The 56,836-nt window shown below is 67.9% G+C and carries 48 protein-coding genes, 1 tRNA gene and 7 pseudogenes (1 of these 56 running past the window's edge); 32 read left to right on the top strand and 24 right to left on the bottom strand.

Features of this window, described 5'->3' with window-relative positions:
- Positions 1-162: 162 nt before the first annotated feature.
- Positions 163-312: pseudogene (locus tag K244_RS23910) on the top strand (integrase core domain-containing protein); the annotation flags it as partial.
- 143 nt (positions 313-455) lie between these two features.
- Here the strand turns inward: K244_RS23910 and K244_RS0110355 are convergent.
- Positions 456-1,175: pseudogene (locus K244_RS0110355) on the bottom strand (Ldh family oxidoreductase); the annotation flags it as partial.
- 224 nt (positions 1,176-1,399) lie between these two features.
- Between K244_RS0110355 and K244_RS0110345 the strand changes: the two are divergent.
- Positions 1,400-1,663: pseudogene (locus tag K244_RS0110345) on the top strand (integrase core domain-containing protein); the annotation flags it as partial.
- A gap of 787 nt (positions 1,664-2,450) precedes the next feature.
- Here the strand turns inward: K244_RS0110345 and fhuF are convergent.
- From fhuF to K244_RS21780, 6 genes are all read right to left on the bottom strand, one after another.
- Complete coding sequence (gene fhuF / locus K244_RS22660) at positions 2,451-3,182, bottom strand: siderophore-iron reductase FhuF (protein WP_197027154.1); 732 nt, start codon at positions 3,180-3,182, stop codon at positions 2,451-2,453.
- Entirely contained in the window at positions 3,179-5,158 is a 1,980-nt protein-coding gene (gene fhuB / locus K244_RS0110335) for a Fe(3+)-hydroxamate ABC transporter permease FhuB (protein WP_024816427.1), read from the bottom strand. Before fhuB ends, fhuF begins: the two co-directional genes overlap by 4 nt.
- Complete coding sequence (locus K244_RS23560; protein WP_020186188.1) at positions 5,151-5,990, bottom strand: ABC transporter substrate-binding protein; 840 nt, start codon at positions 5,988-5,990, stop codon at positions 5,151-5,153. The genes fhuB and K244_RS23560 overlap by 8 nt, the downstream gene beginning before the upstream one ends.
- A gap of 50 nt (positions 5,991-6,040) precedes the next feature.
- The gene (locus K244_RS0110325; protein WP_245259753.1) at positions 6,041-8,554 is read right to left on the bottom strand and encodes a TonB-dependent siderophore receptor; all 2,514 of its coding nucleotides are present in this window, start codon (positions 8,552-8,554) and stop codon (positions 6,041-6,043) included.
- A 100-nt stretch (positions 8,555-8,654) separates the two neighbouring features.
- Positions 8,655-9,608 (bottom strand): FecR domain-containing protein, encoded by a 954-nt coding sequence (locus K244_RS0110320; RefSeq protein ID WP_020678388.1) that lies wholly within the window; start codon positions 9,606-9,608, stop codon positions 8,655-8,657.
- Between the two features lie 91 nt (positions 9,609-9,699).
- Positions 9,700-10,227, bottom strand: coding sequence for an RNA polymerase sigma factor (locus K244_RS21780; RefSeq protein WP_020678387.1), 528 nt, complete (start codon positions 10,225-10,227; stop codon positions 9,700-9,702).
- A gap of 525 nt (positions 10,228-10,752) precedes the next feature.
- On the opposite strand from K244_RS21780, the gene K244_RS23080 reads away from it, so the two are divergent.
- Positions 10,753-11,510, top strand: a protein-coding gene (locus tag K244_RS23080) for an IS5 family transposase (protein WP_155931674.1) whose coding sequence is annotated in 2 segments (ribosomal slippage) — positions 10,753-11,088 and positions 11,091-11,510 — 756 coding nt in all. Because the reading frame shifts where the segments join, the coding sequence is not laid out codon by codon here.
- Positions 11,511-11,533: 23 nt separating this feature from the next.
- Here K244_RS23080 and K244_RS0110295 read toward each other — a convergent pair.
- Positions 11,534-12,214: an MgtC/SapB family protein gene (locus K244_RS0110295; RefSeq protein ID WP_024816426.1), complete on the bottom strand. Its 681-nt coding sequence runs from the start codon at positions 12,212-12,214 to the stop codon at positions 11,534-11,536.
- Between the two features lie 246 nt (positions 12,215-12,460).
- Between K244_RS0110295 and K244_RS0110290 the strand changes: the two genes are divergently transcribed.
- On the top strand, positions 12,461-12,757 hold the full coding sequence (locus K244_RS0110290; protein ID WP_020186180.1) for a PRC-barrel domain-containing protein: 297 nt from the start codon (positions 12,461-12,463) through the stop codon (positions 12,755-12,757).
- 112 nt (positions 12,758-12,869) lie between these two features.
- Here the strand turns inward: K244_RS0110290 and K244_RS0110285 are convergent.
- Positions 12,870-14,038, bottom strand: a protein-coding gene (locus K244_RS0110285; protein ID WP_155931672.1) for an IS3 family transposase whose coding sequence is annotated in 2 segments (ribosomal slippage) — positions 12,870-13,774 and positions 13,774-14,038 — 1,170 coding nt in all. Because the reading frame shifts where the segments join, the coding sequence is not laid out codon by codon here.
- 327 nt (positions 14,039-14,365) lie between these two features.
- Between K244_RS0110285 and K244_RS0110275 the strand changes: the two genes are divergently transcribed.
- On the top strand, positions 14,366-14,602 hold the full coding sequence (locus tag K244_RS0110275; RefSeq protein ID WP_020186177.1) for a helix-turn-helix transcriptional regulator: 237 nt from the start codon (positions 14,366-14,368) through the stop codon (positions 14,600-14,602).
- A gap of 41 nt (positions 14,603-14,643) precedes the next feature.
- Here K244_RS0110275 and K244_RS0110270 read toward each other — a convergent pair whose 3' ends face one another.
- The 6 genes from K244_RS0110270 to K244_RS0110245 are packed head-to-tail and all read right to left on the bottom strand — an operon-like array spanning position 14,644 to position 20,654.
- Complete coding sequence (locus K244_RS0110270; RefSeq protein ID WP_020186176.1) at positions 14,644-14,850, bottom strand: hypothetical protein; 207 nt, start codon at positions 14,848-14,850, stop codon at positions 14,644-14,646.
- Between the two features lie 47 nt (positions 14,851-14,897).
- Positions 14,898-15,671, bottom strand: a complete 774-nt coding sequence (gene fabI / locus K244_RS0110265; RefSeq protein WP_020186175.1) for an enoyl-ACP reductase FabI — start codon at positions 15,669-15,671, stop codon at positions 14,898-14,900.
- Between the two features lie 3 nt (positions 15,672-15,674).
- Complete coding sequence (locus tag K244_RS0110260) at positions 15,675-16,859, bottom strand: acetate/propionate family kinase (RefSeq protein ID WP_020186174.1); 1,185 nt, start codon at positions 16,857-16,859, stop codon at positions 15,675-15,677.
- A complete protein-coding gene (locus tag K244_RS0110255) occupies positions 16,856-18,262 on the bottom strand; it encodes a bifunctional enoyl-CoA hydratase/phosphate acetyltransferase (protein ID WP_020186173.1) in 1,407 nt (468 codons plus the stop codon). The genes K244_RS0110260 and K244_RS0110255 overlap by 4 nt, the downstream gene beginning before the upstream one ends.
- Positions 18,263-18,271: 9 nt before the next feature.
- Positions 18,272-20,053, bottom strand: coding sequence for an alpha/beta fold hydrolase (locus K244_RS0110250; protein WP_020186172.1), 1,782 nt, complete (start codon positions 20,051-20,053; stop codon positions 18,272-18,274).
- Entirely contained in the window at positions 20,037-20,654 is a 618-nt protein-coding gene (locus K244_RS0110245; RefSeq protein ID WP_020186171.1) for a TetR/AcrR family transcriptional regulator, read from the bottom strand. Before K244_RS0110245 ends, K244_RS0110250 begins: the two co-directional genes overlap by 17 nt.
- Positions 20,655-20,830: 176 nt before the next feature.
- Between K244_RS0110245 and K244_RS0110240 the strand changes: the two genes are divergently transcribed.
- From K244_RS0110240 to K244_RS21770, 6 genes and pseudogenes are all read left to right on the top strand, one after another.
- Positions 20,831-21,898, top strand: a complete 1,068-nt coding sequence (locus tag K244_RS0110240; protein WP_020186170.1) for an HlyD family efflux transporter periplasmic adaptor subunit — start codon at positions 20,831-20,833, stop codon at positions 21,896-21,898.
- Positions 21,895-24,648 carry a ribosome-associated ATPase/putative transporter RbbA gene (gene rbbA, locus K244_RS0110235; protein ID WP_020186169.1) on the top strand — a complete coding sequence of 918 codons (2,754 nt, stop codon included), beginning with the start codon at positions 21,895-21,897 and terminating at the stop codon, positions 24,646-24,648. The genes K244_RS0110240 and rbbA overlap by 4 nt, the downstream gene beginning before the upstream one ends.
- A 3-nt stretch (positions 24,649-24,651) precedes the next feature.
- Complete coding sequence (locus tag K244_RS0110230) at positions 24,652-25,764, top strand: ABC transporter permease (protein WP_020186168.1); 1,113 nt, start codon at positions 24,652-24,654, stop codon at positions 25,762-25,764.
- A 26-nt stretch (positions 25,765-25,790) separates the two neighbouring features.
- Positions 25,791-26,819, top strand: a complete 1,029-nt coding sequence (adhP, locus tag K244_RS0110225; RefSeq protein ID WP_020186167.1) for an alcohol dehydrogenase AdhP — start codon at positions 25,791-25,793, stop codon at positions 26,817-26,819.
- Between the two features lie 140 nt (positions 26,820-26,959).
- Positions 26,960-27,220: pseudogene (locus K244_RS0110220) on the top strand (xylulose-5-phosphate phosphoketolase); the annotation flags it as partial.
- A 77-nt stretch (positions 27,221-27,297) separates the two neighbouring features.
- Positions 27,298-28,396, top strand: a pseudogene (locus K244_RS21770) (IS3 family transposase).
- A gap of 119 nt (positions 28,397-28,515) precedes the next feature.
- On the opposite strand, the gene K244_RS0110205 reads toward K244_RS21770, so the two are convergent.
- Positions 28,516-29,262 (bottom strand): sulfite exporter TauE/SafE family protein, encoded by a 747-nt coding sequence (locus K244_RS0110205; RefSeq protein ID WP_020186163.1) that lies wholly within the window; start codon positions 29,260-29,262, stop codon positions 28,516-28,518.
- A 923-nt stretch (positions 29,263-30,185) separates the two neighbouring features.
- On the opposite strand from K244_RS0110205, the gene K244_RS0110200 reads away from it, so the two are divergent.
- The 5 genes from K244_RS0110200 (at position 30,186) to K244_RS0110180 (ending at position 36,044) form a co-directional block, all read left to right on the top strand.
- A complete protein-coding gene (locus tag K244_RS0110200; RefSeq protein WP_020186162.1) occupies positions 30,186-30,689 on the top strand; it encodes a sigma-70 family RNA polymerase sigma factor in 504 nt (167 codons plus the stop codon).
- Between the two features lie 100 nt (positions 30,690-30,789).
- On the top strand, positions 30,790-31,746 hold the full coding sequence (locus K244_RS0110195) for a FecR domain-containing protein (RefSeq protein WP_020186161.1): 957 nt from the start codon (positions 30,790-30,792) through the stop codon (positions 31,744-31,746).
- 120 nt (positions 31,747-31,866) lie between these two features.
- Positions 31,867-34,476 (top strand): TonB-dependent receptor, encoded by a 2,610-nt coding sequence (locus K244_RS0110190; RefSeq protein WP_020186160.1) that lies wholly within the window; start codon positions 31,867-31,869, stop codon positions 34,474-34,476.
- A gap of 61 nt (positions 34,477-34,537) precedes the next feature.
- Positions 34,538-35,140 (top strand): biliverdin-producing heme oxygenase, encoded by a 603-nt coding sequence (locus K244_RS0110185; protein WP_020186159.1) that lies wholly within the window; start codon positions 34,538-34,540, stop codon positions 35,138-35,140.
- 52 nt (positions 35,141-35,192) lie between these two features.
- On the top strand, positions 35,193-36,044 hold the full coding sequence (locus tag K244_RS0110180; protein ID WP_020186158.1) for an energy transducer TonB: 852 nt from the start codon (positions 35,193-35,195) through the stop codon (positions 36,042-36,044).
- An 80-nt stretch (positions 36,045-36,124) separates the two neighbouring features.
- On the opposite strand, the pseudogene K244_RS21765 reads toward K244_RS0110180, so the two are convergent.
- Positions 36,125-36,664: pseudogene (locus K244_RS21765) on the bottom strand (transposase); the annotation flags it as partial.
- Positions 36,665-36,675: 11 nt separating this feature from the next.
- Between K244_RS21765 and K244_RS23075 the strand changes: the two are divergent.
- Positions 36,676-36,888 (top strand): annotated as a pseudogene (locus tag K244_RS23075) (IS3 family transposase); the annotation flags it as partial.
- Between the two features lie 107 nt (positions 36,889-36,995).
- Positions 36,996-38,519, top strand: coding sequence for an ISL3 family transposase (locus K244_RS0110170; RefSeq protein ID WP_155931670.1), 1,524 nt, complete (start codon positions 36,996-36,998; stop codon positions 38,517-38,519).
- 147 nt (positions 38,520-38,666) lie between these two features.
- Here K244_RS0110170 and K244_RS0110165 read toward each other — a convergent pair whose 3' ends face one another.
- Complete coding sequence (locus K244_RS0110165) at positions 38,667-40,049, bottom strand: IS1182 family transposase (RefSeq protein WP_020186155.1); 1,383 nt, start codon at positions 40,047-40,049, stop codon at positions 38,667-38,669.
- A 201-nt stretch (positions 40,050-40,250) separates the two neighbouring features.
- Between K244_RS0110165 and K244_RS0110160 the strand changes: the two genes are divergently transcribed.
- The 4 genes from K244_RS0110160 (at position 40,251) to K244_RS0110145 (ending at position 43,103) form a co-directional block, all read left to right on the top strand.
- A complete protein-coding gene (locus tag K244_RS0110160) occupies positions 40,251-40,463 on the top strand; it encodes a hypothetical protein (protein ID WP_020186154.1) in 213 nt (70 codons plus the stop codon).
- 116 nt (positions 40,464-40,579) lie between these two features.
- The gene (locus K244_RS0110155) at positions 40,580-41,110 is read left to right on the top strand and encodes a DUF3489 domain-containing protein (RefSeq protein WP_020186153.1); all 531 of its coding nucleotides are present in this window, start codon (positions 40,580-40,582) and stop codon (positions 41,108-41,110) included.
- A complete protein-coding gene (locus tag K244_RS23905; RefSeq protein ID WP_020186152.1) occupies positions 41,110-41,562 on the top strand; it encodes a DUF2924 domain-containing protein in 453 nt (150 codons plus the stop codon). The genes K244_RS0110155 and K244_RS23905 overlap by 1 nt, the downstream gene beginning before the upstream one ends.
- The gene (locus K244_RS0110145) at positions 41,559-43,103 is read left to right on the top strand and encodes a recombinase family protein (protein WP_020186151.1); all 1,545 of its coding nucleotides are present in this window, start codon (positions 41,559-41,561) and stop codon (positions 43,101-43,103) included. The genes K244_RS23905 and K244_RS0110145 overlap by 4 nt, the downstream gene beginning before the upstream one ends.
- Positions 43,104-43,380: 277 nt before the next feature.
- Here the strand turns inward: K244_RS0110145 and K244_RS0110140 are convergent.
- Both K244_RS0110140 and K244_RS0110135 read right to left on the bottom strand, forming a co-directional pair.
- Positions 43,381-43,456: transfer RNA gene (locus K244_RS0110140), tRNA-Ala, on the bottom strand.
- A 170-nt stretch (positions 43,457-43,626) separates the two neighbouring features.
- On the bottom strand, positions 43,627-44,073 hold the full coding sequence (locus K244_RS0110135; RefSeq protein ID WP_020186150.1) for a TIGR02300 family protein: 447 nt from the start codon (positions 44,071-44,073) through the stop codon (positions 43,627-43,629).
- 155 nt (positions 44,074-44,228) lie between these two features.
- On the opposite strand from K244_RS0110135, the gene aroA reads away from it, so the two are divergent.
- Entirely contained in the window at positions 44,229-45,584 is a 1,356-nt protein-coding gene (gene aroA, locus K244_RS0110130; RefSeq protein WP_020186149.1) for a 3-phosphoshikimate 1-carboxyvinyltransferase, read from the top strand.
- Positions 45,581-46,225, top strand: a complete 645-nt coding sequence (cmk, locus tag K244_RS0110125; RefSeq protein ID WP_020186148.1) for a (d)CMP kinase — start codon at positions 45,581-45,583, stop codon at positions 46,223-46,225. The genes aroA and cmk overlap by 4 nt, the downstream gene beginning before the upstream one ends.
- Before the next feature lie 212 nt (positions 46,226-46,437).
- On the opposite strand, the gene K244_RS0110120 is transcribed toward cmk, so the two are convergent.
- A complete protein-coding gene (locus K244_RS0110120) occupies positions 46,438-46,896 on the bottom strand; it encodes a pseudoazurin (RefSeq protein ID WP_024816421.1) in 459 nt (152 codons plus the stop codon).
- A gap of 311 nt (positions 46,897-47,207) precedes the next feature.
- Positions 47,208-48,110: a neutral zinc metallopeptidase gene (locus tag K244_RS0110115; protein ID WP_020186146.1), complete on the bottom strand. Its 903-nt coding sequence runs from the start codon at positions 48,108-48,110 to the stop codon at positions 47,208-47,210.
- A gap of 194 nt (positions 48,111-48,304) precedes the next feature.
- On the opposite strand from K244_RS0110115, the gene K244_RS0110110 reads away from it, so the two are divergent.
- Genes K244_RS0110110 through cydB form a run of 3 tightly spaced genes read left to right on the top strand, consistent with a single transcriptional unit; the run spans position 48,305 to position 51,137 of the window.
- Positions 48,305-49,720 (top strand): cytochrome ubiquinol oxidase subunit I, encoded by a 1,416-nt coding sequence (locus tag K244_RS0110110; RefSeq protein WP_020186145.1) that lies wholly within the window; start codon positions 48,305-48,307, stop codon positions 49,718-49,720.
- Positions 49,717-50,070 carry a hypothetical protein gene (locus K244_RS0110105; protein ID WP_020186144.1) on the top strand — a complete coding sequence of 118 codons (354 nt, stop codon included), beginning with the start codon at positions 49,717-49,719 and terminating at the stop codon, positions 50,068-50,070. Before K244_RS0110110 ends, K244_RS0110105 begins: the two co-directional genes overlap by 4 nt.
- Positions 50,071-50,117: 47 nt before the next feature.
- Complete coding sequence (cydB, locus tag K244_RS0110100; RefSeq protein WP_020186143.1) at positions 50,118-51,137, top strand: cytochrome d ubiquinol oxidase subunit II; 1,020 nt, start codon at positions 50,118-50,120, stop codon at positions 51,135-51,137.
- Between the two features lie 45 nt (positions 51,138-51,182).
- On the opposite strand, the gene K244_RS0110095 is transcribed toward cydB, so the two are convergent.
- Positions 51,183-51,998: a uracil-DNA glycosylase gene (locus K244_RS0110095; protein WP_020186142.1), complete on the bottom strand. Its 816-nt coding sequence runs from the start codon at positions 51,996-51,998 to the stop codon at positions 51,183-51,185.
- A gap of 173 nt (positions 51,999-52,171) precedes the next feature.
- On the opposite strand from K244_RS0110095, the gene K244_RS0110090 reads away from it, so the two are divergent.
- The 4 genes from K244_RS0110090 to K244_RS0110075 all read left to right on the top strand — a co-directional run bounded on the left by K244_RS0110090 (position 52,172) and on the right by K244_RS0110075 (position 55,673).
- Positions 52,172-52,816, top strand: a complete 645-nt coding sequence (locus K244_RS0110090; RefSeq protein ID WP_051460015.1) for a CDP-alcohol phosphatidyltransferase family protein — start codon at positions 52,172-52,174, stop codon at positions 52,814-52,816.
- Positions 52,813-53,445, top strand: a complete 633-nt coding sequence (locus K244_RS0110085) for a lysophospholipid acyltransferase family protein (RefSeq protein WP_020186140.1) — start codon at positions 52,813-52,815, stop codon at positions 53,443-53,445. Before K244_RS0110090 ends, K244_RS0110085 begins: the two co-directional genes overlap by 4 nt.
- The gene (locus tag K244_RS0110080) at positions 53,442-54,371 is read left to right on the top strand and encodes a phosphatidate cytidylyltransferase (protein WP_020186139.1); all 930 of its coding nucleotides are present in this window, start codon (positions 53,442-53,444) and stop codon (positions 54,369-54,371) included. Before K244_RS0110085 ends, K244_RS0110080 begins: the two co-directional genes overlap by 4 nt.
- A gap of 195 nt (positions 54,372-54,566) precedes the next feature.
- Positions 54,567-55,673 carry a methyl-accepting chemotaxis protein gene (locus K244_RS0110075; RefSeq protein ID WP_024816420.1) on the top strand — a complete coding sequence of 369 codons (1,107 nt, stop codon included), beginning with the start codon at positions 54,567-54,569 and terminating at the stop codon, positions 55,671-55,673.
- 35 nt (positions 55,674-55,708) lie between these two features.
- Here the strand turns inward: K244_RS0110075 and K244_RS0110070 are convergent, their stop codons facing one another.
- Complete coding sequence (locus K244_RS0110070) at positions 55,709-56,650, bottom strand: sugar kinase (RefSeq protein ID WP_020186137.1); 942 nt, start codon at positions 56,648-56,650, stop codon at positions 55,709-55,711.
- A gap of 131 nt (positions 56,651-56,781) precedes the next feature.
- Between K244_RS0110070 and K244_RS0110065 the strand changes: the two genes are divergently transcribed.
- Positions 56,782-56,836, top strand: the start of a protein-coding gene (locus K244_RS0110065; RefSeq protein WP_020186136.1) for an Lrp/AsnC ligand binding domain-containing protein. The gene runs 182 nt beyond the window's last position; the window shows 55 of its 237 coding nt (coding positions 1-55); the start codon lies at positions 56,782-56,784; the stop codon falls past the right edge of the window.

Raw genomic sequence — 56,836 nt, 5'->3', positions numbered from 1 at the left:
CTATTCCAGCCTTGGCTTGACCAAGGGTCTGGCGCGACCCCCTCGTCGGGAGGCGAGCCTTGCGAACTCAACGCTTTGGCGCGAAATCCCCACCGGGGGCGAGGCTCTTCGCCCCGATCGCATCGGCCCCGGAGCGTGTCTTTCGCGTCACAAGCCAGGGCCCACGGCTTTAGGAACTTGCCGGCCGTTCGCTGTATCGTAGAAGCTTGGCGGATCGACTATAACACTGAACGGCCTCACTCGGCCTTGGGTCACTTGACGCCCAAGGCCTTCGCCCACCAAGCTCAACACGCCCGAAAGGTCGCATCCTGACCGGACCAGAGTTTGGGCAAGACTAGGCTAGCGTACGCTTACCGCGCGGGTTGCAATGAGGTACGTAGCTCTGGCGGGACGCCGTGGGCGATTTCGCGTCGCATAGCGACCAACCGCGACCATTCGAGCTGGAAAGGGCGGGATCATAGGGCGGCTGCGAACTCCACGCCGAATCGTTCGCCCGTCTCCACCAACTCTCGCAGCACGGCGCGGTTGATTGAGATGCCGTTCCTGCGGCGATCCTGTAGCTTGAGGTGCTCTCGCTCCCCCGGAAGATAGATTCGCTCGATGCCCGGAGCCTTCTTGCGGCTCACGACGTCCGCGGCCGCCTTCGCCATGCGCGCCTTGTAGACGTCGACGTCCTCTAACGCCGCTATAGGCAGCACTCCAAACAGATGGCCGACATTCTGCGGCTCGGAAAGCCGATCGTACATGTGCGTGACTTCCGACCCAAAATTGGCACCCGACAGCATGCTGCTCAGCAGACCAACCGTCATGGTCAAAGCGGAGCCCTTCGGGCCGCCGATTGGGAGCACGAAGCCTTTCAGCGCCTCCACGGCGTCAGTGGTCGGCGCGCCATCCTGTCCGCTCGCCCAGTCTGCCGGAATCGGCGTCCCGGCCTTTGCCGCCACAATGATTTTGCCGCGCGCCGCGACGCTGCAGGCCATGTCCAGAACGATCGGGAACTCGCCGCCCGTGGGAAAAGCGAAGGAAAAGGGGTTGTTGCCGAGGATCGCCTTGGCCCCGCCCCAGGGCGTCATGTGGTTGATGCCGCCGATAGTTAACGAGATGCCGATCATGTCCCGGCGGGCCGCCATCTCAGTGTAGTAAGCCGCGGCTCCGTAGTGGTTGCTGTTGCGGACCGCGACGAACGCGGGATCGCCGTCGCTTTTCTCACATAGACTATCTCCCGCTCTTCACATGGGCGGGGTCTCCGCGACCGGACGCCCCTGCGCCGTCAGAACTTCCACCTGCCGCAGCTTCGCGACCATCTCTTCAGCCGTATGCCTCTTCCTCGGCATCGTTCAGTCCTCCACATGGCCAAAAGCCATACCTCAGGGAGGACCACTTCTCAGGGGGCAGACCAAAGCCTTATCATCCGTGGACCAACGGCCAGGCCGAGCGGATGGTCCGGACGATCAAGGAGGCGACCGTCCGCGCCTTCCACTACGCCTCGATCGACGATCTGCGACGCCACGTCCGGGACTGGCTGCTTGCCTACAACTACGCCAAGCAGCTCAAGGCGCTTCGCTTCAAAACACCACTCGAGGCTCTCAAAGCCCTCAACGTCGAAAAGCCGGAGCTGTTCATTCGTCAGCCAAGCCATCACATGCTGGGACTAAACACCTAGCATGACAACCGACGGTTTCCTGCTGGTCGGATTCAACCCCGAGAACGTTGTCGTCCGAGGTCAGCAGATGCGACATGCAAGAACCGAGTGTTCTAGGAGCGCTGAACGAGTCCGTTCCTGGATCGCTTGGTCGTTGGCCGACATACCGCGGCGGGCGAGGGCGTGTCCGGCCGTCACACCGGGCACGCCTGCCCGTTGCCTGGCGCCACCAGCTCAACTCGTTGCAAGGCAGGATCATCGTGCTTTGTAATAGTAGCACGAACGTGATCGGCTGGCGTTCGGCGTCACGCCCATGAGGTAGAAGTGAAGAGGCCTCTAGGGTCTCGGCCGTTCGATCGCTACATAGTCAATTTCTTCTTCGACGAGATTGCGCCAAGTGAAGCCATCGAGACCGAGGATACGGCTTGACTTCTTCAAGACGCACACATCGCTTCAATGCCGACTTCTCCAACCGTCCGCTCGTGGTTCAACAGTTGCCGCCGGCAGGCTGGGGTTGATCCGCCACCACTTGAGAATCCGGTGCAGCCGCTGCTTGGCGCGATCGACGAGCTATCGATTGAAGCTAAACACTTCAGCCGCCTTCTGTAGATATTCTGGAACATACCCGGGTTTCTTTGGTGGGGATCTTGCGAACGATTGTCGGCGTGCCCCCGGCGATCGCGGCCGTTGACGATTAGCGATTCGAGCGGTTGCTCCGGGGCTCCGTTAACCCGCAGTCGGCCCGCAAACATCGCTCCCTTGTCGATGCGAACGGTGCTCGGAGCTACGACGGCGTTCAGCCCCAACTTCATCCATCGCCAATCATATCCGCGCTGGTCACGGCGGCCGATGCCTTGGGGCAGGTCGAGCAGAGTGAGAGGCTCGCGATCCTGTCGCGGACGCAGCAAACCCTTCGCCGTCGGCCGCCATCCGGGAGATGATCCACCGGCCGGAACAGGGGGTTAGGGACGCCGCGCCGGGTCCGCTCGGAGAGCAGGGCCTCGGCTTCCATAAGCGCCGGCGTGTTCCCCAACGCGCCTCGGGCGAGCGTCGTGACATAGTCGAAAATATTGCCCGCATTGCTCCAAAGCACACGGCGCGAAAGGCCGGTCGCAGCCGAAAGGCCGTCGACCAGCGGCTCCAGGTGGCCGTAGACGAGAGCGTCGAAGTGTCCTTCCGCGTCGGAAGCGAACGCTTCTCCGGCATCTCGCAGAACGAGGAGCGTCGTGGCGCCGCTCACGGCGCCGACGGCTATGAGGATGTCGTCGAGAGCGACGGGCAACGCCTGGCCATGAACGAAGGCGACCCCAAGCGTCGGCGGGATCACCGTCGCGAAATGCGCCTTCGACCAGAGAGACGAGACCGCGCGTCGATCGGCCCCGTTCCGCGCGGCCACGGCTCGATCGATAAGCTCAGACAGGACCGTCCGGTCCCGCAGATCTACCCCTGCGACGAGGCCCGGCTCCTGCGTCGTGGAGACACGACCCGCGTAGTCAACAAGAGGGCCGACCAGGAGCGAGGCGAGAGGATCCTCGGTCATCGCCGCGCCTGCTGGAGCCATGTGAAGTAGATCCCGCCAATCGCCGTCGCGATCAGGCCCGCGGGGATCTGCCAGGGAAAGACGACGACGCGCCCAAGCCAATCCGCAACGAGAAGAAGAAGGCCGCCGATCGCGCTTGCGGCCATTGTCTCCGCCAGCGGCCGGCGCGCGCCGGCGAACCGCGCGAGATGGGGGGCCACCAGCCCTACGAAGCTCAGAGGCCCTACCAACAGCGTCGCTGCGGCGGTCGCGGCGGCGGCGACCCCAAGCAGGCCGAGCCGGGCCCTGGCAGCCTGGACCCCGAGGGCCTGCGCCGCCGCCCCGCCCATCGGCAGGATCGCGAGCCAGCGGGCGGTCAAAGGCAACGCCAGCGCCAGCGCGACCGCAGCGACGACCGTGGCGGCCGATTGCGCGGGGGTCACCGCGTAGGTGGAGCCGGCGAGCCAAGCGACCAGCGCCGCGCCGCGCGGATCACCGCTTGCGAGGACGAGCGTCGCGCTGGAGCTGAGCAGCGCTGAAAGGGCCGCCCCAATCATCAAGGTCTGAAGCGGGGCGTGCCCGGAGCGCCAGCCGACCGCGAGCGTCGCGAACAGCGCAGCCGCGGCGCCCAAGGTCGCGAGGCCGAGAGCCGCCGAAGGCGAGAGAGGCGGCAGCAGAAATACGGCGAGTATCAGCATGAGCGCCGCTCCGGCGGACACGCCGAGAAGTTCCGGGCTCGCCATGGCGTTCCCCGTCAGCCTTTGCAGCACGACGCCGGCGGCGCCCAATAGGGCTCCGGCGGCGAGCGAGGCCGCTACCCGCGGCGCTCGCCACGGCCACAGGGCGTCGAACAGGCCGCCTGTCGCCCAGACGAAGCCATCCGGCGTCCGTCCAAGCGCGAGCGCCGCCCAGACGACGACGGGCGTCGCCGCGGCGACCAAGACGAGCCGTACACGCGCTCGATCTGGCATCTTCGTCGCTTTCGCGCTCTCCATCTCCGCAGGACCCGCCGCGGCGCGCATGCGCGCGACGAGCCACAGCAGCAGCGGCGCGCCCAGCAGAGCCGTTGCTTCGCCGGTCGGGACCATCCCCCCAGCTGTCGCCAACAACCCCTGGTCGGCGGCGAGCAAAAGGCCCGACCCGATCAGGGCGCTCCACAGCAGCCGGCCGGCCGCCGTTCGAACGCCAGACGCGCGTGCGATCGTCGGCGCCGCCAGCCCAACGAAACCGATCGCGCCGACCGCGCCGGCGACGGAGGCGGCGAGAGCGACGGCGACCGCGATGGCGGCGACCCGCACCAGCGCGAGCGACGCGCCAAGGCCGCGCGCGACGGCGTCGCCGAGCTCCAGCACGGCGAGAGCACGCGCCAGCAATAGAGCCGCCAGAGCGCCGAGTGCAGCCCGCGGCGCAAGGCGGCGCGCGGCGTCCCAATTGTTCTGGGAGAGCGATCCGGCTTGCCAGACGAACAGGTCCGAGAGCGCTTCGAAGTTCCCGATCGCAAGCATGCGGTTCGCCGCCTCGAGCGCGAGCGAAACGACGATTCCCGCAAGCACGACCGCCAGCGGCGCGAACCGCTGGCGCCGTGCGAGAAGCAACACGAGCGCCGCGGCGGTCGCCCCTCCGGCGAGGGCGAGAGGCTCGTATCCGAACACGAGCAGTCCCGGCGCCCACAGCGTGGCTGCGGCCAGCGCAAACCGCGCGCCAGCGAACACGCCGAGCGTTCCGGGTTCAGCCAGCGGGTTTCGCAGCGCCTGCTGCATCAATGCGCCGGCGAGGCCGAGGCCGGCCCCGCACAGCAGCGCGACGGCGATGCGCGGCAGCAGGCTGTGGTGAAACACAATCTCCGTCATAGCCGTCGGTTCCGGCCCGAAGGCGGCGCCGACCCAGCGGCCTGGAGACGCCACGGAGGCGAGGTTGGCGCAGGCGAGCGCGCCGCCCAGAGCCAGCAAGGCAAGAGCCGGAATTAGGACGCGGCGCCCTGCACGGGCGTCAGCCACGCGGCGGGCCGTCGTGGGGAAGCGTCGCAAGCTGCGCCGCGGCCCGGATGGCCGAGGCGAGCCCGCCGTTCGGATGCACAACGGGCATGGCGTGGGTCCGGCCCATGCGCACCATGGGCAACGCCGCCCAGAGCGGGCTGCGTGCAAGCCGCGCCAGCGCGCGGTCGGTCTCCGCCCCTCGATGGAAGTGCACCAGCCTTGCGTCCGGGACGCGCGCCAGATCCTCGATCGCCGCGACCGCCGTTCCGAAGGCGCTCTGCCGCCCTGTCCAGGCGTTCGGCATGCCGAGCCGCTCCGCGACCGCGCCGACCACGCTTCGGCCGCCAAAGATCGCGACGTGGCGGCCATTCTCCATCAGTCGGCAGAGAAAAGTCGGCCGCGTCGCCGCGCCGGTCCGCAGCGCGTCGATCTCAGCTGCCGCATTCGCCACGAGCGCTTCCGCATCGCCATCACGCCCGACGAGGACGCCGAGCCGACGCGTGGTCTCGTTCAGGCGCTCGATCGGCGGTCGGGCCGAGAGATCGCCGATTGCCTCGATAGGCGCGACGCGCGCGAGGGCGCGGCGCGATCCGCCTATCTCCCATGGCGGCAAAACGATCAGGTCCGGCTTCAGGTAGGTCAAGAATTCGAGGTTCGGCTGCTGGATTGGCCCGAGGTCCTCGACCGAGGCCGGAAGTTCCGGTCGTCCGACCAGGCGGCGGTAGAGCGCATTGTCGGCGGCGGCGATCGGCGGCGCGCCGAGCGCGACCAGCGTCTCGGTGAGCTGCAGTTCCAGCGACACCACGCGCGTTGCCCCGGCGCCGCGGGTGGCTGAAACGGAGAAGGCCGCCATTGCTGCGGCCGTCCCCAGTCCCGTGAGCGCCGCGCGCCGGGTGACGCCGCTCACCATTTGTAGGAGAGCGTGGCGAAGATGGTGCGTGGCTGGCCGTAATTGCAGCCTTGGACAGCGCTTGTGCAGGAGTAGGTTTTTTTGTCCAGGAGGTTCTTGGCGTTGATCTGCGCATGGAAGCCTTTGAGCGATGGCGTCATGCCACCCAGATCCAGACGCGCGACCGCGTCGACCATTAGGTAGTCGGGAACCTCACGGTATCGCTTTCTGATCGGGGCTCCATTTGCGTCCGATATGTAATCTTCGGTCAGGTTCGTTCGGCCGACATAGCGAAGCCCGCCGCCAAGTTTGAGCCATGGCGCGCCGAGCGATGTGAAATCATAGGCCGCCCAGATCGACGCCTGATTGTAGGGGACCAGCGCGACGCGCTCTCCGACAAGCAGCGGATCTTCGTCCTTTCGAACCCGCGCGTCCGTGTAGGCGTAGGCTGCGACGATCTCCCAATCGCCGAGTTTCGTCTTCGCCTCAAGTTCGACGCCTCTTGATCGGACCAAGCCCGTCTGGCGAAAGCCAGAGTCGTCGTCGTTCGTGGGCGCTGCAAACGAGACCGCATTCTTCTGATCGATGGTGTAGGCGGCCGCCGTGATCAGCGTCTTTTCATCCGGCGACTGCCATCGCAGACCCGCCTCGTACTGCTCCCCGGTCGTAGGTTTGGTCGAGGGCTCCAGAAAATTTGCGGCGACCGTCGGCGAGAAAGATTCGCTGTATGACACGTAGGGAGCGAAGCCATGCGGCGCGAGGTAGACGAAGCCTAGCTGTGCGCTGAAGGCGTCGTCCTTCTGGTCTGGCTGGCGACCAAGCCGGTAATAGCTCGTCTCAGTCTTCGCCCAATCCTGCCGGCCGCCGGCAAGAATGACGAAGCGGTCGGCGATCTTGATCTGGTCTTGCGCGTAGACGCCAACCTGACCGATCTGCCGCTTGAACCCATTGTCGCGGCTGTAATCGACCTTGACACCGGAGTTTCCGTAATCGGGATCGTCGAATTCGAGCGAATCTACAACGCCGCGCTGGAACCGGTGGGTGTCGTATGTCAGGCGCGAGTAATCGACCCCGACGACCGCCGTGTGGGATATCGGCCCGGTATCGAACCTGACCTGGAAATTGTTGTCCGAGGTAAAAGTCTTCGAGTGTTCGGTGCGCTCGCTGATGCCGCGCAAGATCTGAGGATCTCCAGGCGCGGTGGTTTTGAACCCTAGGAATGTCAGATAATTCCAGTCCGCTTTCGACTCGAAGTAACGAGTCTTCGAACTGAACTTCACCGTGCCGTTGAAGTCATGCTCGAAGAGGTATCCGATCGCGCCGGAGTTGATTTTGTATTTGTCGAAGTCCGGGTCGCCGATGAACATGTCGCGCGGAACGCGTCCGACACCGGGAGCCCTGAAGACCGTGCCATCGGCGTCCATCGGCGCCTTGAAACGGGTGCGGACCTCCTGATAGTGGGCCAGGACCGTCAGGGATGTACGATCCGTGGGCCTCCAGGTGATCGCCGGCGCAATGTAGCGCTTGTCGTCGGGGACGTAGTCCATCCAGGTGTCGCCGTCGCGAACGAGGCCCGTCAGCCGGTAGGCCCACTCGCCGCTTGAGCCGATGGGCCCGGAGACGTCCGCCGAAACCTGCTTGTTCTCGAAGCTTCCGCCCGTGACGTTGATCTCGCCTTGCGGCGTGAATGTCGGGCGCTTGCTGATCGAATTGACCACACCGCCCGGACCCAGCTGTCCATAAAGGATCGAGGCGGCTCCCTTTAGCACTTCCACGCGTTCGAGGCCGTAGGGCTCCTGGGCGCCGTCGTAGACGTTGGCCTGTAGTTTGAGGCCGTCGCGGAGTTGGCCGAGGTTGCCGGCCGCCGTATCGAACCCGCGGAGCAGGAATTCGTCGAGGACAAGCGAGCGGCCAGAGGCGAAGGACGCGACGCCCGGCGTGTAGGCGAGTGCCTCCTGCAGCGTCGTCGCGCCGCGATCCGCTAATTCGTCGCGCGCGATGACGGAGATCGAGCGCGGCGTCTCGATCAGCGGCGTGTCGGTCTTGGATCCCGTCGCGCTGCGGGTGGCGACGTAACCGTCGACCGGACCCCAGGCATTTTGCAGGCCCGTGCCCTCGACCGCGATTTCGTCCAGCTCGATCACGCCCTCGGCGGCCATCGGCACGATGTCGCCAGGCGCGAAACGCGAGATCGTCACGGTCGACCCGCTTGTGAAGCGCCATGACAGGCGAGCGTCCGAGAGCAGAAGGTCGAGCGCCTCCTCTCGGGTGAATCTTCCCTGGAGTCCACGGCTCTCAAACCGGGCGACGACGTCGCTTGCGAACATCAGGCGCAAGCCGGCCTGATCGGCGAACGCCGTCAGGGCGCCGCCAAGGTCCTGAGGTTGCACGTCGAACGCCACCGTGGAGCCCCGCGCCGTGACGGACGCTCCGCTTTCGGGCGCAGCCGCCGTCGGCGACGCTACAGCCAGAGCCGCGGCGACGCCCAAGGCCGCACGCCGGGCGCGGCTCCCCCATTCAGCTTTCACGATCGCAGTCCCCGTACCCGAGCGGACGCGCCAGCGCGCCCTCATCAGCAAGGACGAGGCGACCGCCGCGATCTTGCAGCGAACCGGCCAAAAAAACGGGTCAGCTGACGATCGCGAGGAAAGGCAGACGCGTGACGCGGGCGGGCAGGGTGTCCTCGACGGCGCGGAGCACGGCGTCGCCGTCGCCGAGATCGAACGTGCCGGTCACGGCGAGAGCCGCAAGACTGCGGTTCGCGATGACGATGCGTCCGCGCCGGTGCCGCTCGACCTCGGCGACCACATCGGCCAGCGGCCGGCCGTTGAAGATGAGCTTGCCGCGCCGCCACGCCGTCTCCGCCTCGACGTCTACCGTCTCGGCCGCGGACGGCGAAGAGCCGGCGCGGAATCGGATTCGCTCGCCGCGCCCCGCCGGCGAAGTCGCTCCGGCCGTCGCGACTTCGACCTGTCCCGACAGAACGGTCACCACCACCTCGGTCGAGCGGATGTCGACGTCGAACGAGGTCCCAAAAGCGCGCGCGGCGCCGCCCGCGGCGTCCACCACGAACGGTCGCGCCGCGTCAGGGCGGACGTCGAAGGCGCCTTGCCCCGCCAGCAGCGTCAGCCGTCGCTCGAACGGCGTGTATGCCACCTGGATGGCGCTGGTCGCGTTGAGCCGAGCTGTCGAGCCGTCCGGCAAGGTGAAGCTCTCGGGACCGCCGGGTCCCGTCGCGTGGTCCGCCTCGAGATGGAGGCGCGCCCAGTCGGAGCCCGCAAGCGCCGTCGCGCCGGCGCCGAGCGCCGCGAGGCTGAGCAACTTGCGACGGGAGACGCCCTTCGCGTCCGCCTGAGCCGCGCCGTGGTCGTCGGGAAGGGCCTCGCCCGCCGCGCCAAGTCCTCGCCAGACGCTCTCCGCTTCGAGCGCGGCGGCTTCATGCTCCGGGCTCTGGCTCCGCCATGCGGCGAAGGCGTCGCGATCCTCGGCGCTCGCGCGCCCGGAACGCAGACGCACGATCCAGTCGATCGCCTCGTCGCTCAGCCGGTCGTCCGGGGGGGACGACGGTTCGTCATCGGTCATGGGAGGCGGGTCCCGGCGGTCCTGCGGCGGCGCAGGCGCGCCGCTCTAGCATCAAGGACGATTCCAGGCGAGCAAAGGCGCCGCGCCAGCCTTACGCCACGGCGCGGAAGCGATCGCGGCAATGGCGAAGCGCCTGCGCCAGATACTTCGCGACCATGCTCTCGGAGACGGCAAGCGCCGCGGCGATTTCAGCGTGGGACAGCCCGTCATAGCGGCACATCAGAAGCGCCGCGCGCGGCTTCGGCGGGAGCTCGCCGAGAGCCCGCACGAGGGCTCTCAACCGATCCCGGTCGATCGTCACGGTCTCGGGCGAAGGCGCGGGATCCACCGCCGAAAGCAATGCGTCCTCATCATGGACGCGTCGCGCGCTGTGGCGGAGATCCTGCCGGGAGAGATCGATCGCGATGTTCGACGCCACGTGCAGAATGAAGGCCTGACCGTCACGGACGGCCGGCGCGCTCTGCTTCAGGCCGGCGAGCCGCAGCCACGTCTCCTGCAGCGCGTCTTCGGCGAGCTCCCGCGAGCCGGTACGGCGCGTGAGGCGAAGCCGAAGGGTCCGCCATTGACGGAGATAGAGCCCGAGTAACTCGTCGTTGGCGTCGCTGGCCGCAAAGGTCATCCGATTGGCTCGCTAGCCGCCCCCAAGAATTCTGCTCGTCATGAGCCATCAGGATTAGGATTGCAATTTCAATTATTTAGAGAGAATCTAAACTGACGCCGTGGGCTTACTCGATACGAGCCACTCGCCCTAGCGAGGAGGCTGCCCGTCCGACAGCAGTCTTCCCTACCGTCCGAAATAGGTTAGGAACGGTGCAGAAGTTCGAAGCTGGCGCGTTCGATGAGGACGCGGAGGCCGGGCAAGTGCTCGAGCTCGAGATTCTTAAAGGGGGCTCTTCGAAGCGGACCACGGCCGAGAAGCGCGCCTACGTCCGTGATCACCGGCCCCGCTGCCTCTCCGTCGCCGAGGGATGCCGGCTGATGGGGATCGCGCGATCGACCTACTAGGACGAGCCCCACCGGGCGTTCGAAGAGCTGGCTCGGCTTATCTGAACAGGTTTGGGGCCTTTGCTGGAGCCCGGACCCATTAACGAGTTTGCGGATTGAGCGAAGCGTGATTCAGAGGCGATCTCAAGGGAGGACGCCGATGGGATCGGATTGCTTCTGGCTTACGGACGATCGGTTCGCCCGGCTCAAGCCGCATCTGCCGACGAAGACGCGCGGCGTTCCGCGGGTCGACGACCGGCGGGTCATCATCAGCGGCATCGTGCACGTGTTGAGGTCGGGTGGCCGCTGGGCCGACGCTCCCGCGGTCTACGGACCGCGCAAGACCCTTTACAATCGCTATGTCCGCTGGGCCGTGAGAGGCGTCTGGCGCAGGCTGTTCCTGGCGCTTGTCGCCGAGGCGGGTCCGGCCGATCACGTCATGATCGACAGTTCTGCGGTGAAGGCCCATCGCTCGGCCGCCGGCGGTAAAGGGGGGAGCGCAACCAGGCGGTGGGCCGATCGCGCGGAGGACGCACCAAGATCCGCGCGCTCACGGATCGCGAAGGACGCCCGATCGCCTTCCTGCTGACCGGCGGCCAAGTCGCGGACTGCTCGGCCGGAGCGACGCTGCTGGCCGAACTTCCCGCCGCCCGGATGCTTCATGGCGACAAGGGCTATGACAGCGACGCCATCCGCCGTCAGGCCGAGGCCGCCGGCGTCAGGCCAAACATCCCGCCGAAGTCCAACCGCCGCTGGAAGCCCTGCTTCTCGCCGGCCCTCTACCGCGACCGCAACGCCATCGAGCGCATGTTCTGTCGCCTCAAGGACTTCCGACGCGACGCAACCCGCTATGACCGTAACGCCACGAGCTTCCTCGCCGCCGTCCACATCGCCGCTATAGTCAGCCACTGGTTATGAGTCCCGGCCCTAGGCTGGGCTGCTCACGCTCGACCATCGTCTTCCGACAGTATGCGCACGCCGTTCCGCGCCGTCAGCTTGTGGGCGATGTCGTCCACGCTCGTCTGCGAGAGCCGCACGAACGAGATGACGATGTCATCATAACCTTCCTGGGCGCTGGGCTTCGCCACAAACTGTCTGACGCGGGAAGCTCGAAGCCCGGCCACTTCGTTCAGCAAATCGATCGTTACTACACCGGACGGACCGGTTAGCCGGAGCTCGCGCGACGTCATTCGATGCCTGTATCGCTCTTCCAGCGGCTTCACCCCCGCGAGGATTGCAACGATGATCACGGTTGCCGCAGTTCCGGCGACATAGAGGCCGCCTCCGATGGCTAGTCCCACCGCCGCCACACCCCACAGGCTCGCCGCCGTTGTCAGCCCGCGAACGACCTCGCCGCGCAGCAGAATGGTCCCAGCGCCGAGGAAGCTCACACCCGAAATCACCTGAGCGGCGACGCGGGACGGATCGAAAGAGACGTGGCTCTGTGACAATACATCGTCAAAACCATAGGCCGAGACGATCATGGCGAGACAGGAGCCAACGCACACCAGCATATGAGTCCGCAAGCCCGCCGCCCACAGCAAGCGTTCCCGTTCGATCCCGACGACACTGCCCGCGACCGCCGCAGCTGCGAGACGCGCGATTAATTCGACGTGGGTCATCTCATCGAACTCCATCCCAGATCGCGAGGGCTAACGTAGCAACCTGGTATTTACCGACTTGTAATAATCCGCGAGCGCCCAGCGAATCGGCATTGGATCGAAGTCGATGGCTTCTGTTTCAGAGTTCCATACCTCACCTTTCAAAATGGGCAGATCGCCCGGTTGCATCACCATCGCTTCGTGCTGGTTGGAACGCAGGCAGCCCGCGGGAGTTATAGGGTACCAACCCTTCCGAGGAGAGACGCCATGGACCACAGCCAGCATGTCCGACTGACGAGCGACGAACTCACCGAATCGACGCTTGATGACGCGGTGATCTACGGTCCCGGCGACGAGAAAATCGGATCCGTCGCTCACGTTCATGGCTCTGGCGCGACCGCCAAGGTCGTCATCGATGTGGGTGGCTTCCTTGGGATTGGCGCGAAGCGTGTCGCGGTGTCGGCGACCGATCTCGATTTCATGCGTGATGAAGGCGGCGATGTTCATGCCGTCACGACATGGACGAAAGACCAGCTGAAGGGCATGCCCGAGCACCACGATTGAGGCATCGGACGTCCTATAGCGAATAGCGATAGCCCGCCGCTCAGGGGCGGCGGGCTATTTTACGGTAAGTCGTCGGTCTGGCCGGCCCCCATCGAGTGGTCCGGTTGGAATGTTAGTTCATGACCGGCGCTGACGCGACGGTTGGCGTGGCCGGCGGAGCTGGTCGGGGTTGCGCAGCCGGCCACAGCGAGACCTCGGGCGCGGGCGGCCTATAGCCGAGCGCCGAGTGTGGGCGGATGGCGTTGTAGTGCCGCCGCCAGGTTTCGATCACGGCTTTGGCCTCGGCGAGCGAGTAGAAGATCTCGCCGTTGAGAAGCTCGTCGCATAGCCGGGCGTTGAAGCTCTCGCAGTAGCCGTTCTCCCAAGGACTGCCGGGCTCGATGAAGGCAGTCCTCGAGCCGACAGCGACGATCCACTCACGCACGGCCCTGGCGGCGAACTCCGGGCCATTGTCGGATCGAACGTGGGCTGGCGCTCCGCGGAGGATGAACAGGTCCGACAGAACGTCGATGACGTCGGTCGACCGGAGCCTCCGCCCGATCCGGATCGCAATGCATTCGCGCGTGAACTCGTCGATCACGTTGAGCATCCTGAACTTGCGGCCGTCGTGAGTGCGATCCTCGACGAAGTCATAGGACCAGACGTGGTTCGGCCGTTCAGGCCGCAGCCGCACACACGAGCCGTCGTTGAACCAGAGCCGCCCGCGCTTGGGTTGTTTCTGCGGGACCTTCAGCCCCTCCCGTCGCCAGATCCGCTCGACCCGCTTCAGATTCACGGCCCAGCCGACGGAGCGCAGCAGCGCCGCGATCCGTCCGTAGCCGTAGCGGCCATACTGGACAGCCAGCGCCACGATGTCGGCGGTCAGCGCCGCCTCGTCGTCAGGCCGGGTCGGGATCTTCCGCTGCGTCGATCGGTGTTGGCCGAGCACAAGGCACGCCCGGCGTTCGGTGACGCCGAGCTTGCTCACCACGCGATCCACGCAGTCGCGGCGACGGGCGGGGCTGATCAGTTTCCCCTGGCCGCCTCCGCCAGGATCATCTTGTCGAGCGTCAGGTCCGACACCGCTCGACGAAGCCGGGCATTCTCAGCCTCGAGTTCCTTCAGGCGCTTCACTTGATCGCCCTTCAGCCCGCCATACTCGGTGCGCCAGCGATAGAACGTCACTTCGGTCACGCCGATCGACCGGATCGCTTCCGCCACCGGCCGCCCCTGCGCGGTCAGAACCTCGACCTGCCGCAGCTTCGCGACAATCTCTTCAGGCGCGTGCCTCTTCCTCGGCATCAGACAGTCCTCCAAATGGCCAAAAGCCATACCTCAGGGAGGACGACTTCTCAGGGGGCAGACCATCCCGCCAAGCTCAGCCAGCCGATTCATCGGCGCAGAGGCGCTCTGTGTTGAATGCGGCAGCACCGGATGCCCGACGGCCACCCCACTCATGCCGATCCCGCCGGTGGCGCGATGCTGACGGTGGTTCACGGAGCCTCCCCAAGTTTGCGGCTCGGCGCTTTCGCGAGCCCCGACCGACATTGCTCGAATGTCGGCGGGTGTCGAGCAAAATGAGACTCATAGTCTGTAGATCGATAGTCGACAACGTCGCACGCCCACCTCATGGATGTGCGACGCCGCGTGGGCCTCAATCTGAAGCGTCTTCGGCTGGAGAAGGGGCTCTCGCAGGAGGAGCTCGCCTTTCAGGCCAAGCTTCACCGCACCTATGTCAGCGGCGTCGAACGTGGCGTGCGCAATCCGACCGTGACGGTGCTAGAAGCGATCGCGGCCGCGCTGGGAGTGGCGAGCTCGAGGCTACTCGAGGAAGCCACCGGTGCCGCAGCGTCGAAGCAAGGCTGAGCTTTTTACCTATCCGCAAGGCGCGAAGGGGCAGGGCGGCGTCACGGCTTCCGGCTCAAGTTCGCGTAGAGCGCTTTGAAGATCTCCCGGATCATGGGCCAGAATGCGAGGAAGCCGATGCCCAGCGCCAGCAGCAGGATCGCGACGAACACATTGACAATGCCGAAGTTCACGGCGTCGCGGGCGACGAACAGCGCGGTGACCCAACTCGCCAGAGCAAGCGAGAGCCTTACGAACCAACCCAGCATGCCCACCTCCAAACATAATCCTTGCGCGCGGCGAAAGGGCCGCGCCGTCATACCACCGTGTGGAATCCGTTGTCGGCATAGACCACGGATCCGGTGAGCGGCGCGCCTGCGTCGCTTGCGAGAAAAGCGGCGATGCCGCCGATCTCCTCGATTGTGACAAGCCGTCCCGCCGGCGTGCGGGCGCGGACTTCGTCCATCAAGTCGTCGAACCGTCCAATGCCGGAGGCGGCGCGCGTCTTCACCGGGCCAGCCGAGATAGCGTGGGCGCGGATATCGCGGTCGGCGAGGTCGGCGGCGACGTAGCGCACGCTCGCTTCCAGCGCCGCCTTCACCGGCCCCATGAGGTTGTAGTTCTCGACGACCTTGTCCGCGCCGTAGAAGCTCACGGTCAGCAGGCACCCGCCCTCCGTCATCAGCGGCGCGGCGAGCTTCGCCATGCGCAGGAAGGAGTGGCAGGAGACGTCCATGGCCAGCGCGAAGCCCTCTTGCGAGCAGTTCACGACGCTGGCATGGAGGTCGTCGCGTTCCGCGAACGCGATGGAGTGCAGGACGAAGTCAAGCCGGCCCCAGTCCTTCTCGATCCGCGCGAACAGCGCTTCGAGCTGGCCGGGGACGCGCACGTCGCAGGGGGCGAGGATGGAAGCCCGCGCCGCTTCGGCTACGGGCTGAACGTAGGGCTTCGCCTTGTCGTTCAGGTAGGTCACCGCCAGCTCCGCGCCGGCTTCCGCGAACGCCGCCGCGCAGCCGGCGGCGATGCTGTGCTCGTTCGCAATTCCGACGACGAGACCGCGTTTGCCGGTGAGATCTGCGATCTTTGGCATGGCTCAGTCTTTCGTGCTCAGGAGAGAGGCCGCCTCGTCGGCGATCACCTGCTCCTCGTCCGTGGGGATGACGAAGGCCGCGATCCTGCTGCCGGTCGCGCTGATCACCTCCGCGTTGGCGGCGTTCGCCGCTTCGTCCAGCGACAGCCCGAGCCACGCAAGTCGCTTGGCGACCGAGGCGCGGATCTGAGGCTGGTGCTCGCCGACGCCGGCGGTGAACACCAGAGCATCGAGCCCCCCCAGAGTGGCGGCGAGCCGGGCGGTCTCGCCGCCGATGCGGAAGGCGAAGAGCTCCAGCGCCTCTTTCGCCTCGGGCCGATCGCTCGCGAGCAGCTCGCGGCTGTCCGCGCTGACGCCGGAGACCCCCAGCAGGCCCGAGAAATGATAGAGCAGGTCTTCGACGTCCTTCAGGCTGCGCTTCTGTTCGCTGAGCAGATGGAGCAGCACGCCGGGATCCAGGGCGCCGCAGCGGGTCGCCATCGGGATGCCGTCCAGCGTCGAGAATCCCATGCTGCTGTCGCGGCTGACGCCGTTCTCGAGAGCGCAGAGACTTGCGCCGGAGCCCAGATGGGCGGCCACGACCTTGCCCTCCCCCGCCGTCGGATGTCGCCGCGCGAGCTCGCCGGCGATGAACTTGTAGGACAGGCCGTGGAAGCCGTAGCGCTTGACGCCGTCCTCGTGCAGCGCCCGGGGCAGGGCGAAGCGCCGCGTCAGCTCCGCGTTGGTGCGATGGAACGCCGTGTCGAAGGATGCGGTCTGCGGGAGCTCGGGGCGCAGGCGCGCGATCGCGCGGATCAGCCGAAGAGCCTGCGGCTGGTGGAGGGGAGCAAGGGTCGTGAGGCGGTCCAGATCCGCGAGCGTCCTTTGGCTGATCCGAACGGCGCCCGAGAACGTGTCGCCGCCGTGGACCACGCGGTGACCGACGGCTTCGATCTGCGAGAGGTTGAAGTGCCACGCCAACCTGCCGAAGGACTCATTGAGCACTTTATGCATTTCGCTCCCGGGCTCGGCTTCGAGCGTTACGTCAAAACGGTCCGGCCCTTCCGAAAGCTCGAAGCGCAGGGGCGCCGTCCGAAAGTCGATCATGCCCCTGCCGACCCGGCGAGGGGCGCCGCCCTCCAGCGCAAACAGCCCGATCTTCACGGTGGAGGAGCCGGGGTTGAAGGTGACCAGAAGCCTCTCGCTCATCGCGGCATCTTTCCGGCGAGCGACTGGCGGGCGGCGATCAGCTTGGCGAGCGCCGCCGAGGCGATCCGCGTCCTGAGCGAGTCCGACCGGCTGGTCAGGACGATCGGGACGCGCGCTCCAAGCACGAGGCCGGCGGCGTCGGCGCCCGCGAAGTGGATCAGCTGCTTCGCCAGCATGTTGCCGGCCTCGAGGTCGGGCACGAGCAGCACGTCCGCCTGGCCCGCCACGGGCGAGACGATGCCCTTGGTCTTCGCGGCGTCCGGGCTGATGGCGTTGTCGAAGGCAAGCGGACCGTCCACCAGCGCGCCGGTGATCTGGTCGCGCGCGGCCATGACGGTCAGCGCCGCGGCGTCAAGCGTCGAGGGCATCTTGGCGTTGACCGTCTCGACGGCGGCGAGCACGGCGACGCGGGGTTTCTCCACGCCGAGAAGCCGCAGCATGTCGACGGCGTTCTGGCAGATGTCACGCTTCTGCTCGAGCGTGGGCTGGATGTTGATCGCGGCGTCGGTGACGACGATCGGCTTGGCGTAGGCCGGCACGTCCATCGCGTAGACGTGGCTGATCCGCCGCTCGGTGCGCAGCCCCGAGCCCGAGCCCACGACGGCGCCGAGAAGCTCATCGGTGTGGAGGCTGCCCTTCATCAGGGTCGCGACCGCTCCTGAGACTGCTAGCTCGACCGCCCGGGCGGCGGCGGCGTGGCTGTGCTCGACGTTTTCGATGGCGAAGCCGTCCATCGAGACGCCCGCCTGTTCGGCGGATGCGCGGATCTTCGCCTCCGGACCGATCAGGATCGGATCGAACAGGCCCTCGTCGCGGGCCTCGCCGGCGCCGAGGATCGCCTCGGGCGAACAGGGATGGACGATGGCCGCCCGGATCGGCGGCAGCCCGCGGGCCTCTGCGACGAAGCCGTCGTAGCGGTCATGCCGCCGAAGCTTCACGTCCGGGAGCTTGGCCCGCGGCCATTCGATGGACCGGTCGGGCGCGATCACGGTGGCGACGCCGGTGAGGACCTGGTCGCCGGTCTGGTTCGTCGCCGTCGTGTCGAGCAGGACGATGCGCTTCTCCGGTCGCTTCTCCTTCACGGTCACGGTCACGGTGATCGTGTCTCCCGGCGTCACGGGGCGGCGGAAGCGGATGTCCTGGCCCAGATAGATCGTGCCGGGTCCTGGCAGCTTGGCGCCGAGCACGGCGGAGACCAGCGCGCCGGTCCACATGCCGTGCGCCACGATGTGGCCGAACAGGTCGGTCGCCGCGAAGGCGGCGTCGAGATGAGCCGGGTTCACGTCGCCCGATACGGCGGCGAAGAGATCGATGTCGTCGCGTCCGACCAAGCGCACGAGCGAGGCGCTGTCGCCGACGGCGAGTTCGTCGAAGGTGCGGTTCTTGAGAAGCGGCTCGGTCATAGGGTCTCCTCAGCGCGCGAACACGTAGACGCCGGGGGCGTCTGCGAGCGGGTCGTACCCCCTCTCGGGAGAGCCCATCGCAGGCGGAGCGACCCGCTCGGACGTCGAATGCCGGTCGAGCCAGTCGAACCACTCGATCCACCAGGAGCCGTCCTTCGGCTCGGCCGCCGTCGGCCACTCGTCCGGGCCGAGGCAGGGATCGGTCGGGCGCTTGAGCGCGATGCGGTAGCGCCGCCCGGGGTGACCGGGTTCGCTCACGATGCCGGCGTTGTGGCCGCCGCTCGTCAGGACGAAGGTGACCTCGGGGTCGATGAGGTAGTGGACCTTGTAGACGGAACGCCAGGGCGCGACGTGGTCTCTTTCGGTTCCGACTGCGAAGAGCGGCGCCCGGATGTTCTGAAGCGCCGCCGGCCGGCCGTCGACCAGGAAGCGGCCGGCGGCGAGTTCGTTGTCCAGGTAGAGCCGGCGAAGATATTCGGCGTGCATGCGGTAGGGCATGCGGGTGGAGTCCGCGTTCCACGCCATCAGGTCGATCATGGGGGTGCGCTCCCCCATCATGTAGTCGTGGACGAGGCGCGACCAGACGAGGTCGTTCGACCGCAGGAGCTGGAAGGCGCCGGCCATCTGATCGGCCGAGAGATAGCCTCGGTTCCACATCATGCTTTCGAGGAAGCGAAGCTGGCTGTGGTCGATGAACAGCGCGAGTTCGCCCGGCTCCGTGAAGTCCGTCTGCGCTGCGAGCAGCGTGAGAGAGGCGAGCCTGTCGTCGCCGGCCCTCGCCATCGCGGCGGCGGCGATCGACAGGAGCGTGCCGCCCAGGCAATAGCCGGCGGCATGGACCCTGGCGCCGGAAACGACGGCGCCGATCGCCTCGAGCGCCGCCATGACGCCAAGCCGGCGGTAGTCGTCCAGGGCGAGATCGCGGTCGTCCGCCGTGGGGTTGCGCCAGGAGATGCAGAAGACCGTGCGCCCGGCCGCGACGAGATGCCGGACCAGCGAGTTCGCCGGCGACAGGTCGAGGATGTAGTATTTCATGATCCACGCCGGCACGATAAGCACCGGCTCGGCGCCGACCGTCTCGGTCTGCGGCGCGTACTGGATCAGCTCGATCAGGTCGTTGCAGTAGACCACCTTTCCGGGCGTGACCGCGACGTCGCGGCCGACCTCGAAGTCTTCCGTTCCTGCGGCTGGTCGGCCTGTCGCGAGCCGGTTCACGTCTTCGAGCCAGTTCCGGACGCCCTGAGCGAAATTGGCGCCGCCCGTTTCGACGGTCTTGGCGACGATCTCCGGATTGGCGAAGGGGTTGTTGGACGGGGAGAACATGTCCAGCAACTGCCGGGCCGAGAAGGACACCATCTCCTCGTGGTGCGGCGTCACGCCCGGGACCTCGTGCGTGACGTTGTGCCACCACTGCTGGTTGAGCAGGAACGCCTGGGCCAGGAGGTCGTAAGGGGGCTTGCGCCAGCCTTCTCCGTCGAAGCGGCGGTCGCCGGGCAGCGGCTCGATGCAGGGGGGAGTCGCGCGGCTCCCTGCGGCGGCGAAGGCGTGGATCCAGAACCGCGCGGCCTTGCGGGCGCCCTTGTCGAGGAGTTCCGCCCGCTTACCGGGAGCGCCGGCGAGATGGATCGACCAGTCGAACAGCGCCAGCGCGCAGGCCGCGGGCGAAATCCCGCCCGTCATCCGAGCGGACAGCGCCTCGCTCATGCGATCGATCGCCGCGAAGGCTTCCCCGCCCAGCGGCTCCTCCGACCGGTCCCTGGACCAGACGGGCCCGTCAGTCCGGCTCGTCATCGTTCGGCCTCTCTTCCCCGCGCCGCCCGCCGGGCGGACGGCTCATGATGTCCCTCAGCAGATCGGCCAGGGCGGACTCCAGCTCTCCGCCGGCGGGCTCCTGCAGTTGCTCGAACGCCAGCACGTTGCGGAACAGGCTGACGCCGGCCATCGCGGCGATCATCAGCGCCGCGCGCATGTCGTGCGGCGGGCCGATCCGGTCCGACAGAGGCGCGATGAGATCGGCGGCGGTCATGTCCTTCAGCACGTCGCGCGCGGTGGCGCTCGACAGCGAGCGCACGGCGATGTCGAAGGCCCTGACGTCTCGCGGGTTCGTCACGTCGCGTGAGAGCATGTCGCGCGCCAGGGCTTGTCCGATGTCGCGCTCCACCACGTCGAACACGCGGCCAAGCTGCAGCGAGGCGTTCAGCGCATGCGCGAACAGCTTCTCCTTCGAACCGTAGCAGCGATGCACATAGGCCACGTCGACCTGCGCCTCGGCCGCGATGTCCCGCAGGCTCGTGTCGTCATAGGACGCCCGCGAAAACAGCCGCGCCGCCGCATCGAGGATGCGCTGCCGCGCCGACTGAGGGACGCTGAAGGCGGATGGGTGCCGATCCATGAGGTGTCCGGAAAATGCGCTCCCACATGATCGTTATCCTATGGCACCACTGAGTCAACACGGGTTGACACAGATCAAAGCCCGCTTCTTCAATGGGATGAACGTGTGGGGGGCGCGGCTTTCGATCCTAGACGGCGATCGGCGCCGCAGGACCGGCTGTTCGGCGAGGGGCGGGGATGTCCGCATCGAAGCGTTGGCTCGCGGCTGCGTTGGCGATTCTGGTCGCCGCTGGAGCCTATGTGTACTGGGCGAAGTTCGCCGACGGCGGCCTGCCGGACGGGATCGCGCAAGGCAACGGCCGCATCGAGGCGGTGGAGATCGACGTCTCCACTAAGACCTCGGGGCGGATACGGGAGATCCTCGCCGACGAAGGCGATTTCGTAACCGCTGGCCAGCCGCTCGCCCGCATGGACACCCGACAGCTCGACGCGCAACGGCGTCAGGCGGCGGCGCAGCTTCAGCGCGCGACGATCTCCGTGGATACGGCGAGAAGCCTCGTGACGCAGCGCGAGGCGGAAAAGGCGGCCGCGGAGGCGGTGGTCGGCCAGCGAGACGCGGAGCTCGACGCGGCCGAGCGGAAGCTCGCGCGGTCCGAACAGCTCGCGAAGACCAACGACGTCTCCCAGCAGGTCCTCGACAACGATCGGGCCACCGAACGCGGCGCGCGCGCCGGCGTGGCGGCGGCCCGCGCGCAGACGGCCGCCTCCGAGGCCGCCATCGGCGCGGCCAAGGCTCAGGTGATCGACGCCGGCGCCGCGGTCGACGCCTCGAAGGCGGCGATCGAGAGCATCGACGCGGATCTGGTCGACAGCGTCCTGATCTCCCCTCGCGAAGGGCGCGTGCAGTATCGCGTGGCGCAACCCGGCGAAGTCCTCTCGGCAGGCGGACGGGTGCTCAACCTCGTGGATCTGGGCGACGTCTTCATGACGTTCTTCCTGCCCACCTCGCAGGCCGGCCGCGTCGCGCTCGGAGCGGAGGTGCGTCTCGTGCTCGACGCGGCGCCCCAGTACGTGATCCCGGCGACGGTGAGCTACGTGGCGGACGTCGCCCAGTTCACGCCCAAGACCGTCGAGACCGAGGAGGAGCGCCAGAAGCTGATGTTCAGGGTCAAGGCGAAGATCCCGCAGGCGCTTCTGAAGAAGCACATCACGCAGGTGAAGACCGGGCTCCCGGGCGTCGCCTACGTGAGGCTGTCGGGCGACGCGGACTGGCCCGAAAACCTGAAGAACGTCGCGCCGCAATGAACGCCGGCGCGCCTGTCGTCGCGCTTCGTGACGTCACGCTCGTCTACGGCGCGACGCGGGCGCTCGACGCCGTGTCGCTCGAGCTGCCAGCCGGCGTGATGGTCGGTCTGATCGGTCCGGACGGCGTGGGCAAGTCGAGCCTGCTGTCGCTCGTGTCCGGCGCCCGCGCGATCCAGTCCGGCGTCGTCGAAGCGCTCGGCGGCGACATGTCGGACGCAAAGCACCGGCGGCGGAGCTGCCCGCGCATCGCCTATATGCCGCAGGGCCTCGGCAAGAACCTCTATCCCACGCTGTCGGTGTTCGAGAACGTCGACTTTTTCGGCAGGCTGTTCGGCCACGACAGACGCGAGCGCGAGCGGCGCATCGCCGAACTGCTGGATAGCACCGGCCTTGCCGCCTTCGCCGATCGGCCCGCCGCCAAGCTTTCCGGCGGCATGAAGCAGAAGCTCGGCCTCTGCTGCGCGCTGATCCACGACCCGGACCTGCTCATCCTCGACGAACCCACCACCGGCGTCGACCCTTTGTCCCGCCGCCAGTTCTGGGAGCTCATCGACGAGATCCGCCGCGGCCGCCCAGCCATGAGCGTGATCGTCGCCACCGCCTACATGGAGGAGGCGGAGCGCTTCGATTTCCTGGTCGCGATGGACGACGGGCGCGTGCTGGCGACCGGCTCTCCGGCGGAGCTGAAGGCGCGCGCCTCGGCGACGACGCTGGACGCGGCCTTCATCGCCCTCCTGCCGGAAGCGAAGCGCCGAGGGCACGCGGAGGTGGTCATGCCGCCCCGCGCGGCCGGGATCGACGAGGCGGCCGCCATCGAGGCGCAAGCCCTGACCATGCGCTTCGGCGACTTCACCGCGGTGGACCGGGTCAGCTTCCGAATCCCCCGCGGCGAGATCTTCGGCTTTCTCGGCTCGAACGGCTGCGGCAAGTCGACCACCATGAAGATGCTGACCGGCCTGCTCCCGGCGAGCGAGGGAACGGCCCGCCTGTTCGGGCGGGAGGTCGACCCGAACGACATGGCCGTGCGCCGGCGCGTCGGATACATGAGCCAGGCGTTCTCGCTCTACGGCGAGCTGACCGTGCGGCAGAACCTCGACCTCCATGCGCGGCTGTTCGGCATGCCGCCCGAGGCGATTCCCGGTCGGATCGACGAGATGGCGCGGCGCTTCGATCTGACCGACGTCATGGAGACGTGGCCCGAGGCGCTTCCGCTCGGCGTGCGCCAGCGCCTGTCGCTCGCCGTCGCCATGATCCATGCGCCCGAAATCCTGATCCTGGACGAGCCGACGTCCGGCGTGGACCCGATCGCCCGCGACAACTTCTGGAGGATTCTCGGGGAGCTCTCGCGCAAGGACGGGGTGACGATCTTCGTCTCGACGCACTTCATGAACGAGGCGGAGCTCTGCGACCGGATCTCGCTCATGCACGCCGGCAAGGTCCTGATCAGCGACACCCCCGCCGAAATCATACGCAACCGGAACGCGGCCACCCTCGAGGAGGCTTTCGTCGCCTACCTCGAGGACGCGTCCGGCGAGCGACCGAAATCGCCTGCCCTTCCCCCGGCGCAGCGCGAGGCGGCGGATGGGACGGTCCCGCGACCCCCCGTCCCATCCGTCCGCCACCTCTTCGATCTTCGCCGCATGTTCGCCTACAGCCGACGGGAGGCGCTCGAGCTTCGGCGCGACCCCATTCGGGCGGCGCTCGCGATTCTCGGAAGCGTGCTTCTGATGTTCGTCATCGGCTACGGCGTGAACCTGGACGTCGAAAACCTGACCTTCGCCGTGCTCGATCGCGACGACACGACGATCAGCCGGGATTACGTCCAGCAGATCGCAGGATCGCGCTACTTCGTCGAGCAGGAGCCCCTGCGCGACTACGACGACCTCGACCGCCGCATGCGCGAGGGCGCGCTCAGCCTCGCGCTGGAGATTCCGGCGAACTTCGCGCGCGACGTCACGCGGGGCCGCAGCGTCCAGCTCGGCGCCTGGATCGACGGGGCGATGCCCACGCGCGCCGAAACCGTGCGCGGCTACGTGCAGGGCATGCACGCGAGCTGGCTCGCCGAGAAAGCCCGCCAGCTCTACGGCTCCGCGGCGACCGTCGGCGACCACCAGATCGCGATCCGCTACCGGTACAATCCCGACGTCCGCTCGATCGTCGCCATGGTCCCGGCGGTGATCCCGCTGCTGCTGATCATGATCCCCGCGATGCTCGCCGTCCTGAGCGTGGTGCGGGAGAAGGAGCTGGGCTCGATCATCAATTTCTACGTGACGCCGGTCACGCGGTTCGAGTTCCTGCTCGGCAAACAGCTCCCCTACATCGCGCTCGGCATGCTGAACTTCGCGCTGCTGCTCGGCTCCGCGGTGTTCGTCTTCGGCGTCCCGCTCACGGGCGGCCTCTTCGCCTTCGCCTCCGCCGCGCTGCTTTACGTAACGACGACGACCGGGCTCGGCCTGCTCCTCTCGAGCTTCATGAGCAGCCAGATCGCGGCGATCTTCGGCACCGCCCTCATCACGCTCATCCCCGCCGTGCAGTATTCCGGCATGACCGATCCGGTCTCGTCGCTGCAGGGCGCGGGCGCGCTCATTGGGCAGATCTACCCGACGACCTATTTCATCACGATCTCCCGCGGCGCGTTCTCGAAGGCTCTCGGCTTCGAGGAGCTGTGGTCGGCCTTCGTGCCGCTCGCCATAGCCGTTCCGGTCGTGCTCGGCGCGGCGGCGGCGTTTCTCCGGAAACAGGCGAGCTGACGGATGCGGGCCGCCAACGTCCTCGAGCTCGGCGTGAAGGAGTTGCGCGGCCTCGCGCGCGATCCGATGCTCCTGCTCCTCGTCGTCTACGCCTTCACGCTCTCGATCTACACCGCCTCCCGCGCGATGCCCGAGACCCTGAACCGGGCGGCGATCGCGATCGTCGACGAGGACCAGTCGCCGGTCTCCGCACAGATCGCGACGGCGTTCTATCCGCCGCTGTTCACGATCCCGAAGCTGATCTCCCAGCCGGAGATGGACGCGCGGATGGACGCCGGGCTCGACACCTTCGCGCTCGACATCCCGCCGAACTTCCAGCGCGACCTGCTCGCGGGCCGATCGCCCACGATTCAGCTCAACATCGACGCCACGCGCATGACGCAGGCGTTCAGCGGCGGCGGCTACGTCCAGTCGATCGTCTCGGGGGAGGTGACGGCCTTCCTCGCGCGCAACCGGGCCGCGACCACGACCCCGGTCGACCTGGCCTTGCGCGCGCGGTTCAATCCGGAGCTCGACAAGGGATGGTTCGGCGCGATCAGCAACGTCATCCAGTCGATCACCATGCTGTCGATCGTGCTCACCGGAGCCGCGCTCATCCGCGAGCGCGAGCACGGCACCATCGAGCACCTGCTCGTGATGCCGGTGACCGCGGTCGAGCTTATGCTGAGCAAGATCTGGTCGATGGGGCTCGTAGTGCTCGTCGCCTCCGCCGTCTCCCTGATCTTCGTGGTCCGCTGGCTACTTGCCGTCCCGATTGAGGGCTCGATCCCGCTCTTCCTGACGGCGACGGCGCTGCATCTCTTCGCCACCACGTGCCTGGGCGTCTTTCTGGCGACCGTGGCCGGAACCATGCCCCAGTTCGGCCTGCTGCTGATGCTGGTGCTTCTGCCGCTGCAGGTGCTGTCCGGCGGCATGACGCCGCGCGAGAGCATGCCGGAGATCATCCAGATTTTGATGGTCGCGGCGCCCAACACCCACTTCGTCATGCTCGCGCAGGCGATTCTGTTTCGCGGCGCCGGGCTCGGCGTCGTGTGGCCGCACTTCGCGGCGCTGCTTCTGATCGGAACGGTCCTGTTCGCGCTGTCGCTCCGGCGCTTCCGGTCGTTCCTGCGGTGAAGGCGAAACCAAGAGGAGGGCAATGCATGCCGAACATGATGAAGGCCGCCGTCGCGCGCGCTCTCGGACAGCCTCTCGTCATCGAGGAGCTTCCTGTCCCGGAGCCCGCGCCGGACCAGATCCTTGTGCGGATCGAGGCCACGGGCGTCTGCCACACCGACCTTCACGCGGTGAAGGGCGACTGGCCCGTGAAGCCCACGGTTCCGTTCATCCCCGGCCATGAAGGCGTCGGCGTGGTCGTCGGCGTCGGGCGGTCGGTCAAGCGCGTGCGGGAGGGCGACCGGGTCGGGATCCCATGGCTGCACACCGCCTGCGGCTACTGTCCGCACTGCCGCACGGGATGGGAGACGCTCTGCGGCGAACAGCGGAACACCGGCTATTCCGTGAACGGCAGCTTCGCGGAATACGCCCTCGCCGATCCCAACTATGTCGGCCGCATTCCCGACGGGCTGGACTGGGGGCCGGCCGCGCCGATCCTGTGCGCGGGCGTCACCGTCTACAAGGGTCTCAAGGAGACCGAGGTGAAGCCCGGGGAATGGGTGGCGGTGTCGGGCGTCGGCGGCCTCGGCCACATGGCCGTGCAGTACGCCAAGGCGATGGGCATGCACGTCGCCGCCATCGACGTGCATCCGGACAAGCTCGACCTCGCCGCCTCGCTCGGCGCCGACATCGCCCTGAACGCCAAGGAGGTCGATCCGGGCGCCGAACTTCAGAAGCGCATCGGCGGCGTCCACGGCGTGCTGGTGACGGCGGTCTCGCCCGCCGCGTTCGAACAGGCCTTCGGCGTGCTGCGCCCACACGGCACCATGGCCCTGGTGGGACTGCCGCCCGGGCGGTTCGCGATGCCCATCTTCGACACGGTGCTCAAGCGCATCACCGTGCGCGGCTCGATCGTCGGCACCCGCCAGGACCTGGAGGAGGCGCTCGAATTCGCCGGCGACGGCGCGGTGGCCGCGCATTTCAGCTGGGACTCTCTCGACAACATCAACACCATCTTCGACCGCATGGAGCAGGGCGCCATCGACGGGCGGATCGTGGTGCGGACGAGCGCATGATGGGCGCCGATGGCAGAGTGAGCCGTCTACGCCGACAATGGCTCCACGTCGCGGCCGGCAAACTTGTCGGTCGCTGAAGTCATCAAAGGATTCAACGATGACAGTTAAACAGACGCTCGACGCCAAGGCTCTCGCCCGCCATGAACGCGTGGTGGCAAACTGCGAACTTTCTGTCGGTCGGCCAGATCTACCTGCTCGACAACCCGTTGCTCCGTCGGCCGCTCACACGCGAGGACGTCAAGCCGCGGCTGCTTGGCCACTGGGGCACGACGCCAAGCCTCAACTTCATCTACCTCCACCTCAACCGGGTCATCCGCGAGCGCGACGTGGACGTGCTCTATGTGGCGGGTCCTGGCCACGGCGCGCCGGGCGTGGTGGCGAGCACCTATCTAGATGGGACTGACCTCCCCCCGAGATTCTTCTCCATTTTGAATGAGAGTTTTCCGGCTTTCTGACCCTGATGAGGAAGGAGCTGGCGATGAAGAAGTCGAAGTTTACGGAAGAGCAGATCTCGTACGCGCTGAAGCAGGCTGAGACGGGCACGCCTGTAGCCGAGGAGATCCGGCGGATGGGGATTTCGGAGCAGACGTTCTACCGCTGGAAGAGCAAGTACGGCGGCCTGGGCGTGGGCGAACTGAGGCGGCTGAAGCAGCTCGAGGACGAGAACCGCAAGCTGAAGCAGCTCGTGGCCGACCTCAGTCTGGATAAGCACATCCTGCAGGATGTCCTGGCAAAAAAAGCCTGAGGCCTGCCCGGCGGCGCGAGATCGTGCGGTATGTGCAGTCCGCCCATGGGGTGAGCGAACGGCGGAGCTGCGCCGTGCTGAACGCTCACAGGCGGATGGTGCGCTACCGCTCGGTCAAGGCCGATCAGACGCCTCTTCTGATGCGCATCCGCGATCTCGCGCGGGTCCGGGTGCGGTACGGCTATTTCCGGATCTACATCCTGCTGCGACGGGAGGGTTGGATCGTGAACCACAAGCGGGTGCATCGGCTCTATCGCGAGGACGGCCTGAGCCTCCGGCTCAAGCGGCCGCGCCGCCACGTCACGGCGGCGACGCGGGAGGGCAGGCCACCGGCCGGCGCGCCGAACGATCTCTGGTCGATGGACTTCGTATCCGACGCCCTGTTCGACGGCCGGCGCCTGCGGGCGCTGACCGTCGTCGACGCCTACACCCGCGAGGCTCTGAGGTCGAGATCGACCAGGGGATCAAGGGCGAGCAGGTCGTGTTCGCCATGGGCGAGATCACGGCGATCCGCGGCACGCCAAAGACCATCCGGCTCGACAATGGGCCGGAGTTCGTCTCGAAGGCGCTGGACCGCTGGGCCTACGAGAACAACGTCACGCTCGACTTCTCGCGGCCGGGCAAGCCGACCGACAACGCCTTCGTCGAAAGCTTCAACGGAAAGTTCCGGGCGGAGCGCCTCGACGCCCATTGGTTCTTGTCGCTGGACGACGCCCGAGCCAAGATCGAGGCGTGGCGGCGGGACTACAACGAGAGCCGGCCTCACACGTCCCTGGGCTGGCTGACGCCCAACGAATTTGCTTCATTGGCCGGGGTTAACCCCGGCCAATGAAGCCCGGAGCCTCACATTCAGACCGGATACAAATCCGGGGGACCCTCACGCCTGCGTCGAGGCGGCGCACCTTAAGCGCGGGTTCGTCGACATCAAGACCTCGGTTGAGCGGGCAGGTGTCAAAGCCAGTACCGAGCACCGTAAATCAGCGTCATGCAGATCCCGGTGATAACGACGACAGTCCGCACGACGTGTTCCGGTAATACCGCAACCAGCTTTGCCCCAAGAAGGCCGCCTGTGACCGCTCCGGCCAGCATGACCGCGGTCGCTGCCCAACTGACTAGGCCGATGGTGGAGAAGATCGCGACCGTCACGACGCTAACCGCTGAGGCGAGAAGGTTCTTCATGGCATTGGTCGTCCGAGCGTCTTCGGGCCCGGTGACGGTAAGAATGGCGAGCAGCATGACGCCAAGCCCCGCGCCGAAATAGCCGCCATAGATCGAACTTGCCGCAAGGAGCGGACTGCGCGAGCCGCCGTCCGCGAGCTTTGGCAACGCGCCTTGGATGCGCTTGCCGCAAGCGAAGACGAAAGTAGCTAGGCCAATCAGGCCGGGCACCAGCAGCGTGAACAGCTTCTCGGGGGTGACGAACAGGGCGACAGCGCCCAGACCGCCGCCGATCACCGCCGATGCGGTCGTGAGTGCGAAACGGCGGTCCATGCGCGGAAGCTTTCGGCGGTCGGCGATGGCCGCGACCAGATGACCGGGCGTGACGGCGACGGCATTGGACGCGTTGGCGACGATTGGCGGCAGGCCGGCCGCTAGCATGGCCGGGAAGGTCAAGAGCGTCGCCCCGCCGGCGATGGCGTTCGCCACGCCGCCCGCGACGCCGGCGGCGAAAAGCAAGATACCGATCATCAGATCCATTTCCGCGTCCTCAACTCTCCCCCTCCGGGCGGGGGACGGACGCTATCCCCAACAACATAGAGATTTCTACCGGCTATAAAGTTCGGGGCAGCTCCAGTGCGCTTTTCTACCGGTGCTTCCCCGGCGGATTGACGACAAAGTGTAAATTTGTAGATCGATCCTGGCGGAGATCACGCTGAGAGGAGGTCGCTCCGGCCATATACCCGGTTAGTCAGCCGACAGAGAAAGCAAAGAGATCATTTATTGCCACTGATCAAGCTCTATCATCTTCGACAAAGCGTCATCAGTCGAACGGGTGCACGGTCGAACGGGTGCACTAGCCGCGCTGCTTCAGCAAGACAATGAAGGCTATGAGGTTGCCGCCGCCGCAAAATGTACGATCGCGAAGTTGTTTGTAAATGCTATTTGTGGCCGGCTGATTAGGGCATTCTGGAGCCAGAGCGACAATTTCCAGGGCCATGACATCCATGAACTTCAGTCACATTACAGTGATTATGATCCTATTGTATCAATGTAATCGTCAAAAATCGGGATAAATCAAAATGTTAATCCCTCTTATATGGTAGTGTTCGTTCAGTTAAGATTTACTATCCGATGCGATACGACCATACACAAGCCGTAATACCTATAACGACGCCAAATTCATAGGTAGATGGATTTTTATAGATACCTTGAAATGAAAACATGCAGAACTTGTCAAACGAGACAATCTCCATATGAGCTAGAATGAATAATTATTATTTGAAAGAGCTTGCACTTTAAGATCGGTTGCCCTGAATCTGCGGGATAAAGTCGCCTCAACCCAAAAATAGTATTGGAATACGTCCAAATCATAATGCTTTCGGATAAGCATGCATCCTGCTAGAGCGGGTTTTGCTTGAGGCGGCGCACGCCTGAGGGGAAGCCGCTCTGGATGAAGCAACATGACGTGGGACGTCCAAGCGCTGTTTCGCCGTCATGCGCAGGAGATAGCGAGATCTCTCCGGCGCCGCGGACTGACGGAGGACTGCGCCGCCGACATCACGCAGGACACCTTCGTCCGCGTGCTCGCGACGCCGCCTGCGGAGACGGCGGAGACCCACAATCCGCGGGCCTATCTGCACCGCGTCGCGCACAATCTTGGCGTCAACCACCGCCGCCGGGAGCGGCTGCTCGAAACCACCTCCCTGGACGCGGACGACGCGCCCGACCTTGTGGATTCGGCGCCGTCCCCGGAGGCGTCGCTTCACGCGCGGCAGCGCCTCGCCCTGACGTTCGGCGCGCTTGCGGAGCTTCCCGAACGCACGCGCCGCGCGTTCGAGATGCACCGCCTCGGCGAGCGGACCATCGCGGAGATCGCCGACGAACTCGGGCTTTCGACCACGCGAACCTGGACCTTGATCCGGGACGCCTACCGCCACCTCGTTGATCGGGTCGGCGAGGCTTGATTTTATTTGGACTTAAGAGCGAAAACCCGAGCCGCCCGTTTGTAGTAGCAAGCGACAGGCACGGCGCGCCTTCCCCGGCGGCCCGCCGGCAGGGCCGCCCATGACCGACACGCAGCACGATCCGAGCCGCCTTATCGACGAAGCGATCGATCTGGTCATCCGGCTCCAGAACGATCCCGGCAATCCCGTCGCGCAGGACATGGCGCGCGCCTGGCGCGCGCGCGGGCCCGAGCACCACGCCGCCTGGGAGCGCGTCGCGCAGGTCCACGACGCCACGGGCCGCATTCTCACTGAAAAGCGACGCCGGGAGCGGCGGGACAGCCTGGGGCTCAGCCGTCGCAACCTGATGGTCGGCGCCGGACTCGCGATAGGAGCCGGTGGGATCGGTTACGGCGTAGCGCCGGAGCTGGCGCTGAAGGCGCGGGCCGATCACATGACGGGCAAGGCCGAAGTTCGGAACGTCACGCTGCCGGACGGCGGCGCTGCAACGCTCGGCCCCGAGACCGCTATGGTGGTCGACTACGGCCAAGCGGCCCGGCGGATCGAACTGCTCGCAGGCATGTCCTACTTCGACGCGCCGGCCGGCGACGCGCCGTTCTCGGTCCGGACCGCCTCGCTGACGGCGCAGACGACGCTCTCCGCCGCATTCGACGTCTCGAACGACGCCGGCATCCTGTCCGCATCGGTGGCGCGCGGGGCGGTGGAGGCGCGCTCCGACGGCGTCCCCACTGGTAGGACGCTGCGGGCGGGCGGGTGGCTGATCGTCGATCCCGCCTCCGGCGGCTTCGATTCCGGCGTTCGGGAGCCCGATCAGATCGCGACCTGGCGCGACAAGGTCGTCGTCGCCGAGAAGGAGACCGTGGCGGCCCTCGTCGCCCGCATCGGCCGCTGGGTTCCGGGCCGGATCGTGATGGCCGATCCCTTCATCGCCAACCTCCGCGTCAGCGGCGTGTTCGACCTCGGACATCCGCAGCGCGCCCTCGAGGCGGTCGTGTATCCGGCGGGTGGCCGGTTGCGCCGCATCTCATCGTTTCTGACGGTCGTGTCGCCGGTCTGAAAAAGCCCGCCGCGCCGGAGAAAAAATCCGCTCCCCGTTTGTATCAGCATGAGGGATGCGCTCGGGGCCTGATGCCGCCGCCGCCTCCTTCGGGCGTAACGGGCGGGAGCGTAGGCGGACATGGGGTGCGGGGACGATCGGTATGGACGGCGCGGCCGAACCGGGGCGCTCATCGCGGCGCTGACGGCGTCGGCCTCGGCGTTCGTCGGGGCGACGGCGGCTCCGTCCGCGGCCTGGGCGCAAAGCGCCGCGCAGACGACCTTCTCGGCGCCCGCCGGCCCGCTGTCCCGGACGCTCGCGACGTTCGGGCGACAGGCGGGCCTGCAGGTCACCTATCTGACGGCGCTCGGCGCCGGGAAGACCTCGGCCGGCTTCACCGGAACCGCGACGCCGCAGCGGGCGCTTGCGCAGATCCTGCGGGGCACCGGCCTGACCTACGCCTTCACAAACGCCAGCACAGTGTCGATCCGCGACGCCGCAGCGGACGGTGGTGCGCCTGAGGGCGCCCCGGCGGCGGACGGCTCGCTAGTGCTTGATCCGATCGACGTCACCGGCCGGGGCGGCACGGCCGCCGCGGCGGCCGACGCGCCGTACGCGACGCCGGGCTCCGTCTCCCACATCTCGCGGGAGCAACTCGACCGCGCGCCCGGCAACTCGACGGGCGACGTGTTCGTCTCCACGCCGGGCGTCATCGCCGCCGGCAACCGGGTCGGAGCCTCGATCGACCCGAACATCCGCGGCCTGCAGGGCAACGGGCGGGTGAACACCACGGTCGACGGCGCCCGCCAGACCTCGAGCTCGTATCGCGGCTATGTGGGCAGCCGCGATGAGACTTATGTCGACCCGGACATGATCGGCGGGATCGACATCAGCAAGGGGCCGAGCACGGGCGCCGGCGTCGGCGGCGTCGGCGGAACGATCAACTTCCGGACCCTGTCGCCGGAGGACCTGATCAAGGACGGCGAGAGCTGGGGCGGCAGGATCAAGGCGAGCCTGAGCGGGAACGCCTCCGGCGAGGGTGAGGAAGGAGTCCGTCCCCCGAACGGCGACCGTCCGGGCCTCTTCGACGGGGACGGGCGGTCGGGCAGCGTCGCGGTCGCAGGCCGGACCGAGACCTTCGAGGCGATCGCGGCCTACTCCCGGCGGCGCCAGGGCAACTACTTCACGGGCGAGCACGCCAAGGACGGGATCCGCTTCACGGCGGGGCCGGACGGCGCCGCCAACACGATCGTCGGGCCGAAGTCCGAGGCGCCGAACACCTCGCAGGACGTCGAGTCGGTGCTGCTCAAGGGCAAGGCCAAGTGGGGCGACGGCCAGTCGCTCGAACTCGGCTACATGCGCTACGACAACAGACATGGCGAGATCAGCGAGCTGCAGTTCGCGCCGTGGCTCGCGTCCGCCCAGAATCCGCTGTCGCACACCAAGGTCGACACCTACACCGCGAAGTACCGCTACAATCCTGACGACAACCCACTGCTGAACGTCCGCACAAACCTCTGGTACTCCAACCTCGACGTCGAGCATGGGCTCGGGCGCGGGCCAGGGCTGAACGGCAACCGCGACCACAGCATGAGGACGGTCGGCGGCGACATCGGCAACACGGCGGTGCTCGACACCAGCCTCGGCGCGCTCACGATCGACGGCGGCGCCGAGTTCGTGCGTGAGAACAGCGACGCCGTGGAATTCCAGGGGGCGATCGCGCTCCCCGGAGGAGGTTTCGATTTCAACGGGCGGCAAAGCTGGAACGTGCCCGGCCGACGGAACATGTATTCGGGCTTCGCGAGCGGCAATCTCGCGCTGACGGACTGGCTGTCGGTCGGCGGTGGCGGGCGTCTCGACGGCTATGACTCCCGCGGCGAAGGTTACGCGGCGGAGTTCCGCGAGCGCAGCGGCTCCCGCTTCAGCCCGAACGCCAACGTCACGGTCACGCCGCTCGAGGGCGTGCAGCTCTACGCGCAGTATAAGGAGGGCTACCGCCCGCCGACGCTGCGCGAAAGCTACTGGCGCTACGGCACGACCGTGACGCCCAATCCCGACGTCAAGCCGGAACTGTCGCAGACCCACGAGATCGGCCTTAACGTGCTGCGGAACGACGTGCTTCGGGACGGCGACAAGGCGCGGTTCAAGGCCGCCTACTTCTTCAACCGCTACAAGAACTATGTCGTGCGCTCGCCGACCGATCCTCTCCAGCCTTTCGGTCTCTATTCCTTCAACAACATCGACAGGGCGGACTTCGAGGGCGTCGAGCTTTCAGGCGGATACGACGCCGGCGTCTTCTTCGTCGAGGCCGCCGTCACAAAATACGTCGACATCAAGTACTGCGACGGCGGCAAGGGATGCAGCCTGCCCTCGATCAACTTTTTCTCGCCGGATCCGTCGCTCGGAGCCGCCGCGAATTACGTGCCGCCGGAGTATTCCGGCAGCGTGACGGCGGGCGTGCGCCTGTTCGACCAGGCGCTGACGCTCGGAGGCCGCTTGCACTTTGCGTCGGAGCGCTTCGGCGACAAGTGGAAGGACGCGAAGAACGTGCCTGGCCAGGTCGGGTATCAGTTCACTTGGCCGTCCTACCAGGTGTTCGACCTGTTTGCGTCGTACAAGTACAAGGATGATCTGGTCATCGACCTTGGGATAGAGAACGTGACCGACCGGTACTATTTCGGCGGTCTGTCGTCGGTCGGCATCGCCTCGCCCGGCCGGACGGCGCGCGGCTCGGTCACATATCGGTTCTGATTTTTAGGGTCGCGGACGCGCACGTTCGCCACGGAGCGCGCGCCTCGCCCAAGGAGCATTCATGACGACGCTCGACCTCTCGCACTCCCGCCCCGGGCTTACGGCGCGCCTCAAGGGCCAGACGCACGAGGCGCACGGCGGGCTCGACGCCGCGATCATGGCCAAGCGGCCGTTTGCGGACCGCGAGCGCTACGGGCGGTTTCTGGCCGTCCAGCACGCCTTTCACCGGGACGTGGACGCGCTCTACGTCGATCCCGCGCTCGGCCGGCTGTTGCCCGGACTGGCGACGCTCCGGCGGCTGCCGCTCGTCGTCCAGGACCGCGCCGATCTCGGACCGAGCGGCCCGGAGCCCGCAGGCGAGCCCGTCTTCCGGGAAGGCCAGCCCCACGACCTCGCCGCCTCGCTCGGCTGGCTCTATGTGGCGGAGGGCTCGAACCTGGGGGCGGCCTTCCTGCTCAAGGAAGCGGCCAAGCTCGGCCTGTCGGACACTTTCGGGGCCCGCCACCTGGCGCCCGCCGCCGAGGGCCGGGGGCTGCACTGGCGGACCTTCGCGGCGGCGCTCGACGACGTTCACCTGTCGGAAGACGAGGGCCGCCGGGCGACCGAGGGCGCGGCGGCGGCGTTCGAGAGAGTTCGCGTGCTGGTCAAAACGACGTTTGCGTGACCGAGCCGTCGCTCGCAGTCCGGCCAGGACGGCGGACGGCCAAGGGCGCCTGATGCAGGCCGACCCCGCGCTTCCCGTCGTCGGCTTCAACGGCCGACCCGCCAACGTCGCGCTGTGGGCGGGGGCCGGGATCGTCGCGCTCGCCGCGCACGTCGGCGTGTCTGTCTGGTTCATGCACGAGGCGCCACGGGCGCCTCCGGCCGCCCCGCCGCCAACGATCATGATCGACCTTGCGCCGGAGCCGGAAGCGGTAGCGACCGAGGAGACCGAAATCTCTCCCGATCGGGAGGTCTCCGAACAGAGCGAGGCCGCCGAAGCGCTGGAGGCTCCGCAGGACACGCCCGAGACGCCGGTCGAGACCGTCGCGGAGGCCGAGCCGGAGACCGCGGCGCCCGAACCAACCCGGGACGAGGTCGTTCCGGCCGTCGAGAAAGTGGAGCTCCCGCTGCCTCCGCTGGAGCGGCCTCGGCCGCAAAAGCCTCGCGTCGAGTCAAAGCGCGAGACCAGGCCTGAACGACGGCAGGAGCCCCAGGCCGCCTCGCGCGCGGCTGCGGCGGCGCAGGTCCAAGCGCCGGCGTCGAACCGCACGGCGGCGCAGCAGACCTCGTCGAGCCTGTCTTCGGCATCCGTCTCGCCCACGACCTGGCGCTCGCGCCTCATGGCGCATCTGGAGAAGGGCAAGCGTTATCCCGCCGGCGCGCGGGGCGAACGCGGGGTGGCCTACGTGCGCTTCTCGATCGACGCCGCCGGCAAGGTCCTTTCCGCCTCGCTCGCCGGCTCGTCGGGTCATCCGGCGCTCGACGGCGAGGCGCTGTCGCTCGTCCGCCGGGCCTCGCCGGTCCCTGCGCCGCCTTCCGGCGCCAACAGGACGATCACGGCGCCGGTCCGGTTTAATGCGCGATGATCAGCTCACCTCGAAGCCGCCGGAGTCCGTGGTCCTCGGACCGCGAAAGCCGCAGGCCTCTAAGGCGAGCGGCCATTCGGCTATTCACAGTTGGGGATTGGGCTCGGCGTAGGGACCAGCTTCGTCAATTTTCTGAGGGTCTGGACGGTGGCGGCGAGCAGAAACTCGTCGCGGGAGCCAGAGGGTCCTCGAAGTCGTAGGCGGTCGAGCCGCAGGATGCGTTTCAAGTGCGCGAACCGTATCTCGACCTTCCTTCGCTCACGCCGCGAGACGACATAGGCGTCGGTCTTGGCTATGCCCCTCGCCATATCGCGAGCGCCTTCGTGGATCGAGCGCGGGATCTTCGAGGCCGGCGTGTTGGGGCAGCACTGCGGTTTCAGCGAGCAGGCGTCGCAGTCGAACTTGCTGGCGCGGTAGCGGATCATGCCGTCGTCGTCGACGAGCGGAGCCGAGCTCCGGTAGACCCTCTGGCAGGGTCTGAGCTCCTTCCCGGCCGGGCAGGCGTAGAGATCCCGGTCATGATCATAAGGGAAGTCGGAGCGACTGAACGTGCCATCGGTCCGGGCGCTCTTGTCGAACACCGGGATGTGCGGCTCGATCCCGCGATCATGGACCAGCCACCGGCTTCGAACGGTCGTCGCAACGCTACCGGTCGAAGCGTGATCCTCAGACAGCCCTGCGGATCCGGTTGAAGGACCTGGCCGCGGTTCGAGTCCGCTACGGCTATCGCCGCCTTCACGTCCTGCTACGCCGGGAGGGCTGGGCGGTGAACCACAAGCGTGTCTACAGGCTCTACAGCGAAGAAGGGCTGTCGATCCGCACAAAGCTGCCCCGACGCAAGCGGGCTGGCGCTACCGGATCGGACGCCCGGATATCACGGAGCCGAACGACGTCTGGGCTGTCAATCGGCGCTGAACTTTGGCTCTGACTCACTCTCGATGAAGTTTGCTGGTGGCCTTCGCCTCTGATTTGAGGACGAGGAGAGCCGCCATGACCGCCTGCTTCCAAGCGAATGCGTTGACGCCCGCTGGGCTCATCGTGGATCGGGTGAAGGTCGAGGCGAACGGCATCGAGGTCTTCGCTCGGTCGAAGGCGGCGGACGCCCGGTGTCCGCTCTGCTCTTCGCCGGCGCGGCGCATCCACAGCCGCTATGTCCGCCGGGTCGCTGACCTGCCCTTCGGGGGCCGACCCGTTCGGCTACGCCTGACGGCGAGACGGTTCGTGTGCGAGCACGCGCGTTGTCCGCGCCGGATCTTCGGCGAGACCTTCGCCGGCCTCCTGGGCCATAGAGCTCGGCGGGCCGAACGGCTGGAGATCATCGTCCATCATCTCGGCCTCGTGCTGGGCGGGCGGCCGGGAGCAGGCCTTGCCCGACGCCTCATGCTGCCGGTCAGCAACGACACCTTGCTGCGGGTCGTGAGGAGACGGACGATGAGGCCGGACGCGCCGCTTCACGTCGTCGGCGTCGACGATTGGGCGTTCCGACGCAACCGCCGCTATGGCTCGATCGTGGTCGACCTCGAGCGACGGCGCCCGGTCGCCCTGCTGCCGGATCGTGAGATCGCCACCGTGGCCGCATGGCTCGGTCGGCATCCCGGGATCGCGGTCGTCGCCCGCGATCGTGGCGCAGGCTACGGCGAGGCGACTACACGTGCCTTGCCTCGCGCCGTTCAGGTCGCGGACCGCTGGCACTTGATGGAGAATGCAAGCGCCGCCTTCCTCGATGCCGTGCGCGGCGCAATGCAGCCGATCCGCCGGGCGCTCGGCGCGACCCGCATCGATCCAAAGCTACTGACAGCCGCGGAGCGGCTGCAGTACGAGGGCTATCAGCGCCGCGCGAGAGCCGATGACGCCGTTCTCGGCATGGCTTGTGAACGGCTGACAATCAAGGCGATCGTCCGGCAGACCGCGCTCGCACGCGGCACGGTGCGCCGGATCCTGCGCGGCGAGCATGCCGATGTCTTCCGGACGCGGCAGAGCTCGCTCGAGGCCTGGCTGCCGATCCTCGACGCTTGGTGGGTTGAAGGCTGCACGAATGGCGCTGAGCTTTGGAGGCGCCTGCGGCGGCAGGGCTTCCAGGGCTCGCTTCGCGTCGTGGCGGATTGGGCGACCAGGCGGCGACGTGCCGAGGCGACAGAGCTTCGCCAGATCCAGCGGGCGCCATCCGCGGAGACGATCGCCAAAGCGATGACGACCGAGCGTGATCGGCTCACCAAGGGTGACGCGATCCTCGTCGCTTCGATCGAAGCCGCGGCGCCTGACCTCGCCAAGGCGCGCGTCTTGCTCGAACGCTTCCACGCGATGGTCCGGCGCGACGCCAGCCAGGAACTCGATCCCTGGATCGCGGACGCATCGCCCAGCCCGCTCGCCCCGTTCACGCGAGGCATCGTTCGCGACCGTGCCGTTTCCTCCGGTGCGGCCGAGACTGCGCTCGCGGCGCGCCGCGTCGATGTTCGGGTTGGTGGTGAGCGCTAAGGTGCTTGAACGTCCGAGATCGCTCGCAAAGCGGCCTTCCGCAAGGGCGCGTTAGAAAGGCCGCATTGGGTCGATTGCGTTGAAGAAGTCGGTTGCTTGGCGGGGCATCCGAGCTGACGGCCGGAAGACGAGCGGCCTTTCCTCTTTTCAGGCCGGGATCGGGCTCGGCGCTGGGACCATCTTTGCGAGCTTCCTGAGGTTTTGGGCAGTGGCGGCGAGCAGGAACTCGTCGCGGGCTCCGCATGGCCCTCGAAGGCTTAGCCTGTCGAGCCGCAGGATGCGCTTCAGGTGCGCGAACAGCATCTCGACCTTCTTCCGCTCACGCCGGGAGGCCGTGTAGGCGTCGGTCTTCGCAATGTCCCTCGCCATGTCGCGAGCGCCCTCGTGGATCGAGCGAGGGATCTTCCGGGCCGGCGCGTTTGGGCAGCACTGCGGTTTCAGGGAGCAGGCGTCGCAGTCGAACTTGCTCGCGCGGTAGCGCATCATGCCGTCGTCGTCGACGAGCGGAGCCGAGGTTCGGTAGACCCTCTGGCGAGGTCTCAGTTCGTTCCCGGCCGGGCAGGTGTAAAGATCGCGGTCATGATCATAAGGGAAGTCGGAGCGACTGAACGTGCCATCGGTCCGGGCGCTCTTGTCGAACACGGGAATGTGCGGCTCGATCCCGCGATCATGGACCAGCCAGGCGAGCATCTCGGCCGAGCCATAGGCGCTGTCGGCGGCGAGCCGCTCGGGCCAGAGCCCGAAGCGGTCCTGGGCCCGCTCAACCATCGTTCGCGCGGCGCCGACCTCGGCCTGCCGGATCGCGCGGCTGGGCTCGACGTCGACGATCACCGCGTGGTCGAGGTCGATCAGGTAGTTGGTCGCGTAGGCGAAGAAGGCGTGGCCCTTGTGTGCGCCGGTCCACTGCGCGGCCGGATCCGACCGCGACACGAACTTCGGCCGGGTCTCGCTCGCCGCGCCCCAGGCCGCATCGTCAAGCGTGTCGAGGTACTCGCGGACTGAGCGCCGCGTCGCGGCCAACTCTTCCCAGTCGACCTCGTCCGTGCCGTCCGCCGAGCGCTGACGGTTGGCGTCGGCCCGGATCAGGCTGGCGTCGACCGCGAAGCCGTCGCCGCCCACAAGCCCCTCAGCCATGCAGCGCCGGACGACCGTCTCGAACAGCTTGCGCAGCAGGTCGCTGTCGCGGAAGCGGCCATGGCGGTTCTTCGAGAAGGTCGAGTGGTCCGGCACGTCGCCGTCGAGGCCGAGCCGGCAGAACCAGCGATAGGCGAGGTTCAGATGAACCTCCTCGCACAGTCGCCGCTCAGACCGGACGCCGAAGCAGTAGCCGACCAGCAGCATCCGGATCAGCAACTCCGGGTCGATCGAAGGACGACCGGTCGAGCTATAGAAGGGAGCCAGATCCCGCCGCACCTCTGACAGGTCGACGAACCGGTCGATCGCCCTCAGCAGGTGGTCTTGCGGCACATGCCGCTCGATAGAGAACTCATAGAACAGCGCCGCCTGGTCGACCTGCCGCTCGCCCATCATCGCCGTTGCCCTCCGCTCATCGAGCTGAGTGAATCAGCGGCGGCGCCTCGCTTCAACGACGGAGTTTTTCAACGGAATCGGTCAGTAGCGGCTGTGGCCACTCAGCCGGACCGCCTTTAGGGGCGCCTCACACTCAGAAAGGACTTCACTTCCTTCGCCACCAGAGCGTTGGTGTCGTCGTGGCGAACGAGGGCGTAAACGATGTCGCGGAAGCTAGCGAAGGCCTGCCTGAGGTCGATGTTCGAGCGTGTGGCCGAGTGCGGGGATCAGGCGCGCGCGGCGAGAAAGCTTCTGGCGCTCGGACGCGTCGATGAGGCGATGAACATCGCCTATGAGATCGAGCCGCTGCTCTACGAGGCGAACCACCTCATGCAGAGCGCGAGCCTGCTCAGGCGCGAGGGCAAGGAGGGCTAGCACCCCGCCGCGGCGTCTGAGTCGAGGCAGAGCTGAAGGAGACCTTCGCCCCGCGAGTGCGGGGTCGTGTCGGTGGCGGCGACAGGCCGTCCTATCGAACGCGGAAGGTCTCTCCCATGTCGAACGTAGCTTCCTCGAACGCTGTCCGCCTGAGCGACGCGCAGCTCGTGATGCTGTCCGCGGCCTCGCAACGAAAAGACGCTCTGGTCGTCCTGTCGGAGCCAACGGCCGCCTCGCGGACGGTGGCTGCCCTGATCCGACGTGGTCTGCTGGCCGAGGTCCCGGTCGCTCGCCGGCAGCCGTCCTGGCGAGAGGACGCCAATGGCCCCGTTGGCTTGCAGATCACGAAAGCCGGCTTCGCCGCGCTCGGGCTCGATAAGGAGCCGCCTGCGGTCGTGCAGACGCCACCAAGCGGCCCTCTGAGAAGCACCGTCGAGGTGCGGGCCGGCACCAAGCAGGCGGCGGTGGTGGAGCTGCTCGCCCGAGAGCAGGGAGCGACCTTGCGCGAGGTCGCCGCGGCGATGGGCTGGCTTCCGCACACTACGCGGGCGGCGTTGACCGGCCTCCGGCGACGGGGCTACGCGGTCGCCTCGTCAACCATGGCATCCGGCGAGCGGTCCTACCGCATCGCCCAGGCGGCCGCCTGATGGCGCCTCAGGCGATGGCTCGCATCGAGGTCGAGGTCGCCCGGCTGGGCGACCTCGACCTCGCCGTTCTTCAAGCGCGATGGCGAAGCGTGACGGGGAAGGCGGCGCCGGCCGCCGTGTCGAAGGGCCTGCTGCTGCGGATGCTGGCGTATCGCCTGCAGGCCGACGCGCTGGGCGATCTCGACGCCGACACGGCCCGCTTCCTGGATCGCATTGCGTTGAGCCCGACCACGGCGGCCGTCCCGCTGCCGGACCGCGAGCGGATCGGCGGCGGAGGCATTCTGGTGCGGGAGTGGGAGGGCGTCACCCACCGCGTGATGGCGTTGAAGGATGGCTTCGCCTGGAACGGAGGGACCTATCGCAGCCTGTCGGAGGTGGCGCGCGCCATCACTGGCGTGCGCTGGAACGGCCCACGCTTCTTCGGACTGCGCGACAAGGTAAGGGCGTCGTGAGCCGGCCTATCCCGACGATCCGACGCTGCGCGGTCTACACCCGCGTTTCGACCGACCATCGGCTGGAGCAGGACTTCAACTCGCTCGACGCCCAGCGGGAAGCGGCGGAGGCTTACGTCCGCAGCCAGGCGGGGGAGGGGTGGAAGCTCGTCAAAAGCGGCGTGTTCTCGGACGGAGGCTTTTCCGGCGGCTCGATGGAGCGTCCGGCGCTGCAGCGGCTGCTGGAACTGGTGCGGATGCGCGGTGTAGACGTCATCGTCGTCTACAAGGTCGACCGCCTGACGCGGTCGCTCGCGGACTTCGCCAAGCTGGTCGAGCTGTTCGACGCCAGCGGCGTGTCGTTCGTGTCAGTGACCCAATCTTTCAACACGACAACGAGCATGGGGCGGCTGACGCTCAACATGCTGCTGTCGTTTGCGCAGTTCGAGCGCGAGGTCACGGGCGAGCGCATCCGCGACAAGATCGCGGCGTCGAAGAAGCGCGGGATCTGGGTCGGCGGCGTCGTGCCGCTCGGCTACCGCGTCGAGGCGAAGAAGCTCCAGATCGATGAGAAGGAGGCGGCGACCGTCCGGTTGATCTTCGAGCGCTACCTGGCGCTCGGGTCGCTCTCGTCCCTGCAGAGAGAGCTGAGGGAGCGGGGGATAGTCACGCGCATCCGCACTCTCGCATCCGGCGCCACGGCCGGCGGTGTCCCGCTGACGAACGGACCTCTCGCGCATCTGCTGGCGAACCGGGTCTACCTCGGCGATATCAACCACAAGGGCCGCAGCTATCCCGGCGAGCATCCGGCGATCGTGGACGCGGGGCTCTTTGAAGCGGTGCAGACGAGAATCGCCGCCAACCGCAGCGGCCGGAAGGCGAACCGGGCGGCTTCGGGCGCGCTGCTGCTCGGAAGGCTGTTCGACGATCGGGGGCATCCGATGACGCCGAGCGCGACGAACCGGAAGGGCGTGGTCTACCGCTACTACGTCTCGTCGGTAATCGCGCAGGGCAGGGGAGCCGAGGCGGGATCGGTGAAGCGCATCTCCGCGCCGCAGATCGAGCAGGCGATCCTCGCCGCGCTGCGGCTAAGGGACGTCGCGGGCCTCGACGACAAGGCGCTGGTCGCGGAGCATCTGCGCCGCGCGATGCTCTTAACGGATGCGATCGAGCTCACGCTCGCGGACGGCGACGTGATTCGTTTGCCTTCAACGCGCCGGACCAGCGGCCGGCAGATTCTCGTGACCTCCGATGCGACCGCCCGCCCGATGAAGGCGGAGGCGCGCGCGGTTCTGCTGCGCTGGATCGCGCTCGGTCGAAAGTGGATCGGGGAGCTCAGCCGCACCTCCGCGCTCGACCTCGATCAGGTGGCGCTGCGCCATAGCTGCACGAAGCGGCATGTGGAGCGGATGATCGGCTACGCTTTCCTCGCGCCTGACATCGTCACAGCCATCGCGGAAGGTCGTTTGCCCCGCGGCGTCACCGCAAGCGTGCTCGCGGATGCGCCTATGGTCTGGGCCGAGCAGTGGCGGGCGATCGGACTCGAGCAGCCCGAGCGATAGCGCCCGCGATCCTCAAACTCCGAATCAATACGCCGCCGGTCGACGATGCCGGCGGCTTTTTTGCGTCTGCTTGTCCGCTGAGAAGCTTTGGCGATGGCGCCATCAACCGTCCGGTACGACATGGCGCGACGGGAGCAGAGACGGGCGCCCCAAAAGGGCCAGGAAGCGCGAATCACGCGGGACAGAGACGCGCTCAGGCCGGGCGGGCCGAGCTAAGTCGCGGACAGTCCGCAGACATTGCCGCAGGCGTCAAAACGAGGAGTTTTCAGGGAGTGATTGGTGGAGCCAGGCGGAATCGAACCGCCGACCTCTTGAATGCCATTCAAGCGCTCTCCCAACTGAGCTATGGCCCCACCGGGCTGTCGGTCCTTGGTTGGCGGCGTTGGGAAACGCTATCCGCCGGACCGGGCAGTTCTGGCTCGCCGCCCCGTCCGGGGAGGCCGCCGTCCGGGTCACCCCCGGCTGGCGCCGCCGCCTCGGCGACCCGAAGCGGCGCATCTCAAACCATGTTTCGGAGACCGGTTCAAGTCTCTTCGTCTTTTTCCCGGTCGCCGATGATTTCCGTCATGTCGTCGTCGGAATCCTCATCAGGCTCAAGGAAAGTTTCGTCGTCCGCGTCATCGTCGTCGTCCGCCTCGACCTCGTCGATGTCCACATCGACGTCGTCGTCGTCAGCGCCCGCGACCTTCTTCGCGGGCGTCGCCTCCTCGTCGGCGTCCTCCAGCGAGATCGCCTCGACGTCGGCCTCTTCGTCGGTCTCGACCTCGTCCTCGTCGGCCGCCGCCGCCGTGGCCTTCGCCCGGGCCGATTCGGCCTTGGCGGCGCGCACCGCGGCCGCGCTGGAGACGAGAACGGTCGCAACGTACTGCGTCCCGCATTTCGGGCAGAGGATCGGATCGCGCGCCAGGTCGTAATATTTTGCGCCGCAGGCCTGGCAGGTCCGTTTGACGCCGAGTTCGGGCTTAGCCAAGGGGATGGATCCCTGCTGTCGAGAAACGAGGCGGTGGATTGACGTGGCGGGACCGGGCTGTCAAGAGCCAATGCGCCGCCGCGGCCCATCCCGACGCACCAAGCGCCGCCCCGCCGTGAAAGTTCCCTCAAGCCCCTTCGAAAGCCTGAGCCCCCGTGTCGTCCGCCGTCGCCGCACAGCCCGCCGTCTCCCGTTCGAACGGTCCGCTCCGGGGCCGCGTCCGGGTTCCCGGCGACAAGTCGATCTCGCATCGCTCCCTGCTGCTTGGCCTGCTCGCCGTCGGCGAGACCCGCATCGAGGGCCTGCTCGAGGGCGACGACGTGCTCGCCACCGGGCGGGCGTGCGCGGCGCTGGGGGCGACCGTTGAGCGGCTGGGCGACGGGCGCTGGAGCGTGCAGGGCGTCGGCGTCGGCGGGCTGAAGAGCCCCGACGCGCCGCTCGACTTCGGCAACGCCGGCACCGGGTCGCGCCTCATGATGGGCGTCGTCGGCGGCCATCCCATCCAGGCGACCTTCGACGGCGACGCCTCGCTGCGCTCGCGTCCCATGCGCCGCATCCTCGATCCGCTCGCCCTGATGGGCGCGACGGTGGTCTCCGCCGCCGAGGGCGGCCGCCTGCCTCTGACGCTGAAGGGCCCGGAGACGGCGCTGCCGCTAACCTACGAGACGCCGGTCCCCTCCGCGCAGGTGAAGTCGGCGGTGCTGCTCGCCGGCCTCAACGCGCCGGGCGAGACCGTGGTGATCGAGCGCGAGGCGACGCGCGACCACACCGAGCGCATGCTGAAGACCTTCGGCGCCGAGGTGACGGTCGAGCCCCATGGCGAGCACGGGCGGCTGGTGCGTCTCGTCGGCCAGCCGGAGCTCACGCCGGCCCACGTCGTGGTGCCGGCCGACCCGTCCTCCGCCGCCTTCCCGCTGGTCGCGGCGCTGATCGCGCCCGGCTCCGAGGTCACGCTCGAGGGCGTGATGACCAACCCGCTCCGCACCGGCCTCGTCGCGACGCTGCTCGAGATGGGCGCCGACATCGAGCTCACGAACCTGCGCGAGGAGGGCGGCGAAGAGGTCGCCGACCTCGTGGTGCGGGCGAGCGCGCTGAAGGGCGTCGACGTGCCCGCGGCGCGCGCGCCGACGATGATCGACGAGTACCCGGTGCTCGCGGTCGCGGCCGCCTTCGCGCAGGGCGAGACGCGCATGCGCGGGCTGCACGAACTCACCGTCAAGGAAAGCGATCGCCTCGCCGCGGTGCATGCGGGCCTGGTCGCCTGCGGCGTCGAGGCGCGGATCGAGGGCGAGGACCTGATCGTCGTGGGGCAGGGGCGGGCGCCCGGCGGCGGCGAGGTCGTGCAGACCCATCTCGACCACCGCATCGCCATGAGCTTCCTGGTGCTCGGCTTCGCCGCCGACGCGCCGGTCGCGATCGACGACGCCGCCATGATCGCGACGAGCTTCCCCGCCTTCGTGGACCTCATGCGCGGCCTCGGCGCGGACATCTCGCTGGAGGCCGGCGCATGATCGTCGCGATCGACGGGCCGGCCGCGTCCGGCAAGGGCACGCTGGGGCGGCGCATCGCGGCGCACTACGGACTCCCGCACCTCGATTCCGGCCTGCTGTACCGGGCGGTGGCGCTGGCGCTGATCGCCCGCGGCGGCGACGTGAACGACGCGGCGGCGGCGGCGGCGGCGGCGCAGGCGCTTGATCCGCAGGTGCTGGGCAATCCCGCGCTGCGTGGTCCGGCGGCCGGCGCCGGCGCGTCCGTGGTCTCGGCCGTGCCGGAGGTGCGCGCGGCGCTGCTCGATTTCCAGCGCCGGTTCGCCGCCGAGCCGCCGGGCGCCGTGATCGACGGCCGCGACATCGGCACGGTCATCTGCCCCCACGCCGAGGCGAAGATCTTCGTCACCGCAGCGCCCGAGGAGCGCGCGCGGCGCCGCGCGCTGGAGTTCGCCGGCCGCGGCGAGCCCGCGGACGAGGCCTCGATCCTCGCCGACATCCTGGCCCGCGACGCCCGCGACATGGGGCGCGCGGTCGCGCCGCTGGCGCAAGCCGCGGACGCGGTTCTGCTCGACACCACGACGCTCGACGCCGACCAGGCCTTCGCGGCGGCGCTCGCCATCGTGGAAGCCCGCGTCGGCGCGCCGTCCCGTCGCGCGGGCTGAAGCCTGAGGCGCTTCGGCGCGTCGACGACTTATCCACGCGGTCATGCCCGCGTCTTGCGGGTATCCACGACCTGGGCGTCGAGATCGACGGTCCCGGAAAGTCGCGGATACCCGGCTCCGCCGGGCATGACGGCTGTGGCGGGATCGACGGATCGCAGGTTTGCTTTACGACGCGACGCTCAGATCGACGACGTTCGCGCCAGCCTGAGCCGTCACTGCGCGGCGGCGCCCTTGGTCTCGTCCAGCTTCTTGAACAGCGCCTCGAACTTCTTCTTGGCGACGCCGGTCTGCTTGACGCCCTTGGCTGCGTCGAGGTTGGGGTAGCTCGCGCCGACGGCGACCAGCGCCACCATGCCCATGCCGGCGTGCGGCAGGCACTTCACGCCGTAGACGCCGTCCTTGTCGAAGGTCACGGACACGTCCGTGTTGAACTCGCCCTTGAAGGGCTGGGCTCCGTCCGGGAGCATGCCGGGAATCGTTTCGGCGTTGTGGCTCTTGTCGGTCGCCACGAACTTCACGGTGTCGCCCGGGTTGATCCGCACGAAGCTCGGCTCGAACACCATGCGCCCTTCGGCGCCCTGGTTAAGCATCTTGACTTCGACTTCAGCGGCCTCCGCGCCGGCGACCATCGTCATCAACGCGGCCGCGGCCAGCACAAAGCCTCTCCACATCGTCCATCTCCCTGATATCGCGTCGCCGGCGGTGTCCGCTCGGCGGCGCGATAAGTAGTGGAAGGACCTCCCGCTCGGAAAGAGCTTTCTAGGGCGGCGCATTACTTAGGAAGTAGTCTAATTCGACACTGTCCACCGCGCGGGCGGCGTGATCAGCTTTGAACGAGCCGAAGCGACGCGCGAAAGCGTCGCCGCCGCGTAACGTTGGGCGCGGCCGCCGATCCTGCGCCGGACGCCCGACGTTCGGGGCGCGACCGGGGGGAGCGCGCTTCGGCGCGTCCCTTGGTCGCGTCCCTCGGTCGCGCCGCGCGTCAGAGCTGGCGCTGGTTGAAGGTGTCGCAGGTCTTCGGATCGCCTGAGGCCAGCCCGGTGCGGAACCACTTCACCCGCTGCGCGGAGGAGCCGTGGGTGAAGCTGTCCGGCACCACCTCGCCGCCGGAGCGCTTCTGCAGCGTGTCGTCGCCGATCTGGGTGGCGGCGGTCAGCGCGGACTCGACGTCGCCGTCCTCGAGGATGTTGAAGCGCTTGTTGGCCCAATAGCCCCAGACGCCGGCGAAACAGTCCGCCTGCAGCTCGATCCGCACCGAAATGGCGTTCGCCTGCTCCTCGGAGCGCGCCCGCTCGCGCTGCTGGTTCGCCCAGCGCATGATGCCGAGCTCGTTCTGCACGTGGTGGCCGACCTCGTGCGCGATCACGTAGGCGCGCGCGAACTCGCCGGGCGATTTGAACTTGCGGGCGAGCTCGTCGAAGAACTCGGTGTCGAGATACACGCGCTGGTCGCCGGGGCAGTAGAAGGGCCCCATTGCGGAGGCGCCCATGCCGCAGGCGGTGCTGGTGCGGCCGGAGAACAGCGTCAGCCGCGGCTTGTCGTAGGCCTTGCCGCTGTCCTTGAACAACGGCGTCCAGACGTCCTCGGTCTGGGCCAGCACGGCGCGCACGAACTCGCCTTGCTTCTTCTCGTCCTCGGAGAGCTGGCCCGGGTCGCCCTTCGGCCGCTCCTGCTGCGAATAGCCCGAGCCGCCGCCCTGGACGGTCTCGAGGCCCGCCAGGATGACCCGGGGGTCGACGCCCAGCGCCCACGAGACGAGCCCCACCACGATCAGGCCGCCGATGCCGACGCCGCCGCCGCCGCCGGGAAAGCGGAAGCCGCCGCCGCCCCCGCCGCCACGCTCGTCGTCGACGTTCTCGCTCCGGCGGAAATCCTCCCAGCGCATGGCCGTTCCCCTGCAAATCATCGCCCGTCAGAGCGCGTATCTAGCGCCCTTTTCGCCGCTTGGTACGCGCGATCGTGATCGCTTCGAACCGTTCAAAAGACGGTCTGTGCAAGCCGGGCCGCGGCGCCTATGGTCGGCCGACCAAGCGGACGCCGGCGACGCGACGCATCCGGCGCCTGGACGGGAGACGCCGGATGGACTTCGACCCCACCTTCCTCGCGCGGCTGCAGTTCGCCTTCACGGTCTCCTTCCACATCGTCTTTCCGGCGTTCTCGATCGGGACCTCGGCCTACATCGCGACGCTGCTGCTGCTGTGGTCGAAGACCGGCGCGGAGCGCTACCACCGGCTCGCCCGGTTTTGGACCAAGATCTTCGCGGTCTCCTTCGCCATGGGCGTCGTGTCCGGCATCGTGCTGAGCTACCAGTTCGGCACCAACTGGAGCCGGTTCTCCGAGGTCGTCGGCAACGTCATCGGCCCGCTGATCGGCTACGAGGTGCTGACCGCCTTCTTCCTGGAGGCGACCTTCCTCGGGATCATGCTGTTCGGTTGGACGCGGGTGCCGCCGTGGCTGCACGTGCTCTCGGCCTGCGTGGTCGCCTTCGGCACCGCGATCTCCGGCTTCTGGATCCTGTCCGCCAACAGCTGGATGCACACCCCGGCCGGCTTTGAGATGAAGGACGGGATCGCCTATCCGACCGACTGGGTGAAGATCATCTTCAACCCGTCGTTCCCCTACCGCTTCGCCCACATGATGATCGCGGCCTACCTCACCACGGCGGTGGTCGTGCTGGCGGTCGGGTGCCGCTATCTCCTGCAGAAGCGCTTCGGCGAGGACGCGCGCACCATGGTGCGCATGGCGGTCGGCATGATCGCGATCGTCGCCCCGCTCCAGCTCTTCGTCGGCGACGCGCACGGGCTCAATACGCTGGAGCATCAGCCCGCGAAGATCGCCGCCATGGAGGCGCACTGGGACGGCTCCAAGCCGGTCGCGCTGTCGCTGTTCGGCTGGCCGAACGCCGAAGCCGAGCGCACCGACTTCGAGCTCGCGATCCCGAACCTCTCCAGCCTGATCCTCACCCACAGCTGGGACGGGCGCATCAAGGGGCTGAAGGACTTTCCGGCCAACGAGCGGCCGCCGCTTATCACCACTTACTTCGGCTTCCGGCTGATGGTCGCGATCGGGATGCTGTTCATCGCGACCGGCCTCATCGGCGCCTGGCTGTGGCGGCGGGGGACGCTGTGGGAGGCGACCTGGTTCCAGTGGCCGGCCTCCTGCATGTGGCCGCTCGGCTTCATCGCGATCCTGTCGGGGTGGATCACCACCGAGACCGGCCGCCAGCCCTGGGTGGTGCATGGGGTGCTGCGCACCGCCGACGCCGCCTCGCCGGTGGCGGCCGCCGCGCTCTGGACCTCGCTCGCGCTGTTCGTGCTGGTCTACTGCGTCGTGTTCTCGATGGGCGTCTACTACGTGAACCGCCTCATCAACCGCGGCCCCGACGCGACCGTCACCGCCCCGCCGCGCCACGGCCAGCCCAGCCGCCCCCTGTCGGGCGCGGGCGAGGCGGTGGGAGAGGTCGTCCACGACGGCGCAATGGAGCCCGCGCGATGAGCGACGCGCCGCGCACGGTGACATTGTGGCGACCCGTTGGACCGCAGGAACTCGCCCTCATACGCGAGGCCGGGTCCCGCGCCTTTCCGCCCCGGCTGCCGGATCAGCCGATCTTCTACCCGGTGCTGACGCAGGAATACGCGGCGAAGATCGCACGGGACTGGAACGTGCCAGCGAGCGGAGCGGGCTACGTCACGCGTTTCGAGGTTCGCGAGGATTTTCTCCAGGCCTATGCGCCGCAGGAGGCCGGCGGCCGCGACCATCTTGAGTACTGGATACCAGCGGACGAACTGCTGGCGTTCAACGCGGCGATCGTCGGCGAAATCGCGGTCGTCCAGTCGTTTCCATGATCCGCCAGCGCCGCTGGCGTGCGAAAAGCTGAGGGAGCGTCACGTCCATGGAATGGTATCTGCCGCTCGCCTGGGGGCTGATCATCGGCGGCGCCGTCGCGATGTACGTGGTGCTCGACGGCTTCGACCTCGGGATCGGGATCCTGTTTCCGTTCACGAAGACCGAACACGAACGCGACCAGATGATGAACACGGTCGCGCCGTTCTGGGACGGCAACGAGACCTGGCTGGTGCTCGGCGGCGGCGGCCTGTGGGTGGCTTTTCCCAAGGCCTACGCGGTCATCATGCCGGCGCTCTACCTGCCGGTCATCGTCATGCTGCTGGCGCTGATCTTCCGTGGCGTGTCGTTCGAGTTCCGCTGGGTGGCGAAGCCCAACAAGGGCGTCTGGAACGTCGCCTTCGCCGGCGGCTCGATCGTCGCCGCCTTCTGCCAGGGCCTGATCCTCGGCGGCCTGCTGCAGGGGATCGACGTGCGGCCCACTGCGACGAACGGGCTGCAATTCGCCGGCGGGCCGCTCGATTGGCTCACGCCGTTCGCGCTGGTCTGCGGCGTCGGCGTGGTGCTGGGCTACGCGCTGCTCGGCGCGACCTGGCTTAACATGAAGACCGACGGTGAGGTCGCCCGCCGCTCCCGCGCGCAGGCGCCCGGCCTTCTGCTCGCGATGCTGGCGGCGATGGCGCTCGTCAGCCTCTGGACGCCGCTCGCGATCGACCGGATCTGGGACCGCTGGTTCTCGTTTCCCAACATCCTCTATCTGTGGCCGGCGCCCGTGCTGACCGCGCTCGTCGCTTTCGGCGTGTGGCGAGGGCTGGCCGCGGGCCGCGAGATCCTGCCGTTCCTCGGCTCGATCGCCCTGTTCCTGCTCGGCTTCGTCGGCCTCGCGATCTCGACCTGGCCCTATCTGGTGCCGCCGACCATCACCTTCTGGGACGCGGCCGCAGCGCCGGCCTCGCAGATCTTCCTCGGCGCCGGCACCATCGTGCTGTTCCCGATCATCATCGGCTACACCGTGTTCGTGTACTGGCTGTTCCGCGGCAAGGTCCGTGAGGGCGAGGGGTACCACTGAGCGATCGCGCGACGCCCGCGGCGCCGGGCGCCGGCGGGCGTCGGCTCAGGCGCCGTCGAGCACGCGGCGGATCGCCTTCAGGTCGCGCCAGGCGAACTTCTTCTGGCCCGGGCTGCGCAGCAGATAGGCCGGATGCAGCGTCGCCATGGCGCGGATCGAGCGGCCCCCAGCGTCATAGTCCAGCCATTTGCCGCGCAGCTTCAGGATGCCGTCCTTGGCGCGGAACAGGCTCTGCGCCGCGGATCCGCCGAGGGCGACGAGCACGTCGGGCTGCGCCAGTTCGATCTGCCGCCGGATGAAGGGCAGGCAGGTCTCCGTCTCCTGCGGCGTCGGCGTGCGGTTGCCGGGCGGCCGCCACGGAATGACGTTCGCGATGTAGACCTCCGAGCGTTCCAGCCCGATCGCGGCCAGCATGCGGTCCAGCAACTGGCCGGACCGGCCGACGAAGGGAAGGCCCGACAGGTCCTCCTCGCGGCCCGGGGCCTCGCCCACCAGCATCAGCCGGGCGCCCGGCGCGCCGTCGGCGAAGACGGTGCGGCTCGCGGTCGCCTTCAGCGCGCAGCCGTCGAAGCGCTCCAGAATCGCGCGCAGGTCGTCGAGCGTCGCGGCGCTGGCCGCCGCCTGCCGCGCCGCGGCGGCGGTCTCGTCGGGCGCCGCCGCCAGCGCCGCCGCTGAAGCGGGCGCCCGCGCCGCGGGCTGCGCGGGCAGGGGCTCAGCAGCCGGCGGCGGCCTTAGTCTCGTGGCGCTCTCCGCAAACCGATCCTGCCCGACATCCTCGAGCGCGGCGTCGACGCCCATGGCGACGTACCAGTCGAGCAGCGCCTGGGCGTCGTGGGCGGTGAGGGAAGGGCGGGGATCCATCGAGCCACTCTATCCGCTCCCGTGTCGCGAGTCAGGCGGACGCGAGCGTTAGACCTGTTTCGGGCCGCCGCGGGAGGCCGTTTCGGCGAAAGGTCGACAGCCCCCGCCCGATTTGATGTAACTCGCACCGAGGCCTCGCGGGGAGGCCGGCTTTTCGGACGGGGGACGATCGGGTGCAACCCGGGGCGTTAGACACAAGCGAGGGGCCGGCGCGCCGACCGATCGCGAGCCGCTCGTCGGGCTGGGCGATACGGTTGGCCGGCGGCCTCGCCCGCACCAACGTCACGCCCAACCAGATCTCCGTCGCCTCCGTCCTGTTCGCGGGCCTCGGTTGCGCGCTGATCGCCGCCGGCCACACGCCGCTAGCCTGGCTCGCGGCTGCGGGCTGCGTCCAGCTCCGGCTGGTCTGCAACCTGCTCGACGGCATGGTCGCGGTCGAGGGCGGCAAGAAGTCGGCGGTCGGCGCGATCTACAACGAGTTTCCCGACCGGATCGCCGACACGCTTTTGCTCGCGCCGCTGGGCTACGCCGCGGGCGTTCCTTGGCTCGGCTGGGCGGCGGCGCTGGCTGCGGCGCTCACCGCCTATGTCCGCGTCTTCGGCGGCTCGCTGGGACTGCCGCAGGATTTCTCCGGCGTCATGGCGAAGCAGCGGCGCATGGCGGCGCTGACCGCGGCGCTGGTCGCGCAGAGCGTGGAGTGGACGTTCAGCGACACGCGCTGGTCGCTGCTGGTCGCCGTGGCGCTCATCCCCGCGGGCAGCCTCGTCACATGCGTGACGCGCACCGCCGCCATCGCGACGAAGCTCCGCGCGACATGAGCGCCACCGCTCTCGCCCGGCAGATCCTGATCGTGCTCGTGCGCGTCCTCGTGGGCGCACGCGGCGAATGGGTGGGTTCGACGCCCGAGACCCGCTCGAGGATCTATTTCGCCAACCACACCAGCCACTTCGACACGCTCGCGGTGATCTCGGCGCTGCCGCCGGAGCTGCGCCGGCGGACCCGCCCGGTCGCAGCGCGCGACTACTGGGGCGGCTCGGCGCTCAAGCGCTTCGTCTCTGAGAAGTGCCTGCGCGCCGTGCTGATCGATCGCGACGGCCGCGGGGAGGGCGACCCGCTCGCCCCGGTGGACGAGGCGCTCGCCCGGCGGGAGTCGGTGCTGATTTTCCCGGAGGGCACGCGCGGCGCCGGCGAGGAGGTCGCGGCCTTCAAGAGCGGGCTGCATCGCCTGGCCGAGCGGCATCCGGAGGCCGAGCTGATCCCCGTGCATCTCGACAATCTGGCCCGCGTCATGCCGAAGGGCTCGTTTCTGATCGTGCCGCTCACCTGCACCGCCCGGTTCGGCGCGCCGCTGACGACAGTGCCCGGCGAGCCCAAGGCGGAGTTTCTCGCCCGCGCCCGCGCGGCGGTCGAAAGCCTCGCGCCGCGCCGCAAGGGAGCCTCCACGTGAGCGCGGCCTTCGGCTGGGTGCTCGTCGGCGTGATCGCGATCCTCGCGGCCGCCACCATCGTCGGCCGCGCGCTGGAGCGCCGCGCGACGACGCCGGAGGGCCGCGCCACCATCCAGAACCTCAACGCCCGCACCCGCTCGTGGTGGGTGATGGCGATCGTCTTCGGCGGCGCGCTGGCGCTTGGGCCCGTCGCGACCACGCTGCTGTTCGCCGGCCTGTCCTTCATGGCGCTGCGGGAGTTCTGGTCGCTCGCGCCCTCGCGCGCCGGCGACCATCGGGCGCTGTTCCTGTCGTTCTTCGTGGCGCTGCCGATCCACTACCTGCTGCTCGGCACCGGCTGGTACGGCCTCTTCGCCGTGTTCATCCCGGTCTACGCCTTCCTGATCCTGCCCGCGATCTCGACGCTTGCGGGCGACGTCACCGACTTCCTCGCGCGCCAGGCCAAGGTGCAGTGGGGGCTGATGCTCACCGTCTACATGCTCAGCCACGCTCCCGCGCTGATGATGCTCGACACCGGGACCGACCCGGCGATGCTGGTGCTCTATCTCGTGGTGGTGGCCCAGCTCTCCGACGTCGCCCAGTACGTCTTCGGCAAGCTGATCGGCCGCACGCGGTTCTCCCCCAACGTCAGCCCGTCGAAGACGGTCGAGGGCCTGCTCGGCGGCTGGGCGACGGCGGTCCTGATCGGGGTTGCGCTCCATGGGCTCACCCCGTTCTCGCCGCTGCAGGCCGCGGGGATGAGCCTCGTCATCGTCGTCGCCGGCTTCTTCGGCGGCTTCGTGCTCTCGGCCGTGAAGCGCGACCTCGGCGCCAAGGACTGGGGCTACGTCATCGCGGGCCATGGCGGCGTGCTGGACCGCGTGGATTCGATCATCTTCGCCGCGCCGATGTTCTTCCACCTCACCCGCTACTGGTTCACGGGGTAGCGAACGGGGCGGCCCAGGTCGGTCGGAACGACGCTCTCGCGTCGGGTCAGGACGCGCATCCTTGCCTATTATCGATGCAGGGTCGTTTTTGCCGCAGCCGTCGCGGCGGAAGGCTCCGACGCGATTAACCTCTGACTAACCCGGCGATCCTTCACTCGGCTCAGTGATTGTACTTAGTCGGGGAACCTTGGCGCTATGGCTACGCAGGCGGGGCAATCCTTGGGAATCGTGGTGGATCAGGCGGCGGAAAGCCTGAAGGAGGCCGCCCGCTCCAACATCGCGGCGATCCAGAACATCACCCGGCGGATGCGGCTGCTGGCGCTGAACGCCCAGATCGAGGCGGCCCATGCCGGCCAGACCGGATTCGCGGTGGTTGCGGAGGAAGTGAAAGGGGTCGCGCGGGAGATCGAGACGCTTGCGGCGAGCCTCGGCGGCGACGTTGGCGCCCGCGTCGACGATCTTCGCGACGCGGTTTCAGGTCTCGCCTCAGCCGCGCGGGGCGACCGCTTCGTCGACCTCGCTTTGAATGCGGTGGAAATCATCGATCGCAATCTCTACGAGCGCACCTGCGACGTGCGCTGGTGGGCCACCGACAGCGCCGTGGTGGACTGCGCCGCGGCGCCGCGGGCGGAGGCCGTCGCGCACGCCGAGCGCCGGCTCGGGGTGATCCTGTCGGCTTACACGGTCTATCTGGACCTCTGGCTCTGCGACTTGAACGGCCGGGTCGTCGCAAACGGTCGGCCGCAGCGCTTCGCGGCCCGCGGCGCGGACGCGAGCCGGACGCGTTGGTTCGCCAAGGCGAAGAGCCTCGCCTCGGGCGACGATTTCGCGGTCGCCGAGATCGACCGCTGCGCGGAGCTCGGAGGCGCGCAGGTCGCGACCTACGTCGCCTCGGTGCGCGAAGGCGGCGCGCCGCACGGCAAGCCTCTGGGCTTCCTCGCGATCCACTTCGACTGGGAGCCGCAAGCGCGCTCCATCGTGGAAGGCGTAAGGCTCACCGCCGAAGAGGCGGCGCAGAGCCGCGTGTTGCTGCTCGACGCCGGCCATCGCGTGATCGCCGGCAGCCGCGGGTCAGCCCTCGGAGAGGCGTTTCCGCTCGCGACCGGCGGACGCGACTTCGGCCTCTACGCGGACGCGTCCGGGCGTCTGATCGCCTTTCACAAGACGCCGGGGTACGAGACCTACCGCGGGATGGGGTGGTTCGGCGTCATCGAATACGCGCCGCTCGCCGCGCGCGCGTCAGCTCCAGCGCTTGCCCGCCCCGAACGGGCGTGGGGTTCGGCGTCGTCGGCCACGGCCTGAAACGACGATCAACGTCCCGCGAGACAGCCTTGGAGTTAATCGGCGGTTAACCCCAAGGCTGTCTCGCGCGTTATCTCGGCGTCCAGTTCCGCTCGCCGCGGCAGCGGGGGGATCGCGCCGTAACCGCGGGTGGACAGCGCGGCGGAGACGTTGGCGCGCCGCGCCGCCGCGAAAGGGTCTCGCCCATTGAGGTAGCTCGTCAGGAACGCGCCGTCGAAGGCGTCGCCGGCGCCGGTCGCGTCCACCGCTCGCACCGGGTGCGCCGCGATCCGCTCCCGCCGCTCCGGCGTCGCGACGAGGCATCCGTGGGCGCCGAGCGTCAGCGCCACCACCTTGGGGCCGAGCGCGAGGATGGCGTCGCAGATCGCGTCCGGATCCTCGACGCCGAACAGCAGCGCCGCGTCGTCGAGGCCCGGCAGCGCGACATCCGTCAGCGTCAGCGCCTCGCGGATCGTCGCGCGGGCGCGGGCGAGCGGCCAGAGCTTGAGCCGGAGGTTGGTGTCGTAGGAGACGAGGACGCCGGCGTCGCGCGCCTTCGCCAGGGCCGCGAACACGCCGTCGGCGGCGGTGGTCGAGATCGCCTGGCTGATGCCGGAAGCGTGCAGGACCCGGGTCGCGGCGATCGCCTCCGCCGGGATGCGGTCCGGCCCGACGAGGCTCGCCGCCGAGCCCGCGCGGCGGTAGCTGAAGCGGTGGCCGTCGGGACCATGCGTCACGAAATAGAGCCCGGTCGGCGCGTCGCGGTCGCGGCTCATGTGGGTGCGGTCTACGCCCTCGGCGTCCCACAGCGCGGTCAGCGCCTCGCCGAAGGCGTCGTCGCCGATCGCGCCGAGAACGCCGGAGCGCGCGCCGAGCCGGGCGGCGGCGATCGCGACGTTCGAGACGTCGCCCCCGCAGCCGAGAGTGAAGCGGCCGACCTCGGTTTCGTTCAGTTCCGCCAGGGGTTCGCCGAGGCAGAGGATGTCGAGAGCGGGCATGCGCGGACCTCGGGTCGAGGCGATCAGGGTCCGCCGTCATAGCAAGCGAAGGGCGGGGCGCGCCATCCGTTGCCGAGCCGACCGCTCGCGCCGTATGGTCCGGCCCCCGGCGGCGACGGAGCGTGAGGCGGATGCAGACCTTCTACGTGCAGATCAAATGCGAGCTCGGCCGCACCTACGAGACGG

Source organism: Methylopila sp. 73B (assembly GCF_000526315.1).
In the GTDB taxonomy this organism is placed as follows: domain Bacteria; phylum Pseudomonadota; class Alphaproteobacteria; order Rhizobiales; family Methylopilaceae; genus Methylopila.
The sequence above is the reverse complement of the archived record's forward strand: the minus strand, read 5'-3'. Positions and strand labels throughout refer to the sequence as shown.

Coding starts and splice junctions, on each gene's coding strand:
- adhP (WP_020186167.1), top strand. CDS start 25,791: ATGCCGAACATGATGAAGGCCGCCGTCGCGCGCGCTCTCGGACAGCCT.
- K244_RS0110270 (WP_020186176.1), bottom strand. CDS start 14,850: ATGCTGGGTTGGTTCGTAAGGCTCTCGCTTGCTCTGGCGAGTTGGGTC.
- K244_RS0110165 (WP_020186155.1), bottom strand. CDS start 40,049: ATGATGGGCGAGCGGCAGGTCGACCAGGCGGCGCTGTTCTATGAGTTC.
- K244_RS0110160 (WP_020186154.1), top strand. CDS start 40,251: ATGTCGCGGAAGCTAGCGAAGGCCTGCCTGAGGTCGATGTTCGAGCGT.
- K244_RS0110230 (WP_020186168.1), top strand. CDS start 24,652: ATGCGGGCCGCCAACGTCCTCGAGCTCGGCGTGAAGGAGTTGCGCGGC.
- K244_RS23905 (WP_020186152.1), top strand. CDS start 41,110: ATGGCGCCTCAGGCGATGGCTCGCATCGAGGTCGAGGTCGCCCGGCTG.
- K244_RS23560 (WP_020186188.1), bottom strand. CDS start 5,990: ATGGCGGCCTTCTCCGTTTCAGCCACCCGCGGCGCCGGGGCAACGCGC.
- K244_RS0110095 (WP_020186142.1), bottom strand. CDS start 51,998: ATGGATCCCCGCCCTTCCCTCACCGCCCACGACGCCCAGGCGCTGCTC.
- K244_RS0110110 (WP_020186145.1), top strand. CDS start 48,305: ATGGACTTCGACCCCACCTTCCTCGCGCGGCTGCAGTTCGCCTTCACG.
- K244_RS0110290 (WP_020186180.1), top strand. CDS start 12,461: ATGGACCACAGCCAGCATGTCCGACTGACGAGCGACGAACTCACCGAA.
- K244_RS0110190 (WP_020186160.1), top strand. CDS start 31,867: ATGGGGTGCGGGGACGATCGGTATGGACGGCGCGGCCGAACCGGGGCG.
- rbbA (WP_020186169.1), top strand. CDS start 21,895: ATGAACGCCGGCGCGCCTGTCGTCGCGCTTCGTGACGTCACGCTCGTC.
- K244_RS0110070 (WP_020186137.1), bottom strand. CDS start 56,650: ATGCCCGCTCTCGACATCCTCTGCCTCGGCGAACCCCTGGCGGAACTG.
- K244_RS0110180 (WP_020186158.1), top strand. CDS start 35,193: ATGCAGGCCGACCCCGCGCTTCCCGTCGTCGGCTTCAACGGCCGACCC.
- cydB (WP_020186143.1), top strand. CDS start 50,118: ATGGAATGGTATCTGCCGCTCGCCTGGGGGCTGATCATCGGCGGCGCC.
- K244_RS0110075 (WP_024816420.1), top strand. CDS start 54,567: ATGGCTACGCAGGCGGGGCAATCCTTGGGAATCGTGGTGGATCAGGCG.
- K244_RS0110200 (WP_020186162.1), top strand. CDS start 30,186: ATGACGTGGGACGTCCAAGCGCTGTTTCGCCGTCATGCGCAGGAGATA.
- K244_RS0110155 (WP_020186153.1), top strand. CDS start 40,580: ATGTCGAACGTAGCTTCCTCGAACGCTGTCCGCCTGAGCGACGCGCAG.
- K244_RS0110275 (WP_020186177.1), top strand. CDS start 14,366: ATGGATGTGCGACGCCGCGTGGGCCTCAATCTGAAGCGTCTTCGGCTG.
- K244_RS21780 (WP_020678387.1), bottom strand. CDS start 10,227: ATGACCTTTGCGGCCAGCGACGCCAACGACGAGTTACTCGGGCTCTAT.
- K244_RS0110115 (WP_020186146.1), bottom strand. CDS start 48,110: ATGCGCTGGGAGGATTTCCGCCGGAGCGAGAACGTCGACGACGAGCGT.
- K244_RS0110105 (WP_020186144.1), top strand. CDS start 49,717: ATGAGCGACGCGCCGCGCACGGTGACATTGTGGCGACCCGTTGGACCG.
- K244_RS0110320 (WP_020678388.1), bottom strand. CDS start 9,608: ATGACCGATGACGAACCGTCGTCCCCCCCGGACGACCGGCTGAGCGAC.
- K244_RS0110260 (WP_020186174.1), bottom strand. CDS start 16,859: ATGAGCGAGAGGCTTCTGGTCACCTTCAACCCCGGCTCCTCCACCGTG.
- cmk (WP_020186148.1), top strand. CDS start 45,581: ATGATCGTCGCGATCGACGGGCCGGCCGCGTCCGGCAAGGGCACGCTG.
- fabI (WP_020186175.1), bottom strand. CDS start 15,671: ATGCCAAAGATCGCAGATCTCACCGGCAAACGCGGTCTCGTCGTCGGA.
- K244_RS0110120 (WP_024816421.1), bottom strand. CDS start 46,896: ATGTGGAGAGGCTTTGTGCTGGCCGCGGCCGCGTTGATGACGATGGTC.
- K244_RS0110255 (WP_020186173.1), bottom strand. CDS start 18,262: ATGACCGAGCCGCTTCTCAAGAACCGCACCTTCGACGAACTCGCCGTC.
- K244_RS0110240 (WP_020186170.1), top strand. CDS start 20,831: ATGTCCGCATCGAAGCGTTGGCTCGCGGCTGCGTTGGCGATTCTGGTC.
- fhuF (WP_197027154.1), bottom strand. CDS start 3,182: ATGACCGAGGATCCTCTCGCCTCGCTCCTGGTCGGCCCTCTTGTTGAC.
- K244_RS0110185 (WP_020186159.1), top strand. CDS start 34,538: ATGACGACGCTCGACCTCTCGCACTCCCGCCCCGGGCTTACGGCGCGC.
- K244_RS0110250 (WP_020186172.1), bottom strand. CDS start 20,053: ATGACGAGCCGGACTGACGGGCCCGTCTGGTCCAGGGACCGGTCGGAG.
- K244_RS0110205 (WP_020186163.1), bottom strand. CDS start 29,262: ATGGATCTGATGATCGGTATCTTGCTTTTCGCCGCCGGCGTCGCGGGC.
- K244_RS0110085 (WP_020186140.1), top strand. CDS start 52,813: ATGAGCGCCACCGCTCTCGCCCGGCAGATCCTGATCGTGCTCGTGCGC.
- K244_RS0110195 (WP_020186161.1), top strand. CDS start 30,790: ATGACCGACACGCAGCACGATCCGAGCCGCCTTATCGACGAAGCGATC.
- K244_RS0110245 (WP_020186171.1), bottom strand. CDS start 20,654: ATGGATCGGCACCCATCCGCCTTCAGCGTCCCTCAGTCGGCGCGGCAG.
- K244_RS0110295 (WP_024816426.1), bottom strand. CDS start 12,214: ATGACCCACGTCGAATTAATCGCGCGTCTCGCAGCTGCGGCGGTCGCG.